This is a genomic window from Salmonella sp. 2020_1459 (assembly GCF_043847915.1).
GTDB classification, from domain to species: domain Bacteria; phylum Pseudomonadota; class Gammaproteobacteria; order Enterobacterales; family Enterobacteriaceae; genus Salmonella; species Salmonella enterica.
The window spans coordinates 681,221-738,478 of sequence record NZ_JBCMFA010000001.1 but is presented as its reverse complement, the minus strand read 5'-3'; the positions used below and the strand labels follow the sequence as shown (position 1 = coordinate 738,478).

The 57,258-nt window shown below is 51.5% G+C and carries 58 protein-coding genes and 1 pseudogene (2 of these 59 only partly in view); 36 read left to right on the top strand and 23 right to left on the bottom strand.

The genetic code is table 11. The features are described 5' to 3' along the window. From rluC to ACH0VJ_RS03790, 3 genes are all read left to right on the top strand, one after another. Nucleotides 1-269, top strand: partial view of a 23S rRNA pseudouridine(955/2504/2580) synthase RluC gene (rluC, locus tag ACH0VJ_RS03800; RefSeq protein WP_000846313.1) — the final stretch only. The gene continues 691 nt to the left of window position 1, outside the view; 269 of the gene's 960 nt are visible here — the last part of the coding sequence; its start codon lies beyond the left edge, outside the window; it ends in the stop codon at nt 267-269. Nucleotides 270-424: 155 nt separating this feature from the next. Then, nucleotides 425-1,168: a DUF3053 domain-containing protein gene (locus tag ACH0VJ_RS03795; RefSeq protein ID WP_077907595.1), complete on the top strand. Its 744-nt coding sequence runs from the start codon at nt 425-427 to the stop codon at nt 1,166-1,168. Between the two features lie 204 nt (nt 1,169-1,372). After that, a complete protein-coding gene (locus ACH0VJ_RS03790; protein WP_000528428.1) occupies nt 1,373-1,597 on the top strand; it encodes a hypothetical protein in 225 nt (74 codons plus the stop codon). A 71-nt stretch (nt 1,598-1,668) separates the two neighbouring features. Here the strand turns inward: ACH0VJ_RS03790 and ACH0VJ_RS03785 are convergent, their stop codons facing one another. Continuing rightward, entirely contained in the window at nt 1,669-2,253 is a 585-nt protein-coding gene (locus tag ACH0VJ_RS03785; RefSeq protein ID WP_001137607.1) for a nucleoside triphosphate pyrophosphatase, read from the bottom strand. 197 nt (nt 2,254-2,450) lie between these two features. Here ACH0VJ_RS03785 and yceD point away from each other — a divergent pair, with 197 nt between their 5' ends. The 14 genes from yceD (at nt 2,451) to ptsG (ending at nt 14,980) form a co-directional block, all read left to right on the top strand. Continuing rightward, nucleotides 2,451-2,972, top strand: coding sequence for a 23S rRNA accumulation protein YceD (gene yceD / locus ACH0VJ_RS03780; protein ID WP_001174492.1), 522 nt, complete (start codon nt 2,451-2,453; stop codon nt 2,970-2,972). A 51-nt stretch (nt 2,973-3,023) separates the two neighbouring features. Then, nucleotides 3,024-3,197, top strand: coding sequence for a 50S ribosomal protein L32 (gene rpmF, locus ACH0VJ_RS03775; protein WP_000290727.1), 174 nt, complete (start codon nt 3,024-3,026; stop codon nt 3,195-3,197). 133 nt (nt 3,198-3,330) lie between these two features. Next, the gene (gene plsX, locus ACH0VJ_RS03770) at nt 3,331-4,410 is read left to right on the top strand and encodes a phosphate acyltransferase PlsX (protein ID WP_001537207.1); all 1,080 of its coding nucleotides are present in this window, start codon (nt 3,331-3,333) and stop codon (nt 4,408-4,410) included. Nucleotides 4,411-4,489: 79 nt separating this feature from the next. Then, nucleotides 4,490-5,443, top strand: a complete 954-nt coding sequence (gene fabH / locus ACH0VJ_RS03765) for a beta-ketoacyl-ACP synthase III (RefSeq protein ID WP_000288148.1) — start codon at nt 4,490-4,492, stop codon at nt 5,441-5,443. Nucleotides 5,444-5,458: 15 nt separating this feature from the next. Further along, entirely contained in the window at nt 5,459-6,388 is a 930-nt protein-coding gene (gene fabD / locus ACH0VJ_RS03760; protein ID WP_000191343.1) for an ACP S-malonyltransferase, read from the top strand. Between the two features lie 12 nt (nt 6,389-6,400). Continuing rightward, nucleotides 6,401-7,135 carry a 3-oxoacyl-ACP reductase FabG gene (gene fabG / locus ACH0VJ_RS03755; RefSeq protein WP_000007236.1) on the top strand — a complete coding sequence of 245 codons (735 nt, stop codon included), beginning with the start codon at nt 6,401-6,403 and terminating at the stop codon, nt 7,133-7,135. A 155-nt stretch (nt 7,136-7,290) separates the two neighbouring features. Then, nucleotides 7,291-7,527, top strand: coding sequence for an acyl carrier protein (acpP, locus tag ACH0VJ_RS03750; protein WP_000103754.1), 237 nt, complete (start codon nt 7,291-7,293; stop codon nt 7,525-7,527). 85 nt (nt 7,528-7,612) lie between these two features. Beyond that, nucleotides 7,613-8,854 (top strand): beta-ketoacyl-ACP synthase II, encoded by a 1,242-nt coding sequence (gene fabF, locus ACH0VJ_RS03745; RefSeq protein WP_000044664.1) that lies wholly within the window; start codon nt 7,613-7,615, stop codon nt 8,852-8,854. 123 nt (nt 8,855-8,977) lie between these two features. After that, nucleotides 8,978-9,787, top strand: a complete 810-nt coding sequence (pabC, locus tag ACH0VJ_RS03740) for an aminodeoxychorismate lyase (RefSeq protein WP_000478653.1) — start codon at nt 8,978-8,980, stop codon at nt 9,785-9,787. A gap of 2 nt (nt 9,788-9,789) precedes the next feature. Beyond that, nucleotides 9,790-10,812 carry a cell division protein YceG gene (gene yceG, locus ACH0VJ_RS03735; RefSeq protein WP_000736460.1) on the top strand — a complete coding sequence of 341 codons (1,023 nt, stop codon included), beginning with the start codon at nt 9,790-9,792 and terminating at the stop codon, nt 10,810-10,812. Continuing rightward, entirely contained in the window at nt 10,802-11,443 is a 642-nt protein-coding gene (gene tmk, locus ACH0VJ_RS03730; protein WP_000535396.1) for a dTMP kinase, read from the top strand. Before yceG ends, tmk begins: the two co-directional genes overlap by 11 nt. After that, nucleotides 11,440-12,444, top strand: a complete 1,005-nt coding sequence (holB, locus tag ACH0VJ_RS03725; RefSeq protein WP_000872450.1) for a DNA polymerase III subunit delta' — start codon at nt 11,440-11,442, stop codon at nt 12,442-12,444. The genes tmk and holB overlap by 4 nt, the downstream gene beginning before the upstream one ends. A gap of 10 nt (nt 12,445-12,454) precedes the next feature. Further along, nucleotides 12,455-13,252, top strand: coding sequence for a metal-dependent hydrolase (locus ACH0VJ_RS03720; protein WP_000480277.1), 798 nt, complete (start codon nt 12,455-12,457; stop codon nt 13,250-13,252). Between the two features lie 294 nt (nt 13,253-13,546). After that, nucleotides 13,547-14,980, top strand: a complete 1,434-nt coding sequence (ptsG, locus tag ACH0VJ_RS03715) for a PTS glucose transporter subunit IIBC (protein WP_000475705.1) — start codon at nt 13,547-13,549, stop codon at nt 14,978-14,980. 84 nt (nt 14,981-15,064) lie between these two features. On the opposite strand, the gene fhuE is transcribed toward ptsG, so the two are convergent. Then, complete coding sequence (gene fhuE / locus ACH0VJ_RS03710) at nt 15,065-17,239, bottom strand: ferric-rhodotorulic acid/ferric-coprogen receptor FhuE (protein WP_000008412.1); 2,175 nt, start codon at nt 17,237-17,239, stop codon at nt 15,065-15,067. Between the two features lie 341 nt (nt 17,240-17,580). Here fhuE and hinT point away from each other — a divergent pair, with 341 nt between their 5' ends. From hinT to ACH0VJ_RS03670, 8 genes are all read left to right on the top strand, one after another. Beyond that, a complete protein-coding gene (hinT, locus tag ACH0VJ_RS03705; protein ID WP_001532068.1) occupies nt 17,581-17,940 on the top strand; it encodes a purine nucleoside phosphoramidase in 360 nt (119 codons plus the stop codon). Between the two features lie 2 nt (nt 17,941-17,942). Further along, the gene (locus ACH0VJ_RS03700) at nt 17,943-18,317 is read left to right on the top strand and encodes a YcfL family protein (RefSeq protein WP_000589563.1); all 375 of its coding nucleotides are present in this window, start codon (nt 17,943-17,945) and stop codon (nt 18,315-18,317) included. A gap of 13 nt (nt 18,318-18,330) precedes the next feature. Beyond that, nucleotides 18,331-18,969, top strand: coding sequence for a penicillin-binding protein activator LpoB (gene lpoB, locus ACH0VJ_RS03695; protein WP_000164363.1), 639 nt, complete (start codon nt 18,331-18,333; stop codon nt 18,967-18,969). After that, nucleotides 18,950-19,774: a thiamine kinase gene (gene thiK, locus ACH0VJ_RS03690; RefSeq protein ID WP_001257316.1), complete on the top strand. Its 825-nt coding sequence runs from the start codon at nt 18,950-18,952 to the stop codon at nt 19,772-19,774. The genes lpoB and thiK overlap by 20 nt, the downstream gene beginning before the upstream one ends. Nucleotides 19,775-19,784: 10 nt before the next feature. Further along, entirely contained in the window at nt 19,785-20,810 is a 1,026-nt protein-coding gene (gene nagZ / locus ACH0VJ_RS03685) for a beta-N-acetylhexosaminidase (protein WP_000529340.1), read from the top strand. Between the two features lie 24 nt (nt 20,811-20,834). Beyond that, nucleotides 20,835-21,377: an alpha/beta hydrolase YcfP gene (ycfP, locus tag ACH0VJ_RS03680; protein ID WP_000587945.1), complete on the top strand. Its 543-nt coding sequence runs from the start codon at nt 20,835-20,837 to the stop codon at nt 21,375-21,377. A gap of 254 nt (nt 21,378-21,631) precedes the next feature. Then, nucleotides 21,632-22,936, top strand: a complete 1,305-nt coding sequence (gene ndh, locus ACH0VJ_RS03675) for an NADH-quinone dehydrogenase (protein ID WP_000211053.1) — start codon at nt 21,632-21,634, stop codon at nt 22,934-22,936. A 178-nt stretch (nt 22,937-23,114) separates the two neighbouring features. Then, nucleotides 23,115-23,654 (top strand): glycine zipper 2TM domain-containing protein, encoded by a 540-nt coding sequence (locus ACH0VJ_RS03670; RefSeq protein ID WP_001043452.1) that lies wholly within the window; start codon nt 23,115-23,117, stop codon nt 23,652-23,654. 73 nt (nt 23,655-23,727) lie between these two features. Here ACH0VJ_RS03670 and comR read toward each other — a convergent pair whose 3' ends face one another. After that, nucleotides 23,728-24,363 (bottom strand): TetR family copper-responsive transcriptional repressor ComR, encoded by a 636-nt coding sequence (gene comR, locus ACH0VJ_RS03665; RefSeq protein ID WP_000205986.1) that lies wholly within the window; start codon nt 24,361-24,363, stop codon nt 23,728-23,730. A gap of 241 nt (nt 24,364-24,604) precedes the next feature. Here comR and bhsA point away from each other — a divergent pair, with 241 nt between their 5' ends. Further along, the gene (gene bhsA, locus ACH0VJ_RS03660) at nt 24,605-24,862 is read left to right on the top strand and encodes a multiple stress resistance protein BhsA (protein WP_000800158.1); all 258 of its coding nucleotides are present in this window, start codon (nt 24,605-24,607) and stop codon (nt 24,860-24,862) included. A gap of 96 nt (nt 24,863-24,958) precedes the next feature. Here bhsA and ACH0VJ_RS03655 read toward each other — a convergent pair whose 3' ends face one another. Together ACH0VJ_RS03655 and mfd are read right to left on the bottom strand one after the other, a co-directional pair. Continuing rightward, nucleotides 24,959-25,924 (bottom strand): L,D-transpeptidase family protein, encoded by a 966-nt coding sequence (locus ACH0VJ_RS03655; protein ID WP_000482968.1) that lies wholly within the window; start codon nt 25,922-25,924, stop codon nt 24,959-24,961. A 147-nt stretch (nt 25,925-26,071) separates the two neighbouring features. Next, complete coding sequence (gene mfd / locus ACH0VJ_RS03650) at nt 26,072-29,518, bottom strand: transcription-repair coupling factor (protein ID WP_001114323.1); 3,447 nt, start codon at nt 29,516-29,518, stop codon at nt 26,072-26,074. A gap of 337 nt (nt 29,519-29,855) precedes the next feature. On the opposite strand from mfd, the gene lolC reads away from it, so the two are divergent. The 5 genes from lolC to cobB are packed head-to-tail and all read left to right on the top strand — an operon-like array spanning nt 29,856 to nt 34,773. Further along, nucleotides 29,856-31,055, top strand: coding sequence for a lipoprotein-releasing ABC transporter permease subunit LolC (lolC, locus tag ACH0VJ_RS03645; RefSeq protein WP_001518787.1), 1,200 nt, complete (start codon nt 29,856-29,858; stop codon nt 31,053-31,055). After that, complete coding sequence (gene lolD, locus ACH0VJ_RS03640; RefSeq protein ID WP_001033714.1) at nt 31,048-31,749, top strand: lipoprotein-releasing ABC transporter ATP-binding protein LolD; 702 nt, start codon at nt 31,048-31,050, stop codon at nt 31,747-31,749. The genes lolC and lolD overlap by 8 nt, the downstream gene beginning before the upstream one ends. After that, entirely contained in the window at nt 31,749-32,993 is a 1,245-nt protein-coding gene (lolE, locus tag ACH0VJ_RS03635; RefSeq protein WP_000168092.1) for a lipoprotein-releasing ABC transporter permease subunit LolE, read from the top strand. The genes lolD and lolE overlap by 1 nt, the downstream gene beginning before the upstream one ends. A 28-nt stretch (nt 32,994-33,021) precedes the next feature. Next, the gene (nagK, locus tag ACH0VJ_RS03630; protein WP_000291330.1) at nt 33,022-33,933 is read left to right on the top strand and encodes an N-acetylglucosamine kinase; all 912 of its coding nucleotides are present in this window, start codon (nt 33,022-33,024) and stop codon (nt 33,931-33,933) included. Between the two features lie 18 nt (nt 33,934-33,951). After that, nucleotides 33,952-34,773, top strand: a complete 822-nt coding sequence (gene cobB, locus ACH0VJ_RS03625; RefSeq protein WP_001191856.1) for a Sir2 family NAD+-dependent deacetylase — start codon at nt 33,952-33,954, stop codon at nt 34,771-34,773. An 81-nt stretch (nt 34,774-34,854) separates the two neighbouring features. Here cobB and potD read toward each other — a convergent pair whose 3' ends face one another. The 5 genes from potD to potA all read right to left on the bottom strand — a co-directional run bounded on the left by potD (nt 34,855) and on the right by potA (nt 40,343). Further along, the gene (gene potD / locus ACH0VJ_RS03620; protein ID WP_000759329.1) at nt 34,855-35,901 is read right to left on the bottom strand and encodes a spermidine/putrescine ABC transporter substrate-binding protein PotD; all 1,047 of its coding nucleotides are present in this window, start codon (nt 35,899-35,901) and stop codon (nt 34,855-34,857) included. Between the two features lie 24 nt (nt 35,902-35,925). Further along, nucleotides 35,926-36,705: a spermidine/putrescine ABC transporter permease PotC gene (gene potC, locus ACH0VJ_RS03615; RefSeq protein ID WP_000580299.1), complete on the bottom strand. Its 780-nt coding sequence runs from the start codon at nt 36,703-36,705 to the stop codon at nt 35,926-35,928. A gap of 315 nt (nt 36,706-37,020) precedes the next feature. Beyond that, nucleotides 37,021-38,031 (bottom strand): SPI-2 type III secretion system effector SifA, encoded by a 1,011-nt coding sequence (gene sifA, locus ACH0VJ_RS03610; RefSeq protein ID WP_001537495.1) that lies wholly within the window; start codon nt 38,029-38,031, stop codon nt 37,021-37,023. A gap of 328 nt (nt 38,032-38,359) precedes the next feature. Then, the gene (potB, locus tag ACH0VJ_RS03605; RefSeq protein WP_000799391.1) at nt 38,360-39,223 is read right to left on the bottom strand and encodes a spermidine/putrescine ABC transporter permease PotB; all 864 of its coding nucleotides are present in this window, start codon (nt 39,221-39,223) and stop codon (nt 38,360-38,362) included. After that, a complete protein-coding gene (potA, locus tag ACH0VJ_RS03600; protein WP_000531607.1) occupies nt 39,207-40,343 on the bottom strand; it encodes a spermidine/putrescine ABC transporter ATP-binding protein PotA in 1,137 nt (378 codons plus the stop codon). Before potA ends, potB begins: the two co-directional genes overlap by 17 nt. Before the next feature lie 250 nt (nt 40,344-40,593). On the opposite strand from potA, the gene pepT reads away from it, so the two are divergent. Together pepT and ACH0VJ_RS03590 are read left to right on the top strand one after the other, a co-directional pair. Beyond that, nucleotides 40,594-41,823 carry a peptidase T gene (gene pepT, locus ACH0VJ_RS03595; protein ID WP_000359414.1) on the top strand — a complete coding sequence of 410 codons (1,230 nt, stop codon included), beginning with the start codon at nt 40,594-40,596 and terminating at the stop codon, nt 41,821-41,823. A gap of 3 nt (nt 41,824-41,826) precedes the next feature. Next, nucleotides 41,827-43,161 (top strand): hypothetical protein, encoded by a 1,335-nt coding sequence (locus ACH0VJ_RS03590; protein ID WP_000944536.1) that lies wholly within the window; start codon nt 41,827-41,829, stop codon nt 43,159-43,161. Between the two features lie 39 nt (nt 43,162-43,200). On the opposite strand, the gene roxA is transcribed toward ACH0VJ_RS03590, so the two are convergent. The 9 genes from roxA to rluE form a co-directional block, all read right to left on the bottom strand. Beyond that, the gene (gene roxA, locus ACH0VJ_RS03585) at nt 43,201-44,322 is read right to left on the bottom strand and encodes a [50S ribosomal protein L16]-arginine 3-hydroxylase (RefSeq protein WP_000456514.1); all 1,122 of its coding nucleotides are present in this window, start codon (nt 44,320-44,322) and stop codon (nt 43,201-43,203) included. An 80-nt stretch (nt 44,323-44,402) separates the two neighbouring features. Beyond that, nucleotides 44,403-45,866, bottom strand: a complete 1,464-nt coding sequence (gene phoQ, locus ACH0VJ_RS03580; protein WP_001031687.1) for a two-component system sensor histidine kinase PhoQ — start codon at nt 45,864-45,866, stop codon at nt 44,403-44,405. Beyond that, entirely contained in the window at nt 45,866-46,537 is a 672-nt protein-coding gene (phoP, locus tag ACH0VJ_RS03575; RefSeq protein ID WP_001537766.1) for a two-component system response regulator PhoP, read from the bottom strand. Before phoP ends, phoQ begins: the two co-directional genes overlap by 1 nt. 126 nt (nt 46,538-46,663) lie before the next feature. Then, nucleotides 46,664-48,034, bottom strand: coding sequence for an adenylosuccinate lyase (purB, locus tag ACH0VJ_RS03570; RefSeq protein ID WP_000423763.1), 1,371 nt, complete (start codon nt 48,032-48,034; stop codon nt 46,664-46,666). Between the two features lie 3 nt (nt 48,035-48,037). Then, nucleotides 48,038-48,679, bottom strand: coding sequence for a high frequency lysogenization protein HflD (gene hflD / locus ACH0VJ_RS03565; RefSeq protein WP_001519653.1), 642 nt, complete (start codon nt 48,677-48,679; stop codon nt 48,038-48,040). Between the two features lie 86 nt (nt 48,680-48,765). Further along, the gene (gene mnmA / locus ACH0VJ_RS03560; RefSeq protein ID WP_000004541.1) at nt 48,766-49,872 is read right to left on the bottom strand and encodes a tRNA 2-thiouridine(34) synthase MnmA; all 1,107 of its coding nucleotides are present in this window, start codon (nt 49,870-49,872) and stop codon (nt 48,766-48,768) included. Nucleotides 49,873-49,925: 53 nt separating this feature from the next. Then, the gene (locus ACH0VJ_RS03555; protein ID WP_000476066.1) at nt 49,926-50,387 is read right to left on the bottom strand and encodes an NUDIX hydrolase; all 462 of its coding nucleotides are present in this window, start codon (nt 50,385-50,387) and stop codon (nt 49,926-49,928) included. Between the two features lie 11 nt (nt 50,388-50,398). Continuing rightward, entirely contained in the window at nt 50,399-50,728 is a 330-nt protein-coding gene (locus tag ACH0VJ_RS03550; RefSeq protein ID WP_000825956.1) for a lysozyme inhibitor LprI family protein, read from the bottom strand. Beyond that, nucleotides 50,725-51,390, bottom strand: a complete 666-nt coding sequence (rluE, locus tag ACH0VJ_RS03545; protein WP_001249411.1) for a 23S rRNA pseudouridine(2457) synthase RluE — start codon at nt 51,388-51,390, stop codon at nt 50,725-50,727. The genes ACH0VJ_RS03550 and rluE overlap by 4 nt, the downstream gene beginning before the upstream one ends. A 171-nt stretch (nt 51,391-51,561) precedes the next feature. On the opposite strand from rluE, the gene icd reads away from it, so the two are divergent. The 3 genes and pseudogenes from icd to ACH0VJ_RS03530 all read left to right on the top strand — a co-directional run. Beyond that, entirely contained in the window at nt 51,562-52,812 is a 1,251-nt protein-coding gene (gene icd, locus ACH0VJ_RS03540; RefSeq protein WP_000444508.1) for an NADP-dependent isocitrate dehydrogenase, read from the top strand. 459 nt (nt 52,813-53,271) lie between these two features. Then, the gene (sopF, locus tag ACH0VJ_RS03535) at nt 53,272-54,396 is read left to right on the top strand and encodes a type III secretion system effector SopF (RefSeq protein WP_000917274.1); all 1,125 of its coding nucleotides are present in this window, start codon (nt 53,272-53,274) and stop codon (nt 54,394-54,396) included. A gap of 120 nt (nt 54,397-54,516) precedes the next feature. Next, nucleotides 54,517-54,582, top strand: a pseudogene (locus tag ACH0VJ_RS03530) (phage tail protein); the annotation flags it as partial. Between the two features lie 276 nt (nt 54,583-54,858). On the opposite strand, the gene ACH0VJ_RS03525 reads toward ACH0VJ_RS03530, so the two are convergent. From ACH0VJ_RS03525 to ACH0VJ_RS03510, 4 genes are all read right to left on the bottom strand, one after another. Then, entirely contained in the window at nt 54,859-55,065 is a 207-nt protein-coding gene (locus ACH0VJ_RS03525) for a hypothetical protein (RefSeq protein WP_000787625.1), read from the bottom strand. A 321-nt stretch (nt 55,066-55,386) separates the two neighbouring features. Continuing rightward, nucleotides 55,387-56,175 (bottom strand): hypothetical protein, encoded by a 789-nt coding sequence (locus ACH0VJ_RS03520; protein ID WP_001033402.1) that lies wholly within the window; start codon nt 56,173-56,175, stop codon nt 55,387-55,389. A gap of 489 nt (nt 56,176-56,664) precedes the next feature. Beyond that, nucleotides 56,665-56,904: a virulence protein MsgA gene (gene msgA / locus ACH0VJ_RS03515; protein ID WP_000497451.1), complete on the bottom strand. Its 240-nt coding sequence runs from the start codon at nt 56,902-56,904 to the stop codon at nt 56,665-56,667. Nucleotides 56,905-57,084: 180 nt separating this feature from the next. Next, nucleotides 57,085-57,258 carry the 3' end of an RICIN domain-containing protein gene (locus ACH0VJ_RS03510; protein WP_001537478.1) on the bottom strand. Its footprint extends 348 nt past the window's final position, so 174 of the gene's 522 nt are visible here — the last part of the coding sequence; its start codon lies beyond the right edge, outside the window; its stop codon occupies nt 57,085-57,087.

Genomic DNA, 57,258 nt, shown 5'->3' with positions numbered 1-57,258 from the left:
TGGTGCGCTGTAGCCCGGTCACGGGCCGTACGCATCAGATTCGCGTACATACCCAATATGCCGGTCACCCTATTGCGTTCGACGATCGCTACGGCGACCGTGAGTTTGATCAACAACTTACCGAAGCGGGAACCGGTCTTAAACGTCTCTTTCTGCACGCCGCGGCGCTGAAGTTCATGCATCCGGGAACGGGCGAAGTCATGCGCATTGAAGCGCCAATGGATAACGCCCTGAAGCGCTGTCTGCAGGTGCTGCGTAACGCAAAATAGTTCCTCTCTCGGGCAGGTTATCTGCCCGAATCTCACTTTTCTCATAATATTTTTGTTTTGCTGTATCCGACGCATTTTTACCGTTGTGTACTGTTTATTCTTGCGATCCGGATTTCGGCGTGTTTAAGGACGAACAGATGGCCAATACTAGCTGGATGCGCTCATTTACTCAGCGTTGGGGAAAATACGTTATCGTGCCGCTCGTGATCGCGATGCTGACCGGTTGCGAAGGAAAGGGCGATAGTTCACGACGGGCTTTCGTTGAGTATTTGAATACGCAAGTCATTACGTCTCCCGTGGTGGGCGTCTGTGAGTTGACGCCAGCCCAACGTCAGGCTTTTGGTCATTACGCCGATGACTACGATGTACTATTAGCTGCCTACGGGCAAATCTTTGCTGTGGTGTATGAGACCGGCCAGGAGGATAAGATCACCGGTGTTATCCAGTCTGAGCGTGATAATCTGGTTTTCCTGAACGAGCTACGTGTGGCTCGTGACGTAAACAATCGATTTATCCTTCGGTTGAAAAATGTGAGTAGTGAAAACAGAAAAAAATATTCTGCTTTAAAGCTCCCCGCTGATGTGAAGCCTGTCTTTGACGCTGCGTGGAATAGAACCGTAACACCGCTGGATGAGACGATGACTCGCTATTATTTTCTGCGCGGAAAGCGGCTCGACCAACTGGTCGCAATGGGCGAGTTTCTGCAAAAACAGGGAAATAAAGTCCGCTTTGAAACGAATGGAAAAGCGGTTTTTGCCGACCTGGCAGCAAAAGAACACTTTCAGGATCAACAATTTAATTTTTTCATTACGCAGAATGATATAAACCATCTTACTCAGCAGATGGTTGAATTTATAAATAGTCAACAAGATGCGGCTGATGCTGGCGGCGTTAATTAAAGGAATGTGTCGTGAGGTGAAGCAATGTTCGGGGGAGGGCGTAAACTCATCGCGAGATGGAATTTAACGAGTCGCAAAGGGAAGGTTTCAGGACAGTAAACGTCCTGAGAGTTGCTCGCGAGAATAAGTTCGTAAGCCGCTTTTGACGCCGTAGAGCGCGTCAGCGAGTATTGAGAACACGTGTTTTTACAAAACTGAACTGAGATGGGGAATTCATTAACGCGCACGTATACCGCTGTTGATACCCTATGGGATAAAACGCACCGTACATCGGTTCGTAATGCCAATGCTTTTTTTCTGGTCGGTGAATGGATTGACCAGGAAACGGGCCCGCACGAAGAGAGTGAAGATCGGCAGGCGCTAAATTGTTCACAACAAGCGCTTTCCAGTTGGTTAGAACTGGAAGCGGTCGAAACTGCTCCCCAATAAACGGGAGATAACTACCAACACGTGCAGAAACGGCTTTTAGGGGTATTTGAAAAGCCTACAGAGTAGGCCGTTTACTGCTGTAGCGGGTTGAAGCCCTCCCGTCGCAGCATCTGGCACAGGGCAATAAGCGGCAAGCCGATCAGCGTGTTCGGATCGCGGCCCTCTAAGCGCTCAAATAATGCAATGCCTAAACCTTCGCTTTTAAAACTTCCCGCGCAGTGCAGCGGATGCTCTTTACGGACATAGTCGTCTATTTCCGCTTCGCTTAAATGGCGAAAATGAACGTCAAAAGGCTCCACTTCGGTTTGTAATTGCCCGGAGGCGGAGTTATACAGTGCCAGTCCGGTATAAAACGTCACAATATTTCCGCTGGCTTTGGCTAATTGCTGACGCGCTTTTTCTTCCGTCAGCGGTTTGCCGGTGATTTCACCGTCCAGAACACAAATTTGGTCGGAGCCAATAATCAAATGATTCGGGAAACGCGCGGCGAGCGATTGCGCCTTCGCCTGCGCCAGCCGCAGCACCAACTGACGCGGCGCTTCGCCCGGCATGGGGGTTTCATCAACATCCGGCGCGGCGCATTCGAAAGGAATCGTCAGCTTTTCCAGCAGCGCGCGACGCCAGGGAGAGGTAGACGCAAGGATGAGACGGGGCATATTTTTTCCCTCAGATATAGCGTAATGATGAGAGCCATCTTAAACTATGCTCTTCGGTCTTCAAGCCTGTCATACTGACTCGTCTTGAGCGAAAATAAGTCTGTAACCCGCAATGTGTGCGAATTATTGGCAAAAGGCAACCGCAGGCTGCCTTTTTCTTTGACTATATGACGTTACGAAGTTAATATGCGCGCCCTATGCAAAAGGTAAAATTACCCCTGACTCTTGATCCGGTTCGTACCGCTCAAAAACGCCTTGATTACCAGGGTATCTATACCCCCGATCAGGTTGAGCGCGTTGCCGAATCTGTAGTCAGTGTGGACAGTGATGTGGAATGCTCCATGTCGTTCGCTATCGATAACCAGCGTCTCGCCGTTTTAACCGGCGATGCGGTCGTTACGGTGTCGCTCGAATGCCAGCGTTGCGGGAAACCGTTTACCCATCAGGTTCACACAACGTATTGTTTTAGCCCTGTCCGTTCCGACGAGCAGGCTGAAGCACTGCCGGAAGCGTATGAGCCGATTGAGGTAAACGAATTCGGCGAAATCGATCTGCTGGCGACGGTTGAAGATGAAATCATCCTCGCCTTGCCGGTAGTTCCGGTGCATGATTCTGAACACTGTGAAGTGTCCGAGGCGGACATGGTCTTTGGCGAACTGCCTGATGAAGCGCAAAAGCCAAACCCATTTGCCGTATTAGCCAGCTTAAAGCGTAAGTAACAGGTCTTCCCCGCGGACGCAGGGATAAACCGTAATTGAGGAGTAAGGTCCATGGCCGTACAACAGAATAAACCAACCCGTTCCAAACGTGGCATGCGTCGTTCCCATGACGCTCTGACCGCAGTCACCAGCCTGTCTGTAGACAAAACTTCTGGTGAAAAACACCTGCGTCACCACATCACTGCCGACGGTTACTACCGCGGCCGTAAGGTCATCGCTAAGTAATCGCGCGATACTCGATGCCTTTTGCATCACAGGCGTGCCTGTGGTGTAAAAGCCGAAGAGTACAAGCGTGATAAAGCTTAGTGAGGATTTCTCCGCGTAAGCGGAGAACACCGAACCAGGCAGCGACGATACCTTGACACGTCTAACCCTGGCGTTAGATGTCATGGGGGGCGATTTTGGTCCTTCCGTGACGGTGCCTGCAGCATTGCAGGCACTGAACGCTAATTCGCAGCTCACTCTTCTTTTAGTCGGGAATCCCGATATTATCACGCCATTACTTGCCAAAGCTGACTTTGAACAACGTTCGCGTCTGCAGATTATCCCTGCACAGTCAGTTATTGCCAGTGATGCCCGGCCTTCGCAGGCGATCCGCGCCAGTCGCGGGACATCCATGCGTGTGGCCCTGGAGCTTGTGAAAGAAGGCCGAGCCGAAGCTTGCGTTAGCGCCGGTAATACCGGGGCGCTGATGGGGCTGGCGAAATTATTCCTCAAGCCTCTTGAGGGGATTGAGCGTCCGGCGTTGGTGACGGTATTACCGCACCAGCAAAAGGGCAAAACGGTAGTGCTTGATTTGGGTGCCAACGTCGACTGTGACAGTACCATGCTGGTGCAGTTTGCCGTGATGGGCGCCGTTTTGGCGGAAGAGGTCGTCGGGATCAAAAATCCCCGCGTGGCGCTACTCAATATCGGGGAAGAAGAAACCAAAGGCCTCGACAGTATTCGCGAAGCCTCTTTAATGTTAAAAACAGTCCCAACCATCAATTACATCGGCTACCTTGAGGCGAATGAGTTACTGACGGGAAAAACCGATGTACTGGTGTGTGACGGCTTTACAGGCAATGTCACACTTAAAACGATGGAGGGGGTTGTCAGAATGTTCCTTTCACTGCTGAAATCACAGGGCGAGGGGAAAAAACGGTCGTGGTGGCTGCTGTTATTAAAACGTTGGTTACAAAAAAGCCTGACGAGGCGATTCAGTCACCTCAACCCCGACCAGTATAATGGCGCCTGTCTGTTAGGATTGCGCGGCACGGTGATAAAAAGTCATGGTGCGGCCAATCAGCGAGCATTTGCAGTCGCGATTGAACAGGCAGTGCAGGCGGTGCAGCGACAAGTTCCTCAGCGAATTGCCGCTCGCCTGGAATCTGTATACCCAGCCGGATTTGAACCGCTGGACGATGGCAAAGGCGTAAACCTGCGGGCGCACAGATAATATCGTTGTCTCCCCGGCGCCGCCAGCGTGCCAGACGTTTACAGGTAACGGTATATAACCGAAAAGTGACTGAGCGTACATGTATACGAAGATTATTGGTACTGGCAGCTATCTGCCCGAACAAGTGCGGACTAACGCCGATCTGGAAAAAATGGTTGAGACCTCTGACGAGTGGATTGTCACTCGTACAGGTATTCGTGAACGCCATATCGCCGCGCCGAATGAAACTGTCGCGACGATGGGCTTTACCGCTGCGAATCGCGCGATTGAGATGGCGGGGATCGATAAAGACCAAATTGGCTTGATTGTGGTGGCTACCACATCAGCAACGCATGCATTTCCAAGCGCGGCATGTCAGATTCAAAGTATGCTCGGTATTAAAGGTTGCCCGGCGTTTGATGTCGCGGCAGCGTGCGCAGGTTTCACCTACGCGTTAAGCATCGCCGACCAGTACGTTAAATCCGGCGCGGTTAAACACGCGCTGGTGGTCGGTTCCGATGTATTAGCCCGCACTTGCGATCCTGGCGATCGCGGTACGATCATTATTTTCGGCGATGGCGCAGGCGCGGCCGTACTGAGCGCTTCTGAAGAACCGGGTATTATCTCCACTCATCTTCATGCCGATGGCCGTTACGGTGAATTACTGACCCTGCCGAATGCCGATCGCGTAAATCCGGATAACCCGATTTACCTGACAATGGCGGGCAATGAAGTCTTTAAAGTGGCGGTCACTGAACTGGCGCATATTGTCGATGAGACGCTGGCGGCTAATAACCTGGATCGCTCAGAACTCGATTGGCTGGTGCCGCATCAGGCTAACCTGCGTATCATTAGCGCGACAGCGAAAAAACTCGGCATGTCGATGGACAATGTCGTCGTCACGCTGGACAGGCACGGCAATACCTCCGCGGCTTCTGTGCCGTGCGCGCTGGATGAAGCCGTGCGTGACGGGCGAATTAAAGCCGGTCAGCTGGTATTGCTTGAAGCCTTCGGGGGTGGATTCACCTGGGGCTCCGCGCTGATTCGTTTCTAGTATAAGGATTTAAACATGACGCAATTTGCATTTGTGTTCCCCGGTCAGGGTTCTCAGAGCGTTGGGATGTTGGCCGAAATGGCGGCAAATTACCCTATCGTAGAAGAAACGTTTGCTGAAGCTTCTGCGGCTCTGGGATATGATCTGTGGGCGCTCACCCAGCAAGGTCCAGCGGAAGAACTGAATAAAACCTGGCAGACGCAGCCGGCGTTATTAACCGCTTCCGTCGCGCTTTGGCGCGTTTGGCAGCAGCAGGGCGGTAAAATGCCTGCGTTAATGGCAGGTCACAGCCTGGGCGAATATTCCGCGCTGGTTTGCGCTGGCGTCATCAACTTTGCTGATGCCGTTCGTCTGGTGGAAATGCGTGGTAAATTCATGCAGGAAGCGGTTCCGGAAGGCACTGGCGGCATGTCTGCGATCATCGGGCTGGATGATGCCTCTATTGCTAAAGCCTGTGAAGAATCTGCCGAAGGGCAGGTTGTTTCGCCGGTTAACTTTAACTCGCCTGGACAGGTGGTTATCGCCGGGCATAAAGAGGCGGTAGAACGCGCGGGCGCAGCCTGTAAAGCCGCTGGCGCGAAACGCGCGCTGCCGCTGCCGGTGAGCGTACCGTCGCACTGCGCGCTGATGAAACCAGCGGCAGATAAGCTGGCGGTTGAATTAGCCAAAATTACCTTTAGCGCGCCAACGGTGCCGGTAGTAAACAACGTTGACGTGAAATGTGAAACCGATGCCGCCGCTATCCGCGATGCGCTGGTTCGCCAGTTGTACAATCCGGTACAGTGGACGAAGAGCGTGGAATTTATCGCGGCGCAGGGCGTTGAACATCTTTATGAAGTGGGTCCAGGTAAAGTCCTCACTGGTCTGACGAAACGTATTGTCGACACCCTGACAGCGTCGGCGCTGAACGAGCCGGCGGCGCTGTCTGCGGCACTTACGCAATAAAAGAGGAAAACCATGAGCTTTGAAGGAAAGATTGCGCTGGTGACTGGTGCAAGCCGTGGCATAGGCCGCGCAATTGCAGAGACTCTCGTTGCCCGCGGCGCGAAAGTTATCGGGACTGCGACCAGTGAAAATGGTGCGAAGAACATTAGCGACTATTTAGGTGCTAACGGGAAAGGTTTGATGTTGAATGTGACCGATCCTGCATCTATTGAATCTGTTCTGGAAAATATTCGCGCAGAATTTGGTGAAGTGGATATCCTGGTTAATAATGCCGGTATCACTCGTGATAATCTGTTGATGCGAATGAAAGATGATGAGTGGAACGATATTATCGAAACCAACTTATCATCCGTTTTCCGCCTGTCAAAAGCGGTAATGCGCGCTATGATGAAAAAGCGTTGTGGTCGCATTATCACTATTGGTTCTGTGGTTGGTACCATGGGAAATGCAGGTCAGGCAAACTACGCTGCGGCGAAAGCGGGCCTGATCGGTTTCAGTAAATCACTGGCGCGTGAAGTTGCGTCCCGTGGTATTACTGTCAATGTTGTGGCTCCGGGTTTTATTGAAACGGACATGACGCGTGCGCTGTCTGACGATCAGCGTGCGGGTATCCTGGCGCAGGTGCCTGCGGGTCGCCTCGGCGGCGCTCAGGAAATCGCCAGTGCGGTTGCATTTTTAGCCTCTGACGAAGCGAGTTACATCACTGGTGAGACTCTGCACGTCAACGGCGGAATGTACATGGTTTAATCACGATTGAAAAATATTTGCGTTATTAGGGCGAAAGGCCGCAAAATAACGTAAAATCGTGGTAAGACCTGCCGGGATTTAGTTGCAAATTTTTCAACATTTTATACACTACGAAAACCATCGCGAAAGCGAGTTTTGATAGGAAATTTAAGAGTATGAGCACTATCGAAGAACGCGTTAAGAAAATTATCGGCGAACAGCTGGGCGTTAAGCAGGAAGAAGTAACCAACAATGCTTCTTTCGTTGAAGACCTGGGCGCAGATTCTCTTGACACCGTTGAGCTGGTAATGGCTCTGGAAGAAGAGTTTGATACTGAGATTCCGGACGAAGAAGCTGAGAAAATCACCACCGTTCAGGCTGCCATTGATTACATCAACGGCCACCAGGCGTAAGTGAACATCTCCAGGCGGTCGTTCGACCGCCTGAGTTTTATCTTTTTGTCCCACTAGAATCATTTTCCCTCCCTGGAGGACAACCGTGTCTAAGCGTCGTGTAGTTGTGACCGGACTGGGCATGTTGTCTCCTGTCGGCAATACCGTAGAGTCTACCTGGAAAGCTCTCCTTGCCGGTCAGAGTGGCATCAGCCTGATCGACCATTTCGATACTAGCGCCTATGCAACGAAATTTGCTGGCTTAGTAAAGGATTTTAACTGTGATGACATTATCTCGCGCAAAGAACAGCGCAAGATGGATGCCTTCATTCAATATGGAATTGTCGCTGGCGTACAGGCCATGCAGGATTCTGGCCTTGAAGTGACGGAAGAGAACGCAAGCCGTATTGGCGCCGCTATCGGCTCCGGTATCGGTGGTCTCGGTCTGATCGAAGAAAACCACAGTTCGCTGGTAAAAGGCGGACCGCGTAAGATTAGCCCGTTCTTTGTCCCGTCGACGATTGTTAACATGGTAGCAGGCCATCTGACTATCATGTATGGCCTGCGTGGGCCAAGCATCTCTATTGCGACTGCCTGTACTTCAGGCGTGCATAACATCGGCCATGCCGCGCGTATCATCGCCTATGGCGATGCGGACGCGATGGTGGCAGGTGGCGCAGAAAAAGCCAGTACGCCGCTGGGTGTAGGCGGTTTTGGCGCAGCGCGCGCGCTGTCGACCCGCAACGATAACCCACAGGCGGCGAGCCGTCCGTGGGATAAAGAACGCGATGGTTTTGTACTGGGCGACGGTGCCGGTATGTTGGTGCTTGAAGAGTACGAACATGCGAAAGCGCGTGGTGCGAAAATCTATGCTGAAATCGTCGGCTTTGGTATGAGCAGCGATGCTTACCATATGACGTCGCCGCCGGAAAATGGCGCAGGCGCTGCGCTGGCGATGGTTAACGCGTTGCGTGATGCCGCGATTGAGCCTGCTCAGATTGGCTACGTCAACGCGCACGGCACGTCGACGCCTGCCGGCGACAAAGCTGAGACGCAGGCGGTTAAGTCAGTCTTTGGCGATGCCGCAAGCCGAGTGATGGTGAGCTCGACCAAATCGATGACCGGCCATCTGTTGGGCGCCGCAGGCGCAGTAGAGTCTATTTTCTCTATTCTGGCGTTACGCGATCAGGCCATTCCGCCAACCATTAATCTGGATAACCCGGATGAAGGTTGCGATCTGGACTTCGTGCCGCATGAAGCGCGCCAGGTCAGCGATCTGGAGTACGCTCTGTGTAACTCCTTTGGCTTTGGCGGAACTAACGGTTCCTTGATTTTTAAAAAGATCTAAGTTAAGCCAGAGACAGACATTAATAAAAAGGTCCGCTTGTCGGGCCTTTTTTATCAGGCATATCACCTCTTGTTCTGCGTTATTCATCCTGCCACACTAGCAGGCGACGGATAAGGAGCCACTATGTTTTTAATTAATGGCCATGCGCAGGATCAACTTGCTGTAAGCGACCGGGCGACGCAGTTCGGCGATGGCAGTTTTACGACCGCACGTATTGTTGATGGCAACATTTGCCATCTGGAAGCGCATCTTCAGCGCTTGCAGGTTGCCTGTGAAAAATTACGGATCGCTTTTAGCCATTGGGCGACCCTTCGGCAAGAGATGACAATGTTGGCCACAGGGCATGATTCAGGCGTGTTGAAAGTGATCATTAGCCGTGGTAGCGGTGGCCGGGGATACAGCGCCATGAATTGTCAGGCAGCTACCCGAATCCTCTCCGTTTCTGCTTATCCCGCTTATTATTCTCAGTGGCGTAAGCAAGGCATCACTCTTACCCTTAGTCCCATACCGCTTGGGCGCAATCCTTATCTTGCCGGATTAAAACATCTGAACCGCCTCGAACAGGTGTTGATTCGCTCTCATCTTGAGCAGACGGACGCCGATGAGGCGCTGGTTCTTGACAGCGAGGGATGGGTTACGGAATGCTGTGCGGCTAATTTGTTCTGGCGTACAGGCGACATTGTTTTTACGCCGCGTCTGGATCAGGCCGGGGTGAACGGCATTATGCGACAATTTTGTTTACGCCAACTGGCGCAATCTCCTTTCCAGGTTCTTGAAGTACAGGCGAGAGAGGAGGCAGTCAGGCAGGCGGATGAGATTATCATCTGCAACGCGCTAATGCCGATTATTCCCATACGCGCCTATCACGGGACGTCGTATTCTTCGCGAACACTGTTTCAATTTTTAGCCCCATTTTGTGAGCATCCGAATTAGTTATGAAAAAATTGTCAGGCGTTTTCCTTCTGCTGTTGGTTGTGCTGGGTATTGCCGCGGGCGTGGGGATGTGGAAAGTTCGCCATCTGGCGAACAGCACGTTACTTATTAAAAACGAGACTATCTTTACGCTCAAGGCGGGAACGGGGCGGCTGGCGCTTGGCGACCAGCTTTATGATGAAAAAATCATTAATCGCCCCCGGGTATTTCAGTGGCTGCTGCGCGTGGAGCCTGAGTTATCGCACTTTAAAGCGGGAACTTACCGTTTTACGCCGGGGATGACCGTACGGGAGATGCTTGAGTTGCTGGAGAGCGGCAAAGAAGCGCAATTCCCGTTGCGGTTTGTGGAAGGGATGCGCCTTAGCGACTACCTAAAACAGCTACGAGAGGCGCCGTATATTCGCCATACATTGCCGGATGATGACTACGCCACTGTCGCTCAGGCATTAAAGCTTGCGCATCCGGAATGGGTAGAAGGGTGGTTCTGGCCCGATACCTGGATGTATACCGCCAACACCAGCGATGTCGCTATTCTCAAGCGAGCGCACCAAAAGATGGTGAAAGCTGTCGATACTGTCTGGAAAGGCCGGGCCGAGGGGCTGCCTTATAAAGATCAGAACCAACTGGTGACAATGGCCTCGATTATTGAAAAAGAAACGGCTGTCGCCAGCGAACGCGATCAGGTGGCCTCAGTCTTTATTAATCGCCTGAGAATCGGTATGCGCCTTCAGACCGATCCCACCGTGATTTACGGAATGGGGACGAGTTATAATGGTAACTTGTCGCGTGCGGATCTGGAAAAGCCGACGGCTTATAACACGTATACCATAACCGGGCTGCCGCCAGGACCGATTGCATCGCCCAGCGAAGCGTCATTGCAGGCGGCGGCGCATCCGGTGAAAACGCCGTATCTCTATTTTGTGGCCGACGGTAAAGGCGGTCACACATTTAACACCAATCTTGCCAGCCATAATCGGTCAGTGCAGGAGTACCTGAAAGTGCTTAAGGAAAAAAATGGGCAGTAATTATATCGTCATCGAGGGCCTGGAAGGCGCCGGAAAAACCACTGCGCGCGACGTGGTGGTGGAGACCCTTGAGCAACTGGGTATTCGTAATATGATTTTTACCCGTGAGCCGGGCGGTACGCAGCTTGCCGAAAAACTAAGAAGTCTGGTGCTGGATATTCGATCGGTAGGCGACGAAGTGATTACCGATAAAGCGGAAGTGCTGATGTTTTATGCCGCTCGCGTACAGCTCGTCGAAACGGTAATCAAACCCGCGCTGGCGCAAGGCATATGGGTGATCGGCGATCGCCACGATCTCTCGACCCAGGCGTATCAGGGGGGAGGGCGCGGCATTGATCAAACCATGCTGGCGACACTACGCGATGCCGTGCTGGGCGATTTTCGCCCTGATCTGACGCTGTATCTGGATGTCACGCCGGAAGTCGGGCTAAAACGCGCCAGAGCGCGCGGCGATTTGGATCGCATTGAGCAGGAATCTTTTGATTTCTTTAACCGGACTCGCGCGCGCTATCTGGAACTGGCGGCGCAAGACTCGCGTATCCGCACCATTGACGCGACCCAGCCGCTGGATGCCGTCATGCGCGACATTCGCGCCACGGTGACGAAGTGGGTGCAGGAGCAAGCGGCATGAAATGGTATCCATGGTTACGGCCCGCCTATGAAAAACTGGTAGAAAGTTACCAGGCGGGACGTGGGCACCATGCGCTACTGATTCAGGCCTTACCTGGCATGGGCGACGAGGCGCTGTGCTATGCGCTGAGCCGTTATCTGTTATGCCAGCAGCCTGAGGGCCACAAAAGCTGTGGGCATTGCCGTGGCTGTCAGCTTATGCAGGCTGGCACGCATCCGGACTATTACACGCTGACGCCGGATAAAGGCAAAAGCAGCCTCGGCGTAGATGCGGTACGCGAGGTCAGCGAGAAATTGTACGAGCACTCCCGTCTGGGCGGCGCGAAGGTGGTGTGGATTGCGGATGCGGCGCTATTAACCGACGCCGCCGCCAATGCGTTGCTCAAAACGCTGGAAGAGCCGCCGGAGCAAACCTGGTTTTTCCTTGCCAGCCCGGAGCCTGCTCGTCTGTTGGCGACATTACGCAGCCGCTGCCGGCTGCATCATCTGGCGCCGCCGTCCGAATCGTATGCGATGTCATGGCTGTCGCGAGAAGTGACGGCGTCACAAGAAGCATTGCTCACGGCGCTACGCCTGAATGCGGGGTCGCCCGGCGCCGCGCTGGCGCTGTTGCAGTCTGAACGCTGGGCGCAGCGTGAGGCGCTGTGTCAGGCGTTAATGGACAGTTTGCATACGGGCGACTGGTATGCGTTATTAACGGCGCTCAATCATGAGCAAGCCCCGGCGCGCCTGCACTGGCTGGCGACGCTGCTGGTAGACGCGCTGAAACGTCAGCACGGCGCGTCGTACCTGACAAACGTTGATGCGGACGCGGTTGTTGCCGCGCTGGCGGGGCCGCTATCCCCGGCGCGTATTCAGGCAATCCTGAACGATGTTTGCCATTGTCGTGATCAATTACTTCATGTGACCGGATTAAATCGCGAACTGGTATTAACCGATCTCATTCTCCGCATCGAGCATTACCTGCAACCAGGCACCTTGTTGCCTGTTCCTCATCTTTGAGAGAGACATTATGTTTTTAGTCGACTCACACTGCCATCTTGATGGTCTGGATTATCAATCTTTGCATAAGGACGTGGACGATGTGCTGGCGAAAGCCGCCGCGCGCGATGTGAAGTTCTGTTTAGCGGTGGCGACGACGCTGCCGGGGTATCGCCATATGCGCAAGCTGGTGGGCAAGCGCGATAATGTGGTCTTTTCCTGCGGCGTGCATCCGTTAAATCAGGATGAAGCATATGACGTAGAAGAACTGCGCCTCCTTGCTGCAGAAGACGATGTGGTGGCGATGGGCGAGACCGGGCTTGATTACTTTTACACGCCTGAGACCAAAATCCGCCAGCAGGCGTCTTTTATTCATCATATTCAGATTGGCCGCGAATTGCATAAACCGGTGATTGTCCATACTCGCGACGCGCGTGCCGATACGCTGGCTATCCTGCGCGAAGAAAAAGTGACGGATTGCGGCGGCGTACTACACTGTTTTACAGAAGACAGAGAAACGGCCGGCAAATTGCTGGATCTGGGGTTTTATATCTCTTTTTCCGGCATCGTAACGTTCCGTAACGCTGAACAGTTGCGTGATGCGGCGCGCTATGTGCCGCTGGATCGATTATTAGTCGAGACCGATTCTCCTTATCTGGCACCGGTGCCGCATCGCGGTAAAGAGAACCAGCCTGCGATGGTACGCGACGTCGCAGAATATATGGCGGTATTGAAAGGGGTTGCCGTTGAAGAACTGGCGCAGATCACCACCGATAACTTTGCTCGCCTGTTCCATATTGACGCGTCTCGCCTGTCATCAATCCGTTAAACGAGTTTTTTTAAAGCTCGTAATTAATAAACAAAACGCGTAAAGTTCACCGCCACAAAAGGGGCGGTGAGCGAGCTTATGGAAACATTCGGAAACTCATTTTGGCAGAATGTGATACTTTTTAGGCTATCTGGCGCTGAAACGTGATAGCCGTCAAACAAAATCAGACGTATTTATTTTACTCTGTGTAATAAATAAAAGGGCACTTAGATGTCCTGTCCACGGCGGGGTTCTCCCCCCTCGCCAATGCGTGAGAACGTAGAAAAGCACAAATACTCAGGAGCACTCTCAATTATGTTTAAGAATGCATTTGCTAACCTGCAAAAGGTCGGTAAATCGCTGATGCTGCCGGTATCCGTACTCCCTATCGCAGGTATCCTGCTGGGTGTCGGTTCCGCTAACTTCAGCTGGCTGCCAGCCGTTGTATCGCACGTTATGGCAGAAGCGGGCGGATCTGTTTTTGCCAATATGCCGCTGATTTTCGCTATCGGCGTGGCGTTGGGCTTCACCAACAACGACGGCGTTTCGGCTCTGGCGGCGGTAGTAGCGTATGGCATCATGGTGAAAACCATGGCTGTGGTTGCGCCGCTGGTTCTGCATTTACCTGCTGAAGAGATCGCCGCTAAACACCTTGCTGATACGGGTGTTCTCGGGGGGATTATCTCCGGTGCGATCGCAGCGTATATGTTTAACCGCTTCTACCGTATCAAACTGCCTGAGTATCTGGGCTTCTTTGCGGGCAAACGCTTCGTGCCGATCATTTCGGGTCTGGCCGCTATTTTTACCGGTGTGGTGCTGTCTTTCGTATGGCCGCCAATCGGTACGGCTATCCAGGCGTTCTCGCAGTGGGCGGCTTATCAGAATCCGGTTGTCGCGTTTGGTATTTACGGTTTTATCGAGCGTTGCCTGGTGCCGTTTGGTCTGCATCATATCTGGAACGTTCCTTTCCAGATGCAGATCGGCGAATACACCAACGCAGCGGGTCAGGTATTCCACGGCGACATTCCGCGCTATATGGCGGGCGACCCGACGGCGGGTATGTTGTCTGGCGGCTTCCTGTTCAAAATGTACGGTCTGCCGGCTGCGGCCATTGCTATCTGGCACTCTGCTAAACCAGAAAACCGCGCAAAAGTGGGCGGTATCATGATTTCCGCCGCGCTGACCTCGTTTTTGACGGGTATTACCGAGCCTATCGAATTCTCCTTCATGTTCGTGGCGCCGATCCTGTACATTATTCACGCGATTCTGGCAGGTCTGGCATTCCCGATCTGTATCCTGCTGGGGATGCGTGACGGTACGTCATTCTCCCACGGTCTGATTGACTTTATCGTGCTGTCCGGTAACAGCAGCAAATTGTGGCTGTTCCCGATTGTTGGTGCCGGTTATGCGATTGTGTACTACACCGTGTTCCGCGTGTTGATCAAAGCGCTGGATCTGAAAACGCCGGGTCGTGAAGACACTACTGATGACGCAAAAGCGGGCGCGACCAGCGAAATGGCGCCGGCTTTGGTTGCGGCGTTTGGCGGTAAAGAGAACATCACTAACCTGGATGCCTGTATCACGCGTCTGCGCGTGAGCGTAGCCGATGTAGCGAAAGTGGATCAGGCTGGCCTGAAGAAACTGGGCGCGGCAGGCGTTGTCGTCGCGGGTTCCGGCGTTCAGGCTATTTTCGGTACGAAATCCGATAACCTGAAAACGGAAATGGATGAGTACATCCGTAACAGCTAAGCAGTAATGATGTTGGGGAGAATTAAGGCAGCCATTCGGCTGCCTTTTTTAATGGCGCTTTACATGACGCTCTCCGACAGTCTGTCAGAACTGATAGTTGGCGGTGAGGCTGACGTTACGCGGCGCGCCGTAAACAATGGAACCATCAATATTGGTGTCGTAGGTTTTATCAAACAGGTTGTTGATGTTTCCCTGTACGGAGAAATTTTTCGTCACCTGATAGCGGGTAAACAGATCGACCAGCGCATAGCTGCCCTGTTCGGCGCGGAAGGTGCCGTACGGCGTCGTGGTATCTTTGTAAACCCGATTCTGCCAGTTCACGCCGCCGCCGACCGTCAGCTCCGGTATCGCCGGCAGACGATAGCGGGTGAATAACTTCACGCTGGTGCGCGGGAGATTAGGGTTCACGGCGTTACCTTCATTGTCCTCGGCAACATACCGGGTAGCCCCGAAAGTCATCTGCCAGTTATCGGTAATTGCGCCGTTTACTTCAAATTCGACGCCTTTGCTCACCGTTCCGTCAGTAGACTTCCAGGCAAACTCCCCATTACTGCCAGGGATGGGAATAGTGGTTGCCTGAGCGACGTTATCCTGCTCAATGCGGAACACGGACAACGTGGTGGTGAGGCGACTGTTCATCCAGTCGGACTTCAGGCCCGCTTCATAGTTATTACCGGTAATCGGAGCCAGATATTGACCCGCTTTGTCGCGTTTATTCTGCGGCTGAAAGATAGAGGTATAACTGGCATAAGCGGACCAGTTGTCGTTGATATCATAAATCAGCCCGGCATACGGCGTGGTATGGTTTTTCTCCATGCTGTAGGTCAGTGTATCAACACGCCAGTTGGTATAACGAGCGCCAAGAATCAGATGCAGCGGGTCGGCCAGCGAAATGCGCGTAGCGGCATACAGCGATTTCATATGCGTGGTATCGTCCTGCGCCAGATTTTGTGGCGCCCAGTGGGTTTGGGGGAAATTACCGTTAAAGGCGCTGAAGTTGCCAATGTCGTCCGGAAAGACGTTCGCCCAGGCGCTAAAATAGCGGTTATTCTGCTTACTATAACTGCCGCCAAACATCATATTGTGCTGGCGGCCAAACAGCTCATAAGCGCCATCGGCAAAGAGATCTATGGCATCTACTTTGCGCTTGCCGCTGTTCCAGCCCGTACCGCCGACCACGGGGTAGCTTGCGCCATAAGGACTCACCAGCGTACCTGTCTCTTTATCGACTAACGCATCGATATACATCATTTTACTGTCGAATTTGACCTCAGTATGGGTCGCATTCAGGGTCGCCTGCCAGCTTTCGGCAAAACGCTGCTTAAGCGTGACGAAGAATTTATTTATCTCTTTATTGTTATAAGCCCAGTCCGGGGCGGTACTACGCGCGCGGTCATAGCTATTTTTGCTGCCATCGGTGTTCCAGCGCGGCAGACCGCCCCAGGTCGGGCTGTTGACATCAATTTTTTGATATTCATAACCGGCTGAAAGGCTGGTAGTTGCCCCCAGATCGGCATCGATAATTCCGGAAAAGAACGCTTTCTCACTGTTATAGCGGTCCAGCCAGGAATCATTATTCTGATAACCCGCCACGATGCGCCCACGGACATTACCGTCTGCGGTGAGCGGACTTTGCAGATCCATGACGTAACGCTGCTTATTCCAGCTACCGTATTCTGTGGAGACGTTACCTTTGAACTCCCGACTGGTGGCGTGTTTACGGATCATATTAATTGAGGCAGAAGGATTGCCGGTTCCGGTCATCAGCCCATTCGCGCCGCGAACCACCTCCACGCGCTCATACAGCGCGGTATCCGTTAGCGCATCGCCCAGATTCCAGCGGGACTCAAAATACGTTGGAATACCGTCAACCATATAGTTGTCAATTTCAAACCCGCGCGAGTAATAGCTGATGCGATCGGAGTCAGCCTGGCTTCCGCTGATCCCCAGCGTATTGGTCATCACCTCGCCCAGGGTTTGCAACTGCTGGTCTTCCATACGCTGCTGGCTGACAATACTGACCGACTGCGGGATATCGCGCTGAGTCATCGGCATTTTGGTGCCCGCTGCGGTCGTTTTCACGCTGTAATCCTGTTCTTCACGGTTTACGGCGTCAGCGGTCGTCTCGCCTTCGACAATAACGGTATCCTCAGCCGCGAAGGCGGCAGGCATAAATGCCATCGCCATACCCATAGCTAACAGCGACGGTGCGGCGGTGGACGGAAGGTGTTTGTCCCGGCGGTATTGAATGAAAGACATCTGAAAATCCTTGCTTGTTATTGGGGTAAGTCCAGGACGTATGACGTTGAACCTTTTCATTCTTTGCTAGTTAATGCGCATAAAAATGCAAATGAGAAATATACGCATTTGTATTAAATGTGTAAAACGGTATAACCAGGGAAACTAGAAATATTTTTTAAGCGTACAAAGGCGTCATGGCAGGGGGATATGGCGGTAAGTCCAGCATGTAGTCATTTTTCGCTTAATAAATCGTGGGTTAAAGTTGAAAGAGCGTCGGTAACTCGCTCATACTCTATACTCGCAGTATGGCTCGGCGTAGCATGTGCGCTGCAAGGGCTATTATGAAAAAGGAAAACGTCGTGGCAGAAGAAACTATATTCAGCAAAATTATTCGTCGTGAAATCCCTTCGGATATCGTTTATCAGGATGAGCTGGTCACCGCCTTTCGTGATATTTCACCGCAGGCGCCGACGCATATCTTGATTATTCCCAATATCCTGATCCCAACCGTCAATGACGTGACGGCGGAACATGAACAGGCGTTAGGTCGGATGATCACCGTGGCGGCGAAAATCGCCGAACAGGAAGGCATTGCCGAAGATGGGTATCGTTTAATCATGAATACCAACCGTCATGGGGGCCAGGAGGTTTATCATATCCATATGCACCTACTGGGCGGCCGCCCGCTAGGCCCGATGCTGGCGCATAAAGGCTTGTAAGTATGATCAAAGGATGCATCGCGGTTTCTCTGGGCTTGCTGCTGCTTACCGGCTGCCGGTCACACCCTGAAATTCCGGTAAGCGACGCGCAGTCGCTGGTGATGGAGTCCACGGTTCTGGCGGCGGGCGTCACCGCAGAGCCGCCTGAACTGACGGCGTCTGATATCCAGCCATCAGCCTCTTCCCGCGTCTATAACGAAAGGCAAGAGCCCATAACCGTTCATTATCGGTTTTACTGGTATGACGCGCGGGGGCTGGAGATGCATCCGCTGGAGGCGCCGCGTAGCGTAACCATACCCGCGCGTTCGTCGGTAACGCTATTTGGCAGCGCCAATTATCTGGGGGCGCATAAGGTCAGGCTTTATCTTTATTTGTGAGGAGTGAATTTTGATGACAAAAATGCATCGCTACGCCGCCATTGCTGCGCTGGCGATATTTCTCTCCGGGTGTATGGCGCAACGTCAACCTGCGCCAGTTGAAGAGGTAAAACCAGCGCCAGAACAACCCGCGCAGTCACCGCAACCTCCTGTTGTGCCGTCTGTGCCAACCATTCCACAGCAACCGGGGCCGATCGAACATGAAGATCAAACGGGCCAGCCAGCGCCTAAGGTGCGCCACTATGACTGGAACGGCGCGATGCAACCGCTGGTCAGCAAAATGTTGCAGGCTGATGGCGTGACGGCCGGAAGCGTATTGCTTGTTGACAGCGTGAATAACCGGACGAATGGGTCGTTAAATGCGAACGAGGCAACGGAAACGTTACGTAATGCGCTGGCGAACAACGGTAAATTTACGCTGGTCTCCGTACAGCAACTCGCGATGGCAAAACAGCAGTTAGGGTTGTCTCCGCAGGATAGTCTGGGAACGCGCAGTAAAGCTATTGGCATTGCGCGCAATGTCGGGGCGCAATATGTACTTTACTCCAGCGCATCCGGTAACGTTAACGCGCCTGCATTACAGATGCAGTTAATGCTGGTGCAAACTGGCGAGATAATCTGGTCAGGTAAAGGTGCGGTCCAACAACAATAATCCCTTAATGCGCGACGAGATCCTGTCGCGCTATTTTCCCCAGTATCGTCCCGCCGTCGCCGCATCGCAGGGGCTAAGCGGCGGGAGCTGTATTATTGCCCACGATACTCACCGTGTCGTGCTGCGCCGTCATCACGACCCCGACGCTCCACCAGCCCATTTTTTACGTCATTACCGCGCCTTATCCCAATTGCCGGCCAGTCTTGCGCCGCGAGCGCTTTTTTATACGCCAGGCTGGATGGCGGTAGAATATCTGCATGGTGTGGTAAATTCCGCTCTGCCAGATGCCGACGAACTGGCGGCCTTACTGTATCATTTGCATCAACAGCCGCGTTTTGGCTGGCGTATCGCGCTATCGCCACTATTGGCGCAGTACTGGTCGTGTTGCGATCCGGCAAGGCGTACGCCGTTTTGGTTGCGGCGGCTCAAACAGTTGCAAAAAAACGGTGAACCTCGCCCGCTGCGGCTCGCGCCTTTGCATATGGATGTCCATGGCGACAATATAGTATTAACGTCCGCCGGGTTGAGACTGATTGACTGGGAGTATGCCGGTGACGGCGATATTGCGTTGGAGCTGGCGGCAGTATGGGTTGAGGATGAACGCCAGCACCGACAACTGGCAAACGCTTATGCCGCGTGCGCGCGAATCGACGCCCGGCAGCTATGGCGACAGATACGATTATGGCACCCCTGGGTCATTATGCTAAAAGCAGGGTGGTTCGAATACCGCTGGCGACAAACCGGCGAGCAACAATTTATCAGGCTGGCCGATGAAACCTGGCGTCAGCTACGTATGAAAGGATAAGGAGAGCAGTGTGGGCCCAGTAATGTTGAATGTCGAAGGATGTGAGCTGGATGCGGAGGAGCGCGAGATACTGGCGCATCCGCTGGTTGGCGGGCTTATTCTGTTCACGCGTAATTACCATGACCCGGAACAGCTGCGCGAATTAGTGCGCCAGATTCGGGCGGCATCGCGTAACCATCTGGTGGTGGCCGTCGATCAGGAAGGCGGGCGCGTACAGCGTTTCCGTGAAGGGTTTACCCGCCTGCCCGCGGCGCAATCTTTTTTTGCGCTGCATGGGCTGGAAGAGGGGGGACGACTGGCGCAGGAGGCAGGGTGGCTGATGGCCAGCGAAATGATCGCGATGGATATTGATATCAGTTTTGCGCCAGTGCTGGACGTCGGGCATATCAGCGCGGCAATTGGCGAGCGTTCTTATCATGCCGATCCCGCAAAAGCGTTGGCAATGGCAACACGCTTTATTGACGGCATGCATGACGCCGGGATGAAAACGACCGGTAAGCATTTCCCCGGCCACGGCGCGGTCACGGCGGACTCCCACAAAGAGACGCCGTGCGATCCACGTCCTGAAACGGACATCCGTGGCAAAGATATGTCGGTGTTCCGCACGCTGATTAGCGAGAATAAACTGGATGCGATTATGCCTGCCCACGTGATCTACCGCGCTATCGATCCGCGTCCGGCAAGCGGTTCGCCGTACTGGCTGAAAACGGTGCTGCGTCAGGAGTTAGGCTTTGATGGCGTCATTTTCTCCGACGATCTGTCGATGGAGGGCGCGGCGATTATGGGCAGCTATGCTGAGCGCGCTCAGGCGTCGCTGGATGCGGGTTGCGATATGATTCTGGTCTGCAATAATCGTAAAGGCGCAGTCAGCGTGTTGGATAATCTGTCGCCGATCAAAGCAGAACGTGTTACACGTTTGTATCATAAAGGTTCATTTTCACGCCGGGAGCTCATGGACTCAGCACGCTGGAAAACAGCCAGCGCCCAGCTCAACCAGTTACATGAACGCTGGCAGGAAGAAAAAGCAGGTCATTAACTCGAGTTTTCGTGAGGGTGCCAGATGATTATTTATTTACACGGTTTTGATTCAAATAGTCCGGGCAACCATGAAAAAGTGTTGCAATTACAGTTTATCGACCCGGATGTTCGGCTGGTAAGCTACAGTACGCGGCATCCTAAGCACGATATGCAGCATCTGCTGAAAGAAGTGGACAAAATGTTGCAGTTGAATGTGGACGAGCGCCCTTTAATCTGTGGCGTGGGGCTGGGCGGTTACTGGGCGGAGCGGATTGGCTTTTTGTGCGATATCCGTCAGGTGGTTTTTAACCCGAACCTGTTCCCCTATGAAAACATGGAGGGGAAAATCGATCGCCCGGAAGAATATGCGGACATCGCTACAAAGTGCGTGACCAACTTTCGCGAAAAAAATCGCGATCGTTGTCTGGTGATCCTCTCGCGTCATGACGAAGCGCTGGACAGCCAACGCTCAGCGCAAGCGCTTCACCCGTATTATGAAATTGTGTGGGATGAGGAACAGACTCACAAATTCAAAAATATTTCGCCGCACTTGCAACGTATCAAAGCGTTTAAAACGCTGGGGTAACGCCATCCGGCAATATGGCGTTATCAGTGACCGGATAACCAGCCTTGCGGCTGGTTTTTTTATGCTCAATTCTCGCAAACTGTCTATCTTTTCAGCATGAAAACTTGATGCACATCAATTTTGGTATGACCAATGCACCGTTCATGCTATTCTCATATCAGAAGCTTATTCTCATTAACGTAACTTGTTGTTAATTAAAGGCTATACTAATAACTTTTAATTAACAATTGGTTAATAAATTTAAGGGGGTCACGTTGACTACACCATTAAAAAAGATTGTGATTGTCGGCGGCGGCGCTGGCGGGCTGGAAATGGCGACGCAGTTAGGCCATAAACTGGGGCGCAAGAAAAAAGCGAAAATCACGCTGGTAGACAGAAATCACAGCCATCTGTGGAAACCATTGCTGCACGAAGTGGCGACTGGCTCTCTGGACGAAGGCGTGGATGCGCTGAGCTATCTGGCTCATGCGCGTAATCATGGTTTCCAGTTCCAGCTGGGGTCGGTGATGGATATCGATCGCGAAGCGAAGACCATCACCATTGCCGAGTTGCGTGATGAAAAGGGCGAACTGCTGGTGCCGGAGCGCAAAATCGCGTATGACACGCTGGTGATGGCGCTGGGCAGCACCTCTAATGATTTCAACACGCCGGGCGTGAAAGAGCACTGTATCTTCCTCGATAACCCGCATCAGGCGCGCCGTTTTCACCAGGAGATGCTGAACCTGTTCCTCAAGTATTCGGCTAATCTGGGCGCGAACGGTAAGGTCAATATCGCCATCGTTGGCGGCGGTGCGACGGGGGTTGAGCTGTCGGCTGAACTGCATAATGCGGTAAAACAGCTGCATAGCTATGGCTATAAGGGGCTGACCAACGACGCGCTGAACGTGACGTTGGTTGAGGCTGGCGAGCGTATTCTGCCTGCGTTGCCGCCGCGTATCTCCAGCGCCGCGCATAATGAACTGACCAAACTGGGCGTTCGCGTGCTGACGCAAACTATGGTCACCAGCGCCGACGAAGGCGGTCTGCATACGAAAGAAGGTGAATATATTCAGGCCGATCTGATGGTGTGGGCGGCGGGTATCAAAGCGCCAGATTTTATGAAAGAAATTGGTGGTCTGGAAACGAACCGCATTAACCAACTGGTGGTGGAACCGACGCTGCAAACCACGCGCGATCCTGATATTTATGCGATTGGCGACTGCGCTTCCTGCGCACGTCCGGAGGGAGGTTTTGTGCCGCCTCGCGCTCAGGCGGCGCATCAGATGGCTACCTGCGCGATGAATAACATTCTGGCGCAGATGAATGGCAAACCGCTGAAAGCTTACCAGTATAAAGATCATGGATCGCTGGTCTCTCTGTCCAACTTCTCTACCGTGGGTAGTCTGATGGGGAACCTGACCCGCGGTTCAATGATGATTGAAGGACGTATCGCCCGCTTCGTGTATATCTCGCTATACCGTATGCACCAGATAGCGCTGCATGGATACTTTAAAACCGGCCTGATGATGCTGGTGGGCAGTATTAACCGCGTCATTCGTCCGCGCCTGAAACTGCATTAATTTCTCTGCGCCTCACCGGCTGCTCGCGCCGGTGAGCGCTTCTCCATCTCTTGCTTCGGAGTTGTCCGAATCCTTCAGCTTTACCGCCTCATCCCGCATTTTTCATCCTCATTCCGATTGGCTTTGTTCGCATACTGGTTGCAAAATTGTTACCAATAGCAACGAAGGAGGAGCTCCCGTGAATAAATCAATGTTGGCGGGTATAGGGATTGGCGTAGCGGCTGCGCTGGGTGTGGCGGCAGTGGCCAGTCTCAACGTATTTGATCGTAGTCCGCAATATGCGCAGGTGATATCGGCTAAACCGATTAAAGAGACGGTAAAAACGCCGCGTCAGGAGTGCCGTAATGTCACGGTCACGCATCGCAGACCGGTTCAGGACGAAAACCGTATTGCCGGCTCGGTGCTTGGCGCAGTAGCAGGCGGCGTGATTGGACATCAATTTGGCGGCGGTCGTGGTAAAGATGTGGCGACGGTCGTCGGGGCGCTGGGCGGCGGTTATGCTGGCAATCAAATCCAGGGGTCAATGCAGGAAAGTGATACTTACACTACCACGCAGCAACGCTGTAAGACGGTGTATGACAAATCTGAAAAGATGCTTGGCTACGACGTGACCTACAAAATTGGCGATCAGCAGGGCAAAATCCGCATGGATAAAGACCCCGGAACGCAAATTCCCCTCGACGGCAATGGCCAACTGGTTCTGAATAACAAAGCATAAAAAAGCTGTACTCTGCAAGTTAGCCCCTCATTCGCTCAGGCTGAGGGGCTTTTTTTATCCGAAGCCGCGTTGTTCAGGACTTGAGTAGTTCAGGCCAGATGCGCAGAGTCGTACGCGTAATTTGCATCAGTTGTTCGAAGGTGGCTCCTTCACGGGCGCTGATCGACATTCCCTGTAAAATACAGTTTATATATTCCGCGAGCGCCTGCGGGTTACAGTGCGCCGGAATTTCACCGCGCTCCTGACGTTGGCGCAGAAACTGGATGAGCGTCTGTTCCTGCATGGCGTGGCGTGATTTTACCGTGCGGGCGATATCGCGCGAGGAGGCGGCGAGGGTGGCGGACGTATTAATCATAAAGCAGCCAGCCGGCGTGTCTGTACTGGTAAAGCAGGCGGCAATTTCTGTGAAGTAATCTTCCAGCGCCGATTCCACGCTTTTCTCTTCACAAAAGAGCTGGGCTTCGTGCTTTGAGGCAAAGCGAGTGATGTAGCGATCCAGGACAGCGCGAAATAATCCTTCTTTGTTAGTGAATTCCGCATAGAGAGTAGGCGCTTTCGCCCCGGTAGCCTCTACGAGATCGGCAAGCGAAGTTGCTTCATAGCCGTGCTGCCAGAAGAGAGTCATGGCCTTATCAAGCGCGGCTTCCCTGTCGAACACTTTTGGTCGGCCACGGCTTTTCTTCGCGCAACTCGTGGTATCCGTTGTCATGATGCCGTTGTACCTGTTTAAAGAGCGTTCTCTCTATTATAAAAACAAACCACTTCTGGCTCCAGAGTATTCATTAGAAAAATAAATCAATTCTATTCACATGAAAAATAACATCTTTATAAATTATATAACGATCATTATAAAAAGAGGTTGACGTGTGATGTAGATCACATCTATGATTAACTTATCGATCGTTAAGTTAATGCTTGCGACACCCATTCATCTGCTAAAGGTCATCACTATGAAAAACGTAAAAACCCTCATCGCTGCTGCGGTACTGAGTTCGCTCTCATTCGCCAGCTTCGCCGCCGTTGAAGTTCAGGCAACGCCAGAAGGTCAACAGAAGTTCGGCACCATTTCCGCGAATGGCGGCACGAATCTGGGCTCGCTGGAAGATCAGCTGGCGCAAAAAGCGGAGGAAATGGGGGCGAAGTCTTTCCGTATTACCTCTGTTACCGGCCCGAATACCCTTCACGGTACGGCGGTAATCTATAAGTAAGCATTAACCCTCATTAATGCCGCTGCGATTGCCACAATAAAAAAAGAAAGCCTCGCGATGCATCGCGAGGCTTTTTTGTCGGTCAGCTATTCACGCTTACAGCGACTGCGGTTTCGCCTCTGGTTGACGGGTTACATCCACCGGCATTCCGGAACGCACTTCCATAACATGTTCCATCACCGCAGCATCGGTCTGCGGCGCGTCCTTAAAGGCCTGCATCGGGCCATTCAGCACAATCGGCAGCACCTGTGGATCGTCGCCTATATTTTTAGACAGCGGCTGATGAACTTCCACCAGTCGCACGCCGCCTGGCTCCACCGAGGCTTTAATCGGCGTATTGATAATATTCACTTTGGTTCCCGGCGTGACCTGACGGAACAATGTCTCTATATCACCGTCGCGCAGACGGATACAGCCGGAACTGACGCGCATACCAATGCCAAAATCGGCATTCGTGCCATGTAACAGATAGACGCCGCCGTAGGCCGCTAAACGAATCGCGTGATGCCCCATTGGGTTATCGGGACCGGCAGGCACCACGGCGGGGAGATCGATGCCTTGCGCTTTATAACGGGCGCGAATATTGGCGGTCGGCGTCCAGGTTGGATTGGCGCGTTTATCCGAAATGGTCGTCACCATCGTTGGCGTCAGGGTATCGCCGCCCAGTTGGCCAATCCCGATAGGGTAGACCGTGACCGTATTTTTCCCCGGTTGATAATAGTAAAGCCGTAATTCCGCGAGGTTAATGACGATACCTTCACGTGGCGCGTCTGGTAGCAGCGTTTGCAGCGGAATCGTCAGCACGCTGCCTGCGCGTGGCACGTAAGGATCAATGCCGGGGTTGGCCTGTAACAGGGCTAAAAAGCCCACGTTATATTTTTTGGCGATCGCCTCCAGCGAGCCGCCGTCGTCTTCAACGACATGGAATTTATTTTCTCCCACCAGTCGACTGCCGGGGGGCGGAAGAGGCCACGTATTCGCCTGCGCGGGAAGGGCAAGCATGATGGTCGCGGTAAGCGCAAGCAACGCCCACCAGCGAGAGAGTCGCGTATTGTTGAACATTATAATAAACCCATGATTATTATGTGGTTATTTTTATAAAAGAGGAAATAAGAATTATGGCGGTTGGCTGTGTCTGGAACTGCAGGGAAGTGCAAAGAATTTGTAAAGATTAGGCCGGACGCAGAGTAATGACGCCCGACCTGACGCTTATGCAATAGCGTTTTCTTCCAGTTGCTGCATAAACTGGCGTACCCAGTCTATACGCGTTTTACGTTCGCTTAAATCCTGAATAAACTTGAGGCGCGTCGGGCCATCCAGACGGAAATGCTGCGGCTGTTTTTGCAGCAACCCGATAAGCCAGGCGGGGTCAACGTGGTTTTTCTCGGCGAACTCAATCGTTCCGCCTTTCTCGTTACCCTCCAGTTTTCGGATGCCGAGCTTTTGCGCCTGTTGGCGCAGGCGGGCGATATCCAGCAGATTACGCGCCGGATCGGGCAGCAGGCCGAAGCGGTCGATCAATTCCACTTTGATCTCCTCCAGCTCGTTTTCGTTCTTCGCGCTGGCAATGCGTTTATAGAATGACAGCCGGGTATTAACATCCGGAATAAAATCATCCGGCAGTAACGACGGCATTCGCAGCTCGACTTCCGTTTGCTGACTGGTGAGATCTTCCAGCGAGGGTTCGCGGCCTGCTTTCAGCGCATCGACGGCGTTTTCCAGCAATTCCATGTAGAGTGAGAAGCCGATGGTTTCCATTGAGCCGCTTTGCTCTTCGCCAAGCAGTTCGCCCGCGCCGCGGATCTCCAGATCGTGAGTCGCCAGCGCAAACCCGGCGCCTAAATCCTCCAGCGACGCAATCGCCTCCAGCCGTTTTTGCGCATCGGTGGTCATGGCCTTAGGATGTGGCGTCAACAGCCAGGCGTAGGCCTGGTGGTGCGAGCGCCCAACGCGGCCACGCAGCTGGTGCAACTGCGCGAGGCCGAAATGATCCGCGCGTTCAATGATGATCGTGTTAGCGGTGGGAATGTCGATCCCCGTTTCGATAATGGTAGTACACACCAGCACGTTAAAACGTTGATGGTGGAAATCATTCATGACCCGTTCCAGCTCACGTTCGCGCATCTGCCCGTGGCCTATAGCGATTCGCGCTTCCGGCACCAGTTCCGCCAGCCGCTCTGCGGCTTTCTGAATATTTTCGACGTCATTGTACAAATAGTAAACCTGACCGCCGCGCAGGATTTCACGCAGAATCGCTTCCCTTACTACCAGGCTATCATACTCGCGGACAAAGGTTTTTACCGCCAGACGACGGGCAGGGGGGGTGGCGATAATGGAGAGATCGCGCATACCGCTCATCGCCATATTCAGCGTCCGCGGGATCGGCGTCGCCGTGAGCGTCAGAATATCGACATCGGCGCGCATCGCCTTAATTCGCTCTTTGTGGCGCACGCCGAAACGGTGCTCTTCATCGACAATCAGCAGGCCGAGGTCGCGCAGCTTCACATCGCTTTGTAGCAGTTTATGCGTACCGATCAGAATATCGATCTTACCCTCGGCGGCTTCCGCCAGGATTTGCGTCTGCTCTTTGGCACTGCGAAAGCGAGACAGCATCTCAATGCGTACCGGCCAGTTGGCGAAACGGTCGCGGAAGTTGTCATAGTGTTGCTGCGCCAGCAGCGTAGTCGGCACCAGTACCGCCACCTGTTTATGGTTTTCCACCGCCAGGAACGCGGCGCGCATCGCCACTTCGGTTTTGCCGAAGCCGACGTCGCCGCACACCAGCCTGTCCATCGCCAGCGGTTGGCACATATCGCTCAATACGGCGTTAATCGCCTGTGCCTGATCGGGCGTCGTTTCAAACGGGAAGCTGTCGCAGAATAACTGATACTGCTCACGATCATGCTTAAAGGCAAAACCCTCTTTTGCCGCCCGTTGCGCATAAATATCCAACAGTTCCGCTGCGACATCGCGCACTTTTTCCGCCGCTTTCTGCCGGGCGCGCGACCAGGCGTCGCCGCCCAGTTTATGCAGCGGCGCACTTTCTTCCGCGCCGCCGGCATAGCGGCTAATCAGATGCAATGAGGAAACCGGCACATACAGTTTGGCGTCATTGGCGTAGGTGAGCATCAGATATTCACCCTTGATGCCGCCAGCCTCCAGAGTGGTCATGCCGGCATAGCGTCCGACGCCGTGCTCCAGATGCACTACCGGTTGACCGACGTGGAGCTCCGCCAGGTTACGAATCAACGTATCCGGGTTGATCGTGCGGCGGGAATCCAGGCGGCGACGCGCCACCCGCTCACCCAAGAGATCGCTTTCACAAATCAGCGCCAGATTGCGTTGGGTGTCGATAAAGCCATGTTCTGCGGCGCCAATCATCAGATAGCGTCCCGCATCCTGCGCCTCGTCCAGGCGTAATATCCGCTTCGGCGCGATTTTTATGCGGGCCAGGAGCTCTCCCAGCGCTTCGCGGCGTCCTTCGCTTTCCACCGAAAAAATCACCGGACCGCTGAAAGATTCGAGGAACTTACGCAGCGCGTCCAGCGGCGCTTTCTGCTGTGCCTGGATAGCCAAATCCGGTAATTTCTGGAAACCAAGATTGGTATTGGCGGCTTTTTCCGGCAGATGGTCGGTTTTAAGCTGGAGGCGAGGCCAGCGTTTAAGCTCGGAAAAGAGCTCATCCACCCGTAGCCAGAGGGCTTCCGGCGGCAAAAGCGGGCGCATAGGATCGACGCCACGATTTTCAAAACGCGCCAGCGTGTCGGCCTGAAAGCGTTCGGCGCTGGTTTCCAGCGAGCCGGTATTCACCACCAGAGTATTGGCGGGGAAATAGCTAAATAATGGCGGTAACGGTTCGCTGAAAAAGAGCGGCTGCCAGTATTCGATCCCGGCGGGCAGAGTGCCTTTGCTGACCTGCTGATAGATGTGCTCGGCGTCGCGTTTTACCTCAAAGGTATCGCGCCACTGGCTACGGAAAAGCTCAATAGCGGCTTTGTCGGTAGGAAATTCGTGCGCGGGCAACAAATTGATGGCCTCGACCTCCTCCAGCGTACGCTGGGTATCCGCGTCAAACAGACGCAGGCTGTCGATTTCATCATCAAAAAAGTCGAGGCGATAAGGCTGTTCGCTGCCCATCGGAAAGAGATCCAACAGCGCGCCGCGCGTCGCGTATTCGCCATGCTCCATCACCTGATCGACATGCCGATAACCGGCGCTGTCAAGCTGCGCGCGCAGAGCGTCGCGGGACAGCCGCTGGCCTTTTTTCATCACCAGCGCATGACCATGCAGATAGCTATGCGGACAAACGCGCTGCATCAGGGTGTTTACCGGTACAATCAAGACGCCGCGCTGCATCGACGGCAACTGGTAGAGCGTGGACAGGCGCGAAGAGATAATTTCCTGATGCGGGGAGAAGCTGTCATACGGTAGCGTTTCCCAGTCCGCCAGGTTCATCACCATCTGATCGGTAAACTGGCGGATTTCATCATGCAATCGCAGAGCATTTTGCATGTCAGGCGCTATGAGTACCACCGGACCGGCATGGCGTTCGGCTATCTCCGCCACCAGCGTAGCGCAGGCGGCACCGGTAAGTTCGCCCAACTGGCGCTGATCGCCCGCTTTTGTCGGCAGCGTGTAACGTTGTTTTTCAGGCATAACGGTTGTCAGTATCTCTTTTTGTTTTACGCCGCACTCTACGCGTCACCCTTCAGGCTGCTTCATGGTTGGCTGCGCGCCGGGACAGCATGAAGGACTCAGGTATTCAGGGGCATATGACTGATAAGCAATGTTCTTTATTATCCGCGATCGTTGTTTATTAGCAAATTGAATCCGCCGGATAACGCGCCGAACAGGTAAAGTATGAACATGTAAGTGACTTGATTTGTCGGCCTTTTTCAGAATAACGCTGACGAACTCTTACGGTTCAGACATTTACGCATTCCGCTTTCGCTTATATACTCGGGACTTTGCTAACAGCAACCAGACGGATTACATGTATCAACCTGTCGCTCTATTCATCGGCCTGCGTTACATGCGCGGGCGTGCAGCAGATCGCTTCGGTCGCTTCGTTTCCTGGCTTTCCACTATCGGCATTACCCTGGGGGTGATGGCGCTGGTCACGGTATTGTCGGTGATGAACGGTTTTGAGCGCGAACTGCAAAATAACATTCTTGGTTTGATGCCTCAGGCCATCCTCTCTGCTGAACATGGCTCTCTTAACCCGAATCAGATGCCGGAAAAAGCGGTGAATCTGCAAGGCGTTAACCGTATTGCGCCGCTGACGACGGGCGATGTCGTACTGCAAAGCGCGCGTAGCGTTGCGGTTGGCGTGATGTTGGGTATCGATCCGGCGCAAAAAGATCCGTTAACGCCGTATCTGGTCAATGTGAAGCAAAGCGAATTACAGCCGGGTAAGTATAATGTCATCCTCGGCGAGCAGCTCGCCGGACAGTTAGGGGTCAACCGTGGCGATCAGATTCGGCTAATGGTGCCATCTGCCAGCCAGTTTACGCCAATGGGACGCCTGCCCAGCCAGCGTCTGTTTACGGTGATTGGCACATTTGCCGCCAATAGCGAGGTCGATGGCTATGAAATGCTGGTCAATATTCAGGACGCGTCGCGTTTAATGCGCTATCCGGCAGGCAATATTACCGGCTGGCGTCTGTGGCTGGATGAACCGCTGCAAGTCGATACCCTCAGTCAACAGACGCTGCCGCAAGGCACGAAGTGGCAGGACTGGCGCGAACGCAAAGGCGAGTTGTTCCAGGCTGTGCGCATGGAAAAGAACATGATGGGATTGTTGCTGAGTCTCATCGTGGCAGTCGCGGCTTTTAACATTATTACTTCGTTGGGCCTGATGGTCATGGAGAAGCAGGGCGAAGTGGCGATTTTACAAACTCAAGGGCTGACGCCGCGACAAATTATGATGGTCTTTATGGTGCAGGGCGCCAGCGCCGGGATTATTGGCGCGCTGTTGGGCGCTGCGCTGGGCGCATTGCTTGCCAGTCAACTGAATAACCTGATGCCGATCATCGGCGCGTTTCTGGATGGCGCTGCGTTGCCCGTGGCGATAGAGCCGTTACAGGTGATCGTTATCGCGCTGGTGGCAATGGCCATCGCGCTGCTTTCTACGCTTTATCCTTCCTGGCGCGCTGCCGCCACTCAACCCGCTGAGGCTTTACGTTATGAATAAGATCCTGTTGCAATGCGACAACCTGTGCAAACGCTATCAGGAAGGCACCGTACAAACCGACGTGTTGCACGATGTCAGCTTCAGTATCGGCGAAGGCGAAATGATGGCGATCGTCGGCAGTTCCGGTTCGGGTAAAAGTACGTTGCTGCATCTGTTAGGCGGGCTGGATACGCCCACCTCCGGCGATGTGATTTTTAGCGGCCAGCCGATGAGCAAACTCTCTTCTGCGGCGAAAGCGGAATTACGTAACCAGAAACTGGGGTTTATCTATCAGTTTCATCATCTCCTGCCGGATTTTACGGCGCTGGAAAACGTGGCGATGCCATTATTGATTGGCAAAAAGAAACCGGCGGAGATTGACGCTCGGGCGCGAGAAATGCTGCACGCCGTAGGGCTGGAGCATCGCGCAACCCATCGACCTTCGGAACTTTCCGGCGGTGAGCGCCAGCGTGTCGCGATAGCGCGCGCGTTGGTGAATAACCCGCGTCTGGTACTGGCGGATGAGCCGACCGGTAATCTGGATGCGCGTAATGCCGACAGTATTTTTGAGCTTCTGGGCGAGTTAAATCGTCTGCAGGGAACCGCGTTTCTGGTGGTGACTCACGATTTGCAACTGGCGAAACGTATGAGCCGCCAGCTTGAGATGCGCGATGGCCGCCTGACGGCGGAACTGAGCCTGATGGGGGCTGAGTAATGGCGTCGCCTTTATCATTGTTAATTGGCTTGCGCTTCAGCCGTGGGCGGCGGCGCGGCGGTATGGTTTCGCTCATTTCCGTCATTTCTACCATCGGTATCGCGCTGGGCGTGGCGGTATTGATTGTCGGTTTAAGCGCGATGAACGGTTTCGAACGCGAGTTGAATAACCGTATTCTGGCGGTGGTTCCGCACGGGGAGATTGAAGCGGTCAATCAGCCGTGGACCAACTGGCGTGAAGCGCTGGCAAAAGTGCAGAAGGTGCCGGGCATTGCCGCCGCCGCGCCGTATATCAATTTTACCGGCCTGGTAGAGAGCGGGGCGAATTTGCGCGCCATTCAGGTTAAAGGCGTCGACCCTAAGCAAGAGCAGCAGCTTAGCGCGTTACCGTCATTTGTGCAAAATCACGCCTGGGATCATTTCAAAGCGGGCGAACAGCAGATCATTATCGGCAAAGGCGTCGCCGATGCGCTGAACGTGAAACAGGGCGACTGGGTGTCCATCATGATCCCCAATGCGAATGCCGACCATAAGCTGCTCCAGCCCAAACGCGTGCGTTTGCATGTCATCGGGATTCTGCAACTGAGCGGCCAGCTCGATCACAGCTTCGCCATGATCCCGCTTGAGGATGCGCAGCAGTATCTGGATATGGGGTCCAGCGTTTCCGGTATCGCGCTTAAAGTCCACGACGTGTTTAATGCGAACAAACTGGTGCGTGACGCGGGTGAAGTGACTAACAGCTATGTCTACATTAAGAGCTGGATCGGCACCTACGGCTATATGTATCGCGATATCCAGATGATTCGCGCCATTATGTATCTGGCGATGATTCTGGTGATCGGCGTGGCCTGTTTTAATATCGTTTCCACCTTAGTGATGGCGGTAAAAGACAAAAGCGGCGACATTGCGGTATTAAGAACGCTGGGGGCGAAAGATGGTTTGATTCGTGCCATTTTCGTCTGGTACGGGCTACTGGCGGGCTTGCTGGGCAGCTTGATTGGCGTGGCGATCGGCGTTGTCGTTTCGCTTCAGCTTACCGCCATTATTAATGGGATTGAAAAGGAGATCGGGCATCAGTTTTTGTCCGGCGATATCTATTTTATCGACTTCCTGCCATCCGAATTACATTGGCTGGACGTTGTTTACGTACTGGTCACGGCGTTGTTGTTAAGCTTACTGGCGAGCTGGTATCCGGCGCGGCGGGCGAGCAACATTGACCCTGCGCGAGTATTGAGCGGGCAGTAATCGCGGAATATAAAAACAAGGAGCGGTGATGTATTACGGGTTTGACATTGGCGGAACAAAGATTGCGTTAGGCGTATTTGACTCAACGCGGCGGCTGCAGTGGGAAAAACGGGTTCCCACGCCCCATACCAGCTATAGCGCCTTTTTAGACGCCGTATGCGAACTGGTCGCGGAAGCCGACCAGCGATTTGGCGTAAAAGGGTCGGTAGGGATTGGCATACCCGGTATGCCGGAAACCGAAGACGGCACGCTGTACGCCGCGAATGTCCCGGCAGCCAGCGGTAAGCCGTTGCGCGCCGATCTCAGCGCCCGACTGGATCGCGATGTGCGTCTGGACAATGACGCTAACTGTTTTGCCTTGTCCGAAGCCTGGGATGATGAATTCACGCAATATCCTTTGGTTATGGGGCTTATCCTCGGCACCGGCGTCGGCGGTGGCCTGGTGCTAAACGGGAAGCCGATTACCGGTCAGAGCTATATCACCGGCGAGTTTGGCCATATGCGTTTGCCGGTTGACGCGCTAACGTTGATGGGGTTTGATTTTCCTCTCCGCCGTTGTGGATGCGGTCAGATGGGCTGCATTGAGAATTATCTGTCCGGGCGCGGGTTTGCGTGGCTATATCAGCATTATTATGATCAATCGCTGCAGGCGCCGGAGATTATCGCGTTGTGGGAGCAGGGCGATGAGCAGGCGCACGCGCATGTTGAGCGCTATCTGGATTTACTGGCGGTTTGTCTGGGGAATATACTGACGATTGTCGATCCCGATTTATTGGTGATCGGCGGCGGACTATCGAACTTTACGGCAATAACAACGCAACTGGCGGAAAGACTGCCGCGCCATCTCCTCCCTGTTGCCCGCGCGCCGCGCATTGAGCGTGCGCGGCATGGGGATGCAGGTGGGATGCGCGGTGCTGCTTTTTTACATCTTACCGACTAATCAAAAAAAGAGGTTGTTATGCAGTCGCGTCGGTTTCATCGATTAAGCCGCTTTCGTAAAAATAAACGTCTGTTGCGTGAACGTCTGCGCCAGCGGATCTTTTTCAGAGACAGAGTGGTGCCGGAAATGATGGAAAACCCAAGAGTATTAGTCCTTACAGGTGCAGGAATTTCTGCAGAGTCTGGTATTCGTACGTTTCGCGCGGCGGATGGCCTTTGGGAAGAGCATCGGGTTGAAGACGTGGCAACGCCGGAAGGATTCGCCCGTAATCCGGGGCTGGTGCAGACATTTTATAATGCCCGCCGTCAGCAGCTTCAACAGCCGGAAATACAACCCAATGCGGCGCATCTGGCGTTAGCGAAGCTTGAAGAAGCGCTTGGCGATCGCTTTTTGCTGGTGACGCAAAACATCGACAATTTGCATGAACGCGCGGGCAATCGCAACATCATTCATATGCATGGCGAGCTGTTGAAGGTGCGCTGTTCGCAAAGCGGCCAAATTCTGGAATGGAACGGCGATGTGATGCCGGAAGATAAATGTCACTGCTGCCAGTTCCCGGCGCCGCTACGTCCGCACGTGGTGTGGTTTGGCGAGATGCCGCTTGGCATGGATGAAATTTATATGGCGCTGTCGATGGCGGATATTTTTATCGCCATTGGCACATCCGGTCATGTCTATCCGGCTGCGGGGTTTGTGCATGAAGCAAAACTGCACGGCGCACATACGGTGGAACTGAATCTTGAGCCAAGCCAGGTCGGCAGCGAGTTTGAAGAGAAGCACTACGGCCCGGCAAGCCAGGTTGTGCCGGAATTTGTTGATAAATTCCTGAAAGGGCTGTAGTGCTGTTTGCCCGGTAACGCCTTATCCGGCCTACATTTCACGTTACGTTCATCTGTAGGCCCGACAGGCGCTTTGGCTGAATTAGCGTCCTGCTTTTAGCTTCTGATAATACTCTTCATAAATGGCGCTGGCGTCGCCGACATCGTTTTGCCACTCGCCTTTGCTGATGGTTTGCGCATCCGGATAGAGCGACTTATCATTGGCGACCTCCGGGCTTAACAGCTTACGCGCCGCCAGGTTGGGGGTAGGGTAGCCGATGGTTTCTGCCACCTCTTTCGCGACGTCAGGACGCAGCAGGAAGTTGATTAGCTTCAGCGCGCCCTCTTTATTTTTCGCGTTCGCCGGAATAGCCAGGCTGTCCATCCAGAAAATACCGCCTTCCTTCGGCCAGACGACCTCCAGCGGCGTGCCAGCCTGACGAGCAACGAAGGCCGAACCGTTCCACACCATCCCCAGATTGACTTCCCCTTCCATATACGGATTCGCCGGATTATCGGAGTTGAAGGCCGCTACGTTCGGCATCAGTTTTTTCAACTCTTCATATGCCGCTTCGATCTCTTTCGGATCGGTAGTGTTACCGGAATAACCTAGCTTGCGCAGCGCCATCTGGAAGACTTCTCGCGCATCGTCGGTTAAAAGCAGGCTGTTTTTATATTCCGGTTTCCACAAGTCAGCCCAGCTGGTAATGGTTTTTGGATCGATAGCATCGCTGTTCACGCCAATCGCCGTTGCGCCCCAGATATACGGAACAGAATAATCGTTGTTGGGGTCAAACGGTTTGTTGAGCATTTCCGGATCGAGGTTGTGGAAATTGGTTAATTTCGACTTATCGATCTTCTGGATCATGCCTTCTTTGCGCATTTTGTCGACATAGTATGTAGAAGGAACAACCAGGTCATACGCGCCATCTTTATAGGTTTTGAGTTTGGCATACATGGTTTCGTTCGACTCGTAGGTCGAATAAATCACCTTAATGCCAGTCTCTTTAGTGAACTGTTCCAGCAGGCCCGGCGGCACATACTCAGTCCAGTTATAGAAATAGAGCGTGTCGTTGTCGGAGGCATGAGCGGCACTCATACCCAGCGCCAGGGCGCCCGCCGCGAGCAGGTGGCGTGACCATTTTTTCATTTAACGTCCCCTGAATTACGGGCCTTATCGGCCCTTGGTTTTATCACGAGCAATAAGCTGGCTGGCAATGACCATTACCAGAGACAGCACCAATAAAACGGTCGCCAGCGCGTTCACTTCTGGTGAAACGCCGACTTTTACCATGGAATAAATCTTTAAGGGTAAAATTTCATAGCCCGGCCCGGTGACAAACGACGAGACCACTACATCGTCCATCGACAACGTAAAGCTCAGCAACCAGCCCGCCGCCACCGCCGGCATCGCCAGCGGCAGAATGATTTTGCGTAAAATCGTTACCTCACTGGCCCCCAGGTCTTTTGCGGCTTCCAGCATTCTGACATCAAAGCCTTTCAGGCGCGAATAGACCGTGACGACCACAAACGGCAGGCTAAAGGTGATGTGCGAGAACAGCAACGACCAAAAGCCCAGTTGAATGCCGAGTAACATAAACAGCACCAGCAGGGAGATCGCCATCACGATATCCGGCGACATCATTACTACAAACAGCATCCCGCTGACGAATGGCTTCCCGCGAAAGCGGTAGCGATAAAGCGCCACCGCGGTTAACGAGCCAATCAACGTGGCGAAGGTCGCTGAAAAAATCGCCATCGTCAGTGAATGTTGAGCGGCCTGCAACAGACTGTCGTTATTGACCAGTAGTTCGTACCATTTAGTGGTAAAGCCCTGCCAGTTAATGCCGAACCGCGAACTGTTGAAGGAGTTCACGATCAGAATAATGATGGGAATATACAGATACGCATAGATGGCAGTCATGAAACCGCCACGGAGCAGCCGACCGATCATTCAAGTTCCACCTTCTTATTCAGAGGATGGGGTGCTTTTAGAGTATTGAAAATGATCAATTTTTTCTCTTCTCCAAAATCTCTCCAAAACGTCTCGCGGTTATCAGCAGCCAGGAAGAAGCAAGCTGCCGCTTGAAGCCGCGAATTTTACAACAAATTGCCAGACGAGCGGGAAAAAAAGGCCATTTAAATGACTATTCTCATCCGATCCGGTCATATGCGGCATTATTGCGCCTGGCAAGAGGTTACTCTGTAGGCAAACAGGAAGTACGTGAGTAAACCCTGAACGTGACGTCTGAGAAAGCGTCGTCTGATTTTATAAAAAACAACATAAACAGCCGCTTTGTTGTTCTGAGCGAACGTGTAGCGTGGTTAACTGTTCTTCCGCCATTTTTTGTATAGCCTGGGGGTCTATTCTAAAAATGGCGTGAAAAACCTGATCAGAGATGGTTTCGACTATCTCAGCTAACATACTTTGGCTGGTGCTGGGATCCGTTACGAGGAACGCCTGAAACGTCTTATCCGCCAGTAAAACCTCTTTTACCATTTTTTCAATAGGTATGTGGGTATGCGGTGGTGGTATTTCAAGCTGTTTTAATCCACACATCGCCATTGTTTCTAAAAATGCGTTTTGCTGAGTACTTTCGGATATATTCGCATGCTGTAAAATGCGCGTTGTCTTTTCAATCCCAGACTGAATTTTCGCTGCCAGGTAGGTTGCCTTTTCTTGCGCTTTCCACCCATCTAAATGTCCTTTTCTCAATTCAGTATATAAATACCCCTCTATGTTGTCTAATGGAACCGATAATATCGGCGCGCCAGCAGGATTGAGACATAATGTCGAAGGGAGGGGGTAGTCTACGATTTCGCTATATCTTCTCTTAATCATGGCCGTCATTTGTGGATGCGATTTTAAAGTATCCGGGCGATTTTTCATTAAAAAATAAAGATTCCCCATGACTTCACAGCTAAAGGTATCGGTATTTTGAGTGATACGTAACAATTCGTTCTCTTCGTTTTGATCCATGATACGAAGAATCATGATGGCATCATTTTCATGAGGATTATAAACCTGAAATCTATCTCTTTGCGATGCGCAGGCTAACTCTTTCAACTCAAAAAAAATCTCTGTAAGCCGCTCTCGTGTGGGGGCGCGTTCGGCAAACAACATCTCATGTAGACAACGGTCCGCTTTTTCTTTGCCAGTAGAAAAAAAGAAGTCTTTAATTTTTTCCCATAAAACTTTCCACCATGCTTCTTTCGTATTCCTTGGGGAGTTGGTAAGGATTTCACTTTTTAAAAAACCATTCCCTATAGTAATCGGCATATTAATCTCACTTATACTGGAGTAAAAATGACTACATAATTGATTAAATCGACCCTTTTTATCTCAACTGCGGCCGCATCGGATGTAATATAATTTTTAAAAGAGACTGGCAATCAGTATAAAACCTGAGAGCTTCGCGTATAAACGCATTACTGTCTGTGATAGCGTCGCTACAGGTAAAAATAAAAGAAGGACTACCGCGGATGATGTTGTAGATTTGCAATACTGGCGGCAACTTCTTTCATGCGTTTTTTATGCCGAAGGCATGAAGTTTACCCTTGAATAAACTTCATGCCTGGATGCGTGTGGATTTGTTAGCGTTGCGCAATTAATCGCTTATATCACTCACCTTCTTATTCAATAAGCGGGAAGCCCGCCAGTAAATCAACAGCATGAGTCCCATCACAATGGTCAGCGTAATGCTGGTAGCCGCGCCAAACGGCCAATCGCGAATATTCAGGAACTGTACCTTAATGACGTTACCAATCAGCAGGTTTTTCGCGCCACCCATTAAATCGGAGACGTAGAACAGGCCCATTGCCGGTAGCATCACGAGCAGGCAACCGGCGACAATGCCCGGCATGGTTAATGGAATAATGATGCGGATGAACGTTTGCATTTTACTGGCGCCGAGATCGCGTGCGGCCTCCAGTAGTGGTTTGTCGAGCTTCTCAATGCTGGAGTAGAGCGGCATGACCATAAATGGCAGCAAAATGTAAACCAGGCCGATAATAACGGCGCTCGGGGTGAACATGATGCGAATCGGCGTATCAATCACGCCCAGCCACAGCAGGAATTCATTGAGATAACCTTTAGTGCTCAGGAATATTTTTAGCCCATAGATGCGGATCAGTGAGTTGGTCCAGAAAGGAACGATCAGCAAAAACAGCAATAACGGACGTATCTTTTCCGGTAACTTCGCCAGAAACCAGGCAAAAGGATAGCCCAGCACCAGGCAGGAGAGGGTGGCGATCAGCGCCATATTCAGAGAGTGCAGGAGCACTTCAAAATAGAGCGGATCGAGCAGGCGCGCGTAGTTATCCAGCGTAAAGACCATCTTGACGAAACTGGCGTCGTCACGGGTCAGAAAGCTGGTGCCAATGATCATCAGGTTGGGCAGAAAAACAAATAACACAAGCCAACCGACGATAGTGACAATCACTACATTCTGGAATTTACTTGTGTTCTTCATCAGCCAGTACGACCTCCCAGCTTTCTACCCAACTAATGGCCATTTTTTGGTCAAGTGAATGGTCGAAGTCAGGATCGTCTTCGTTGAAGAATTCGCTGACCATCACCATTTTGCCATTTTCCAGTTCAACCACCGACTCCAGCGTCATACCTTTATAATTGCGCTCGCGCACGTAGCCGATAAGCCCTTCGATGTGGTTATCATCGTTGATCTCTTCGACGCGTAGATCTTCCGGTCGCAGCAGGACGTTCAGTTTTTGGCCCGGTTCGACAGCGAAATTGACGTATATATTGCACTCCCGACCTTCTACGCTGGCGCGGACGCGCTGTTCATCAAGCCGTTCAATGACGGTTGCGTCAAAGCGGTTAATTTCGCCGATAAAACCGGCGACAAACAGGTTTTTTGGCTCTTCATAGATTTCACGCGGCGTGCCGTCTTGCTCAATCACGCCATTACGCATTACCACGATACGATCGGACATGGTGAGCGCTTCTTCCTGATCGTGAGTGACAAAAACAAACGTGATACCGAGTTTACGCTGTAATGCTTTAAGCTCGTTCTGCATTTGTTTGCGCAATTTATAGTCCAGCGCGGAGAGCGATTCGTCCAGTAATAACAGGCGAGGTTTATTCACCACCGCGCGAGCGATAGCCACACGCTGCTGCTGTCCGCCGGAAAGCTGGTGCGGTTTACGTTGTGCAAACTCTTCAAGCTGCACCATACGCAGCGCATCGGTCACGCGAGGCGCTATCTCGGCGGCTGGCGTTTTTTGCATCCGTAACCCAAACGCGACATTTTCAAACACCGTCATATGCGGAAATAAAGCGTAGCTTTGAAATACGGTATTTACATAACGATTTTCGGCGGGAACGTGGGTGATATCCTGGTTATCCAACATGATATGCCCGGCATCAACGGTTTCCAGGCCGGCAATCAGGCGAAGAACGGTTGTTTTACCGCAGCCGGAAGGGCCAAGCAGCGTGAGGAATTCGCCATTGTTAATGGTCAAATCCAGCTGTGAAATGACCTCTTTGCCATCGAAACTTTTGCTAATTCCCGACAAAAGCACCAGCGGTGAAAGCGAACGCGGTTGATTATTCAATTTCTTACTCTGTCCCATGTAAACGCAACGGATGGCTGACCGCTGCGGGGTTTGTGGTTAACCACCTTAATCACTCTTAATGAGGGCGGTCATTCTACGGCAAACCACTGTGATCGCCAATCCTTGTTGCGAATTACTGACTTAGCTTTATAGTCAGAAAGCGTGTCAAAGTGAAATATTCTTGTTTGCAGGGATAAAAGTGACCTGACGCAATATTTGTCTTTTCTTGCTTATTAATAATGTTGTCACGAAAAGTGAGGGTGACTGCATGGATAAACTACTTGAGCGTTTTTTACACTACGTATCGCTGGATACCCAATCAAAGTCGGGTGTTCGGCAGGTTCCCAGCACTGAGGGGCAGTGGAAGTTACTACGTTTGCTCAAACAGCAGCTCGAAGAGATGGGGCTGGTTAACATTACATTAAGTGAAAAAGGGACGTTGATGGCGACGCTCCCGGCCAATGTTGAGGGGGATATTCCCGCCATTGGTTTTATCTCCCATGTGGATACCTCTCCGGATTTCAGCGGTAAAAACGTTAACCCGCAGATTGTCGAGAATTATCGCGGCGGCGATATAGCATTAGGGATTGGCGATGAGGTGTTGTCACCCGTGATGTTCCCGGTACTGCATCAATTACTGGGACAGACGCTGATTACTACCGATGGTAAGACATTGCTGGGCGCGGACGATAAAGCCGGCGTTGCGGAGATCATGACCGCGCTGGCGGTGCTGAAAGGTAATCCTATTCCCCACGGTGAAATTAAAGTGGCGTTTACGCCTGACGAAGAGGTAGGGAAAGGCGCGAAGCACTTCGATGTTGAGGCCTTTGGCGCGCAGTGGGCCTATACGGTCGACGGCGGCGGCGTGGGCGAACTGGAGTTTGAAAACTTCAATGCCGCCTCGGTGAATATCAAAATCGTCGGCAATAACGTGCATCCCGGTACGGCAAAAGGCGTGATGGTCAATGCGCTGTCGTTGGCGGCGAGGATTCACGCGGAAGTGCCGGCGGATGAAGCGCCTGAAACCACCGAAGGTTACGAAGGGTTTTATCATCTGGCCAGCATGAAAGGCACCGTTGACCGGGCCGAAATGCACTACATCATTCGCGATTTCGACCGTAAGCAGTTTGAAGCGCGTAAACGCAAAATGATGGAGATTGCCAAAAAAGTCGGTAAGGGGCTGCATCCGGACTGCTATATCGAACTGGTGATTGAAGACAGTTATTACAATATGCGCGAAAAAGTAGTTGAACATCCGCATATTCTCGATATCGCCCAGCAGGCCATGCGCGACTGTCATATTACGCCGGAGATGAAACCGATTCGCGGCGGTACAGACGGGGCGCAACTGTCGTTTATGGGTCTGCCATGTCCTAATCTCTTTACCGGCGGATATAACTATCATGGTAAACATGAGTTTGTGACGCTGGAGGGGATGGAAAAAGCGGTACAGGTGATTGTGCGTATCGCGGAGCTGACGGCTAAGCGCGGGCAGTAGCGAATGTTACGCATTGTGGTGAAGCGTTTTATTATTTATGGCGGGATATTTTCCGCCATAAATTTTTCTGCCTGGAGCGCCGAATATACGCCTTCCTGGTCCCAGCGCCAGCAACAATCTGCAGCATGTTTTATGACTGGCGATGAAACCTGCATGACGTTTATTGATGATGCGGTGAGGCTGGCCTCGCAGCAATATGGCAAACGCTCAATACAGCTTGTTCGTAGCCTGCTATTACAAAGCGATATTTATCAATGGCTGGGTAAACCGGAGTTAACGCCGCAAATGCTGCTGCGAGCGCGGGCAATAATGAAAACATTTCCGGCGGACACTTATCCGGGCGATCGGGCCGATATGTTTGAACACCTGGCGGCCTTTAATGTTTACAGTGACGATCGTTATATAGAGTATTCACCGACAGAGCAGTGGCGATACGAGATCAAGGTTGATTACCGTCAGCAGATAGCCTGGCAAGAGCAGGCATTAACGTGGCGTCTTAAAGACAAAAAGGCATCGACGGAAGCATTGGTTTATACCTTAAACAGGATGCGCGACGCTTATTCTGATGCGCTGGAAGAGCGGGATGTCGAATGTGATAGTGCGCGTAAAGCCTATTATTTGGCGAAGATAGACGCAACGGAGCGGCAGTGGCTGAGCGTTATTTTACGAGATAAAACCTGGGATAATCGTGAGCGCGTCGCCTCTTTTTTGCAGCAGAAAGCGGATATTGCTTATAATGCAGGGCATATTAGCGAGGCGATTAATGCGCTAAGTCAGGCGCTAAAAATTGAGCAAACGCTTTATGGCGCCGAATTCGGCGAAATGACGGTTGACAGCAATAATCTTGCTGGCTTTTATGCACAGGGCCATCATTATAAGGAAGCGAAAGATCTCTACCTTAAACTTATCGCGTATTACCAGAGCCGTTTAACGCCAATGGCGACGGTAATATCACGATTACGCTTTTATTTGCCCGAAAACATCGACCTGGACAGTACCTCCCTCTATCTCCCATTGCTGGCAGAATATAAACGTCGGCAGTCCGACGTATCAATGGTGTTGTATGGTATTTCGCTGCTTTATCAGAGTAATCAAGAACTTGAACAAGCAAAAGACTTTGCGGAACGCGCCTTTACGCTTGATGCCGTAGCTTATCCAGCAAAGATGCAGTATGAACGATTACAGCAACTGGCTAATATTGCCGAAGGTCTTGGAGATAACGCGCAGGCGCGGCGCTATCGGCAAATGTCATTTCGCCATCGAATGGCCCACTCGCTTTATCCGGGCGATCCGCAATATAACGATGTCGCCAACCCTGGCGGCGATCGTTGTGGATAGTTTGCGTCAGCCCGGCGGTCGCCGGGCATTGCGATATTCTTATCCTTCGAAGAACCAGTACCCGCTATTCACCAGCGCCGCCAGCATCGCGAGGAAGGACGGGTCTTCCAGCGCATCGCCGAAGTTTTCAGCGGTCAGTGCAATATGACTGGCGAGCGCCTCAAGAGCGGGGCGATGCGGAGAGTCTATTTTTTCGCCATTCGCATAGACCTCATCGCCGATACGCAATACGCGAAGCCCGCCGAGACGTACTAATACCTCGCCTTGCTTTAAGGCATCGTAAATTTCATCAGGCTGATACGGCGGCTCCGGCGGCGCAATATCCAGTTCGTGGCGTGACTGAGAGAGAAACTCGCCAAGCCACTGTTGGAAATGCGCGGGTTGATTGATCAAATCGAGCATCATATTACGCAGTTTATCCATCTCCTGCGGCAGGATATCCGCCGGATGCTTGCGGGACGGCATATCCGGATCGCTGTAGTATGTATTGCCCAACTCCCGTTGCAGGACGTAATCGGCAAAACCGCTGATCAGCTCACGGCTATTGGGCGCGCGAAAACCGACCGAATAGTTCATGGCGTTTTCCAGCGCATAGCCTTCATGCGGGAATCCTGGCGGAATATACAGAATGTCGCCCGGCTCCAGCTCTTCATCAATAATGGCCTCGAACGGATCGACTTGTAACAGGTCGGGATGTGGGCAGTGCTGACGCATTTGCAGCTTTTCGCCCACGCGCCAGCGACGGCGACCGGTTCCCTGGATAATAAACACATCATACTGATCCAGATGCGGGCCAACGCCGCCGCCGGGGACGGAAAAGGAGATCATCAGATCGTCGATACGCCAGTCCGGCAGAGCGCGGAACGGGCGCATCAAGGCGGCGGTGGGTTCGTGCCAGTGGTTTACCGCCTGTACCAGCAGCGACCAGTTGCTCTCACCCAGATGATCGTAGCTTTCGAAAGGGCCATGGCTGACCTGCCATTTGCCATCCTGATGGCTAACGAGACGGCTGTCGATTTCGCTTTCCATCGCCAGCCCCGCCAGCTCATCCGGCGAGAGCGGATCGATAAAGTTGCTAAACCCACGTTTTAAGACCACCGGGCGTTTTTGCCAGTGGCGTTCAAGAAAGTCGGGCCAGTTAAGAGTTAATTGGTATTCCATGTTAAGTATCCGCAGGCTGGTATCTGACACCGATTATAACGGATGCTTAACGAGATGCGTGGAAGAACGCACAGAAATGTTTATTCCTCTTTCTGTGTGGGGTGCTGTCGGCCAAAAACGACCTCCATACGGGCACCGCCGAGCAGACTGTCGCTGGCAATGATCTGCCCGGCGTATTGTTCCGTAATCTCGCGCGCGACAGCCAGCCCCACGCCTTGTCCTGGTCGTAGGGTATCGGCGCGCTGACCGCGATCAAACACCAGGGATCGTTTACTGTGGGGAATGCCTGGGCCATCATCTTCGACGAAAATATGCAAATGATCGTCGGTCTGGCGAGCCGAAATCTCGACAAACTCCAGACAATATTTACAAGCGTTGTCCAGTACGTTGCCCATTACTTCGACAAAGTCGTTTTGCTCGCCGACAAAACTGATCTCTGGTGAAATATCCATACTGATATTCACCCCTTTACGCTGATAAACTTTATTGAGCGCGGAGATCAGGTTATCTAACAACGGCGCGACGGGATGCAGTTCGCGGCTTAACAATACGCCGCTACCGCGCATACTGGCGCGATGCAGATAATAGCCGATCTGCTGGGAAATCCGGCTGATCTGTTCCAGCATCACCGGTTCAGCTTTGCTGACGCTCATCTTTTCGTTGCGTAAAGAGCGTAACGTACTCTGCAAAACCGCGAGCGGCGTTTTTAAACTGTGCGTCAGGTCGGTCAGGGTCGTGCGGTATTTGTTATAACGTTCACGCTCGCTTTTGAGCAGTTGATTAAGGTTGCGCACAAGGCTGGTCAGCTCACGCGTCGTCTCCGGATTGAGCATTTCGCGGTGATGATCTTCAAGCTCGCGGACTTCCCGCGCCAGCGCCTCGATAGGGCGTAAGCTCCACCAGGCGGCGATCCACAGTAAAGGAATGACTAACAGTAAATTGGCGGCCAGCACGTATACGAACCAGCTCCACACCATATAGGAGCGTTTTAGTTCTATCGGAATGGTATCGACCACCACGATGGTTAACTGCGGCATCCGCGCCGTGGCAGGATAAATATTTACCGCTACCGAGTGGGTCATCTCGGCATCATCGTCATCTTCACGTACTTCTTTGAGTTTTTCCTGCGCGGAATGATCCTCGCTCAACAGCGTGCTGGTAGCGTCTACGTTGGTTTCAATTTCATGGAAGCCGTTCGTTTTTAACCATTCCGGTTGAATGCTTTTAATCAGCCAGGGGATGTTGCGCTGCGTCCATAATAATTTGCCCGTTTCATCGTAAATCAGCGTCATGGTCGGGCTTTGCATGTCCAGATTTTCAGGCAGCTCAACGCTGATTTTATTATTTTCCCATTTGGCGAGGGTGTAAAACAGGTTGCTTTCGCCGCGCAGCAGACGAAAGGTGGTTTTATCAAAACTTACGCTATAGCCGACCAGCGCCACTATGCCATATGCCAAAGAAAGCACCAGCACGACGCCGGCTGTCGCCAGCAAAAAACGAACCCGCAGCGACAGCGGCAGAAAATGGCGAGCAAATTTATTCATTAGCGCAATTCAAAAAGATATCCTTGTCCGCGTACGGTGGTAATGACATCGTGCGGATACTGGGCCTGTATTTTTTTCCGCAGACGCCCCATGAGAACATCAATGGTATGACTTTCCCGCAGTTCCGCATCCGGATACAGCTGAAGCATCAGCGAATCTTTGCTGACCACTTTACCGTTGTTACGGATAAGCGTTTCCATAATGGTGTATTCGAACGCCGTGAGTTTGATGACCTCTTCATTGACGGATAATTCCCGGCGTGAGAGATCCACCTGGAACGGCGGGATGTTGATCACCTGGGAGGCCAGACCGCTATTACGGCGCATTAACGCCTGCATACGCGCCATTACCTCTTCGATGTGGAATGGCTTCGTCACGTAGTCATCGGCCCCGGAGCTGAGAACCTCGACTTTATCCTGCCAGCCTTCGCGCGCGGTTAACACCAGAACCGGCAGTGAAACATCACTGCTGCGCCAGCGGCGTATTAAGGAAAGGCCGTCTTCATCCGGCAGACCTAAATCGACAATAGCGATATCCGGAAGGTGTTCATTAAGGTAGTAATCAGCTTCCCTGGCATCTTCTGCGGCATCGACCTGGTGACCTGAATCCTGGAGCTGAACCTTCAGGTGGTGGCGTAATAATGCATTATCCTCTACAACCAGTACGCGCATCATCTCTTCTCCCTTGTGTTAACAATAAGAACAGTCTAGCGTTGATTATGGTGCTTTGGGGATAAACAGTTAATAAACCAGACAAATAGTCACCCTCTTTCTGAAGAAAAGAGGGTGAGGCAGGCATTATTTAAGTTCGTCGACCAGAGTCACAGCGCGACCGATATAATTTGCCGGCGTCATGGCTTTAAGGCGCGTTTTTTCTGCTTCCGGCAGGGCCAGACTATCAATAAACTGTTTCATTCCTTCGGCATCAACACGCTTGCCACGGGTCAACTCTTTCAGTTTTTCATATGGTTTTTCAATACCATAGCGGCGCATGACGGTCTGGATCGGTTCGGCTAATACTTCCCAGTTGTGATCCAGTTCGTCAAGCAGATGATCGCGGTTTACTTCCAGCTTGCTGACGCCCTTCAGGGTGGACTGATAAGCGATAAGCGCATAGCCGATGCCGACACCCAGGTTACGCAGGACGGTTGAGTCGGTCAGATCGCGCTGCCAGCGGGAAACCGGCAGTTTGTTTGCCAGATGGTGCAACACTGCGTTAGACAGACCGAGGTTGCCTTCTGAGTTTTCAAAGTCAATGGGGTTAACTTTATGCGGCATGGTAGAAGAACCGATCTCCCCGGCGATGGTTTTCTGTTTGAAATGGTTCAACGCAATATAGCCCCAGACATCGCGATCGAAATCGATCAGGATGGTGTTAAAGCGCGCGATACAGTCAAACAGTTCCGCAATATAATCATGCGGTTCAATCTGGGTGGTGTAAGGATTCCACTGGATGCCCAGCGAGGTGACGAACTCTTCGCTGAACTGATGCCAGTCAACTTCCGGATAGGCGGCGATATGCGCGTTATAGTTGCCTACGGCGCCGTTGATTTTACCGAGGATCTCCACCTGGTTGAGCTGGCGGAACTGACGCTCCATTCTATACGCCACGTTCGCCATCTCTTTACCCAGAGTGGAAGGCGTTGCCGGCTGGCCGTGGGTGCGGGAGAGCAGAGGAATGTCGCGATACTGCGTGGCGAGATCTTTAACCGCGTTAATCACCTGACGCCAGTAAGGCAGGATCACTTCATCGCGCGCGGTTTTGAGCATTAACGCGTGCGACAGGTTGTTAATGTCCTCAGAAGTGCAGGCAAAGTGGATAAATTCGGAAACGTCATGTAGCGCCGGGATCGCGGCGACTTTTTCTTTCAGAAAATACTCAACCGCTTTCACATCGTGATTCGTGGTGCGCTCAATGGTTTTAATGCGCGCGGCATCTTCTTCATTGAAGTTTGCAACAAGCGTATCCAGGTAACCGTTTGCGTCGGCAGCAAAAGCAGGAACTTCCTTGATCGCTGCGTGCGCGGCTAATTTCTGCAGCCAACGTACTTCGACTTGTACACGAAATTTCAGCAAACCGTATTCGCTAAAAATTCCGCGCAGCGCGCTGACTTTATCGCCGTAGCGTCCATCGACAGGGGAAACGGCGGTCAGTGAGGATAATTCCATAGATCATAACTCCGGGGTTAAATGAGCAAGAATTTGTTTTGCCTGAGTCGTCAGGCGATGACGAGAAAACATAAGCTGTAGGCGACCACCGCCTACCTGATGCCAGAGCACGGCTGCACGGATGCCTGCCAGTAGCGAGGCGCGGACTTTGGCCTGCACCTGCGGACTTTGCAGAACGGCCGGGGAGCCCGTCACCTGAATGCGCGGGCCCAATGGGCTAATCACATCCACGTAGATGCCCGCCATGGCGCTCATTAACGTGTCTGACTGTAAATCAAAATGGTCAAGCTGGCGCTGCAGGCCGTTAATGCGATCGCCTAACGTATTCAACGCGCCTTTGGCGGATGACAGCTTGCGCTCCAGCACCATCAGGCTAAGCGTATAACGCGTCAGTTCGGCGTTAAGTCCTTGTCGGCTGCTGGCATTCAGCACGCCGAGCAGTGTTTCCAGACCAAGACGCAGGTTAGCTTCGCTGCCGCCGAACACGCCCAGAGTAGAACTGGGATTCATATCAATGACACTGTTGAGTGAAACGTGCAACGCGTCGGCATCACAGTGCCCCTGGTGCGCCAGTTGTTGTACCAGGCGTGCCGACTGGCAAATGCCAGACAGCGCGAGGGTGATGTCATAATAATTCTTTGCCACAATCACTGCTTCCTTGTATCAAATAAAATACACTTCATCTTTTAAGCCGCTTTGAGGCGACTTGAATGGTGTTGTGTATTGAATAATCAGACCGTCAGCGGCAGTCGCTGCTCGATAATGCCGCCGCCCAGGCAGACTTCGCCGCTGTAAAAGACAGCGGACTGGCCCGGCGTAACGGCGGCAACCGGCTCGTCAAAAATGACCTCGATACGATCGTCATTCAGCGCGTTAATCGTGCACGGAATATCGGTCTGGCGGTAGCGGGTTTTTACCGTACAGCGCAGGGTGCCGGTGAACGGTTCGCGATCGACCCAATGTAGCTGCTGGGCGATGAGGCCTACCGACATCAGGCGTGGGTGCTCATGCCCCTGGGCGACAATTAACACATTGTTTTCAACGTCTTTATCCACTACATACCAGGGGTCTTCGCTACCGTCTTTGGTGCCGCCGATTCCCAGCCCTTTACGCTGACCGAGCGTATGATACATCAGACCCTGATGCTCGCCGATTTCATCGCCGTCAACGGTAATGATTTTCCCCGGCTGCGCAGGCAGATAGCGCCCTAAAAAGTCGCGGAATTTGCGCTCGCCGATAAAGCAGATACCGGTAGAATCTTTTTTCTTTGCGGTTACCAGCCCCAGATCTTCGGCGATTTTACGCACCTGCGGTTTTTCCAGCTCGCCAACCGGGAACAGACTTTGCGCAATCTGCTCATGGCCAAGCGTATAGAGGAAGTAGCTCTGATCTTTGTTACCGTCGAGCCCGCGCAACAACCGGCTTTTGCCGTTTACATCCGCGCGACGGACGTAGTGACCGGTGGCGATATAGTCGGCGCCTAAATCTTCTGCGGCAAATTCAAGGAAGGCTTTAAATTTGATCTCTTTATTGCACAGAATATCCGGATTCGGCGTACGGCCCGCTTTGTACTCTTCAAGGAACAGTTCAAAGACGTTATCCCAATATTCTGCGGCAAAATTAACGGTATGCAGTTCAATGCCAAGCTTGTCGCACACGGCCTGCGCGTCAGCCAGATCGGCTGCAGCGGTACAGTATTCCTCACCATCGTCCTCTTCCCAGTTCTTCATGAACAGGCCTTCTACCTGATAACCCTGTTGTTGCAACAGCCAGGCGGAAACGGAGGAATCGACACCGCCGGACATGCCGACGATCACTTTTTTTGGGCTTTCTGACATTGGAATACTCGCGACATTGAACTTCAAGGCGGCGTATTCTATCACGCAGCCCTTTACTTGACACCCTCTGTAAACGGCCAGTTAAATTCGCCCACTATAGATAAGGGGTAACGTTGTCCCGTTTGATAACTGCGAATGCTTTCAGCCACCAGCGGAGAACGTAAATTCGGCGCGTTCAGAATCTCGTCGGCGCTCACCCAACGGCAGCAATCGATGTCATTGTCATGGGGGTCGGTCGCGCAAATATGATCAAGCTTGATAGCGAATAAAAAGCGCAGGAACGGGGTTTTATCCGGCGCAATCCACTGATGCATACGGATAAAATACTGTGGTTGTGCCGTGATGCCAGTCTCTTCCCACAGTTCTCGCGCGGCGGCCTGCGCCAGCGTTTCATCTGCCTCCAGGTGTCCGGCAGGTTGATTCCATAACGATTTACCGTTGATGGTCTCTTCCACCACCAGAAATTTATCTTCGGCATGTACGATGCAGGCAACGGTCACGTGCGGCTTGAACATAGGCATCCTTATTAAAGCGGTTTATCAATGTGGTCATAGATCGCGTCAAGCTGTTTCAGACGCTCGTTATAAGCTTTTGTCAGGCAGGTGACATCGGCCTTGCACTGCTGACGCTGTTTAAGCCAGCTCTGCTGGGCGTCCTGCAGCGCGCCGCGACTGCCCATCGCGAACAACCCTTTTAGAAACTGATATTTGGTGTGCATTTCCACGTCTTTATCATTCAGCGTCAGGTGCGCGCAGATAGCCTTTTCATCCGCAGCCTGCGCTTTCTGGCAGTCGAAGCTGGCCGCATTAACGGATAACGGTGTTAATAAAGCAAAAGCAATGAGAAGCCGTTTCATCTGTCTTTCTCCTGTGCGATCTCGCACCACTGTCCATTATCGAGGCCGTTGAGCGTGTAGTCGCCCATGCTGTAACGAATTAATCGTAGAGTGGGATGACCGACATGCGCTGTCATGCGTCTTACCTGGCGGTTGCGGCCTTCATATAAGGTGACTTTTAGCCAACTGGTGGGAATATTCTTCCGTTCGCGAATCGGCGGGGTGCGCGGCCACAGCCAGTCAGGCTCCGCGACAATCTCAATACCGGCGGGCAGGGTAGGGCCATCGTTGAGCGTGACGCCAGTACGAAGCGCCTGCAGCGCTGCATTATCCGGGATGCCTTCTACCTGAACATAGTAAATCTTGCCGGTACGTTTGCCCGGTTGCGTGAGGCGCGCCTGCAGCGCGCCGTCATTAGTCAGCACCAAAAGCCCTTCGCTGTCGCGGTCTAGGCGGCCTGCGGCATAAACGCCTTGCACAGGAATAAAATCTTTTAACGTGCGGCGACCTGCTTCATCCGTGAACTGCGGCAACACATCGTAAGGTTTATTGAACAAAACCACGCGTTTTGGCTGGTTTTCTTTCCGTGATTTAGATGCTTGTCGTGAGCTGAATCGCTTAACGTAGTGATTTCTAAAAGAAGTTTTTTGCATGGTGTTTTCAGAACTTATTAATTGCCGCATTATAGCGCAATAATGAGTGTCTTTCATGGCGGCAAACAATAGGGTAGTATTGACATGCTCATTACAAAACATTAACAAAAAATTGCTCTAACGCAGTCGTGCAGCAGGACGCCATTGCACATGCAGCGCGATGACAGACGAGCAAACCAGAAGCGCTCGAAGGAGAGGTGAATGGAAAGCAAAGTAGTTGTTCCGGTGGAAGGTAAGAAGATCACCCTGCAAAACGGCAAACTCAACGTTCCTGAGAATCCGATTATCCCGTTTATTGAAGGCGATGGTATCGGTGTTGATGTCACTCCAGCCATGCTTAAAGTGGTCGATGCCGCCGTCGAGAAAGCCTATAAAGGCGAGCGTAAAATTTCCTGGATGGAAATTTACACCGGAGAAAAATCCACACAGGTTTACGGCCAGGATGTCTGGCTTCCCGCTGAAACCCTTGATTTAATTCGTGACTACCGCGTAGCGATTAAAGGTCCATTGACCACGCCGGTTGGCGGCGGTATCCGCTCTCTGAACGTTGCCCTGCGTCAGGAGCTTGACCTGTACGTTTGTCTGCGTCCCGTTCGTTACTATCAGGGCACGCCAAGTCCGGTGAAACATCCGGAGCTGACCGATATGGTCATCTTCCGTGAAAACTCTGAAGACATCTACGCCGGAATTGAATGGAAAGCTGACTCTGCAGACGCTGAGAAAGTGATCAAGTTCCTGCGCGAAGAGATGGGCGTGAAGAAAATTCGCTTCCCGGAGCACTGCGGTATCGGTATCAAACCGTGTTCTGAAGAAGGCACTAAACGTCTGGTTCGCGCGGCGATTGAATACGCTATTACCAACGATCGCGATTCCGTCACGCTGGTACATAAAGGCAATATCATGAAGTTCACCGAAGGCGCGTTTAAAGACTGGGGCTACCAGTTGGCGCGCGACGAGTTCGGCGGTGAGCTTATTGACGGCGGTCCGTGGCTGAAAATTAAGAACCCGAACACGGGTAAAGAGATCGTGGTTAAAGACGTTATCGCCGATGCGTTCCTGCAACAAATCCTGTTGCGTCCGGCGGAATACGACGTTATCGCCTGTATGAACCTGAACGGTGACTATATTTCCGATGCCCTGGCGGCTCAGGTTGGCGGTATCGGTATTGCACCGGGTGCGAATATCGGCGACGAATGCGCGTTGTTTGAAGCGACTCACGGGACTGCGCCGAAATATGCGGGCCAGGATAAAGTCAACCCAGGCTCCATTATTCTGTCTGCGGAGATGATGCTGCGCCACATGCAGTGGTTCGAAGCCGCAGACCTGATTGTTAAAGGTATGGAAGGCGCGATTGCCGCGAAGACCGTGACCTATGACTTTGAACGCCTGATGGAAGGCGCTAAGCTGCTGAAATGTAGTGAGTTTGGTGACGCGATTATCGCGAATATGTAATAACGATAATTGTTAAAAACAAAAACGGGGACTTAACGTCCCCGTTTTTATTATTAGCATTCGAACGGTTATCAAAATTTTATCAAAAAAATTTATCAAAACTCCCTCAATTCTGACCGCAATAGTAATCCATCCTTTACCCCGATCGTCATGATAACCTGAGTCCTCCTGAAAGCTGATAGTTACCGATTTTGATTGTAGTGGTTTTCTTAATAATGTGTGATTTGGCTATTTTTTGAAAGTGCCTTACCAGATTTATTGTTATTATCAGGATAATTTTTTAATAAAAAGTGATGGTTTATTGACTACAATAGTGGGTAGGTTAAGTATTTTATAAAATCATTAGCATGCTTTATTTGCTCTTCTACAAGGCTGCTAAGAAGTGTTGAAATTTCAGCCTGATAAAGAATACGTCAGCGAAAGTGAATGCTATATTAGTCATAAAAATTCAGGAGACATATGCTCAAACCTATCTGCCATAGTGGAAGTATAAAGGTTCCGGAATATCTGGAAACAGATAAGGAAAAAAATGCCCGACGTACTCCACTGTCTTCAGACATTCAGCAAGTTAGAAATGTTGTTGAAGATGTTCCGCCATTTCCAGAAAGCAGAACGGCGAGAGGTTCTGTAAGCGCAGCGTACAGGCTTTCTTTTGACGAAGTGTTTTGCGGTCTCAGCAATGAAGAGCGTAAAAAGGTGTATGGTCGCCTTTTTGGAAAACAAGTACTTGCGCATATTCATTCCAGGTGTCAGCGCGACGCTGACATAATAAGAGAAAAAGCGCTCAGGCGGATAAGCCGTGAGTGTGGTACCGAAATAGATTGCACTCTCTTGCTAAATAAGATGGTGGATATTTTACAAAATGCCCGGCTGACAATAAATTTTAATGCGGCAAAAATTGACTTTGTCTCTCTCTTAAAAAATAAAGAATATCTGAACTCTTATGCATTAGGTTGCAGACCAGGAGATTTACCTGCTTATAATGTCGGACGTGATTCAGTTGAAACTAAAGCATTTGAACTGGAGAGGCTTGCAGATTCACCTTATGCCCCATATGGTCAGACAGGCGGTTTTTCCGTAGCATATACTCCCAACAGTAGAACTTTTAGCCCTACAAGCAGACCAATTTATGCTGCACTGGACTTTCTGAACGGTGAAAATGGAGGTGCCAGCGCCTATGGAAAATCATTTTTTGAATTAAATGATAATGTAAAAACAAATTGTACATTATCACCTTTTGATATCTACGGCCACAGATTTGGCCTGGATACGAGTAAATTATCTACATTTTGGCATATGGAGAACCTGATTGCATCCTGTCAAAATGATTTTTTTGGTTATAATTGCTTTAAGAGTTTGGTTAAAATGGCTAAGGACGAAAAATTTTTAGCTCATTCTAATTATGGTAAAGGCTATGAAGGGAATTATATAGAGGCTCATATTCATGGTGATGTATGTTTATTCAGAGATATAAAACACGTTTATTTGTCTTTGCAAGAAAACTCTTACTCGAAAAGTCAACTATATGATTATGCAAAACAAATAAACCAGGCGCTTAATAGAGACTGCATAATATTATATTGACAAGCTTATTATCAGTCTCTTTAAAAGAGCTTTAAATGATCATGAGCGCATACTTCTTGAGGTAGGCAGTAACTGCTTTTATATTTATTATCTCAGGACCGTTCTGGCAGATACCTGGGTGGCGCTCCAGTATGGCCTGGCAAAATAGAGGAATATGGACCAGCAGAAGCGCCTGCTGGCTGCTTTTCACTTAAAATGCTGGACTTCACCGGCGCTACAGATACAGATGAAGCTACTTTCACAGTCATCAGGTGTCCTGCATTACCACAGGAGTGATTTACTGGCTATCGATATTCCTGCTCATATCAATGACAGTATTTCGCTCTTTCCCGTACATTGCTCTCCCGACCAGCTCACGGTCCAGTACATGACAGTCCTTTTCCACTTCGCTACGCCTAATTTTTTTTAGTTGCTCTGTTTTATTGCGCTGAATTTGTACCTCAAAACAATAATTTTAAATACTTATTTGAATATTTTTTTTATGATTTTTTCACGAAATGAGTAAAAAACAAAATGAAGAATGATATAAATAATTAATGCAATAAAAAATGATATCACACCAATTGATGGTCCTGTTTTGTATACGAATAACATGCATAAAAATATAGCAAATAGATCAAGGGAAATATCCGCGATGAAATCAGTGATTATTTTGAAAAAATTCTTCATATTACCTCTTTAAAATATCTATTTTATTCGTCATTTTTAGGCTGGGCAGTGCTCGAAATTCTCACGTACAACGTATACGCTCCGGTTTCTGCGCGCTGCCCGGCTTCACACTGGCTCCAACAAGTACGCCCGCTGGAATAGATTCCTGGCGTCACATAACTTCACCTGGTTATCCACAAAAGACTCAATAAATAAACATCTTGAGTACGAAAAATTACAGTGTCAGAGAATGAAATAGCGATTCGCTGTCTTCGAGCAGTGCCTTAGTACCTGGCACGCGCTCTTTCGCGCTATAATTTTTATCAATGTTTGTATCGCCTGCTATTTTTTAAATGTCTGCTGTATTTCGTTCATCTTTTCAGCTGCTTTTTTACGCTGACTTTCAATGTCTTTTCTCGATTGTTCAATAAGTTGCTGTGCTTTTTCGGCTCCTTTTTTGGGGTCGAAAGGTTCTTTGATCTCATATCCGGCAATAGAACCATCCTTATTTAAGGTCATTACCGCACGTGCTGTATTTTTAGCAGTGATGGTAATGTCATAGACGAATTCGCCATTATGAGCTATCTCTGCTCGTACAACGATATCGCTATCTTCCGTAACGGAAATGATGCCACTGGCGTTAGCACGTTTAATTGTTTCCTGAATACGCTCTGGTATAATGCTGAAATTGATCGAGTCGAATTTGAATAAAGCCTCTTTTAGTGCTTCTTGTTTTTGCTCCTCTGTTATAGTGCCAAAGATGGTTAAGTTGACAGGCGAAGGTCCCCCCCAGTAGCCGTTGTTAAATTTAAACATCTCTACTTTAGCAGGGGTGTTAACGCTTTGTCGAATGAATGAATACCCGCCCTTGAAGAAACGGACTTCAATAATCGCAAGATTGGCTCCACCTTTTGCGTTGATATTGGCAATAGCTTTTTGCATTTCGGCTTTGTCGTAAAAGAACATTGATTGCTGGTGCTCTTTTTGCTGGATTTTTTGCATGTATTTCTCTTGATTTTTTTCAGCTTCCGCCATGGCATCTTTATCGTTATCACAGGCGCTAATTAGAGTTGCCGCGATGAAGGTAATCGGAAGTAAGAGATTTTTATATGTAACATGTATTTTATTCATGTGAAGTATTTCCCTTTTTTATATAAAATAGATAGTCTTGACTGGTCGAGACTATCCTGGAAACATAGTAATAATGCGTGTGCATATCTGCAGTAAGTTTTAGTTATGCTGGTTTTATTTCGGATTTTTACCTGTTACTTTTTGTTCGTAAATAGGTATTTTACGTATTGATGATAAGTTTAGAACCTATCCCAGTAGGCGTAATCGTTAAAGCCAGTTTGGCGAATAAAAGAGTCTAATGGGATAGGCTCTTAATAAACAACAAAACCAAACGTACTTTCAGATTTCAGGCTGGAATGCGCACAGCTGATTGTTGATAAGGGCTACTCATACCGACAGGCCAGTGAAGCGATGAATGTCGGTTCCACATACCGGTCTGAGGTATCAACAACAACATGTTCTGAGTGGTAGCGTTTGCGTTATATCGTCACAGACAGCGCCTCAGGGCGCTGTTTTCGATCGGACATGTCGCTTTCGCAGGAGGGGACGTTATTCGGCGACCAGCCACATATCAGCCTCTTCAAACATCTCTTCCAGCATACGGTGCAGCCGTTCTTTCTCGGTTTTTGTACAGTCACTGTTTAATGCGTTCGCCTGCATTGGCTTAACTTTCACTTGCGCATCGGGAAAAAGTTGATGTACGCGTTTTGTGAGTTCATTGAGGATGATTTCGCGTGCGCCTGGCAAACCTTCAACATTTCGCTTGTCATAAACGAGTTCGACGAACATCGCCATTTCCTTTTTACTGGTTGGATGACCAGTATTTAAGCTGGGTATATAACTGGTGTCAAGGTTTAGCCGCCGTTTTGTCATCCTGACGTTGCGGACGTGACCGCACGTGGAAGTAAAGGTCGCTAACCTGTTGTTGTGTCATGAGGTTAGCGGCCCTCTCTTCACAGCGATGTTCTGCTACCTGATGGTAAATTCCAGGGCGCGACTAAAATCGCAATCGGCCAACACAACAGGGTCGCCTTTTCTGACAATAATGCTATTTGTGCCCAGGCATTTTCGGCTCTGTTTCCCCTTAATTTTGTTATCATCAGTGAGCCAGCGCTGGTTATCATTACCCGTGCATGAATAAAG

Bases quoted from the DNA above. Each gene is read 5' to 3' on its own strand.
- ACH0VJ_RS03795 (WP_077907595.1), top strand. From the start codon at position 425: ATGCGCTCATTTACTCAGCGTTGGGGAAAATACGTTATCGTGCCGCTC.
- ACH0VJ_RS03790 (WP_000528428.1), top strand. From the start codon at position 1,373: ATGGGGAATTCATTAACGCGCACGTATACCGCTGTTGATACCCTATGG.
- ACH0VJ_RS03785 (WP_001137607.1), bottom strand. From the start codon at position 2,253: ATGCCCCGTCTCATCCTTGCGTCTACCTCTCCCTGGCGTCGCGCGCTG.
- yceD (WP_001174492.1), top strand. From the start codon at position 2,451: ATGCAAAAGGTAAAATTACCCCTGACTCTTGATCCGGTTCGTACCGCT.
- rpmF (WP_000290727.1), top strand. From the start codon at position 3,024: ATGGCCGTACAACAGAATAAACCAACCCGTTCCAAACGTGGCATGCGT.
- fabH (WP_000288148.1), top strand. From the start codon at position 4,490: ATGTATACGAAGATTATTGGTACTGGCAGCTATCTGCCCGAACAAGTG.
- fabD (WP_000191343.1), top strand. From the start codon at position 5,459: ATGACGCAATTTGCATTTGTGTTCCCCGGTCAGGGTTCTCAGAGCGTT.
- fabG (WP_000007236.1), top strand. From the start codon at position 6,401: ATGAGCTTTGAAGGAAAGATTGCGCTGGTGACTGGTGCAAGCCGTGGC.
- acpP (WP_000103754.1), top strand. From the start codon at position 7,291: ATGAGCACTATCGAAGAACGCGTTAAGAAAATTATCGGCGAACAGCTG.
- pabC (WP_000478653.1), top strand. From the start codon at position 8,978: ATGTTTTTAATTAATGGCCATGCGCAGGATCAACTTGCTGTAAGCGAC.
- yceG (WP_000736460.1), top strand. From the start codon at position 9,790: ATGAAAAAATTGTCAGGCGTTTTCCTTCTGCTGTTGGTTGTGCTGGGT.
- tmk (WP_000535396.1), top strand. From the start codon at position 10,802: ATGGGCAGTAATTATATCGTCATCGAGGGCCTGGAAGGCGCCGGAAAA.
- holB (WP_000872450.1), top strand. From the start codon at position 11,440: ATGAAATGGTATCCATGGTTACGGCCCGCCTATGAAAAACTGGTAGAA.
- ACH0VJ_RS03720 (WP_000480277.1), top strand. From the start codon at position 12,455: ATGTTTTTAGTCGACTCACACTGCCATCTTGATGGTCTGGATTATCAA.
- ptsG (WP_000475705.1), top strand. From the start codon at position 13,547: ATGTTTAAGAATGCATTTGCTAACCTGCAAAAGGTCGGTAAATCGCTG.
- fhuE (WP_000008412.1), bottom strand. From the start codon at position 17,239: ATGTCTTTCATTCAATACCGCCGGGACAAACACCTTCCGTCCACCGCC.
- ACH0VJ_RS03700 (WP_000589563.1), top strand. From the start codon at position 17,943: ATGATCAAAGGATGCATCGCGGTTTCTCTGGGCTTGCTGCTGCTTACC.
- lpoB (WP_000164363.1), top strand. From the start codon at position 18,331: ATGACAAAAATGCATCGCTACGCCGCCATTGCTGCGCTGGCGATATTT.
- ycfP (WP_000587945.1), top strand. From the start codon at position 20,835: ATGATTATTTATTTACACGGTTTTGATTCAAATAGTCCGGGCAACCAT.
- comR (WP_000205986.1), bottom strand. From the start codon at position 24,363: ATGACAACGGATACCACGAGTTGCGCGAAGAAAAGCCGTGGCCGACCA.
- bhsA (WP_000800158.1), top strand. From the start codon at position 24,605: ATGAAAAACGTAAAAACCCTCATCGCTGCTGCGGTACTGAGTTCGCTC.
- ACH0VJ_RS03655 (WP_000482968.1), bottom strand. From the start codon at position 25,924: ATGTTCAACAATACGCGACTCTCTCGCTGGTGGGCGTTGCTTGCGCTT.
- mfd (WP_001114323.1), bottom strand. From the start codon at position 29,518: ATGCCTGAAAAACAACGTTACACGCTGCCGACAAAAGCGGGCGATCAG.
- lolC (WP_001518787.1), top strand. From the start codon at position 29,856: ATGTATCAACCTGTCGCTCTATTCATCGGCCTGCGTTACATGCGCGGG.
- lolD (WP_001033714.1), top strand. From the start codon at position 31,048: ATGAATAAGATCCTGTTGCAATGCGACAACCTGTGCAAACGCTATCAG.
- lolE (WP_000168092.1), top strand. From the start codon at position 31,749: ATGGCGTCGCCTTTATCATTGTTAATTGGCTTGCGCTTCAGCCGTGGG.
- nagK (WP_000291330.1), top strand. From the start codon at position 33,022: ATGTATTACGGGTTTGACATTGGCGGAACAAAGATTGCGTTAGGCGTA.
- cobB (WP_001191856.1), top strand. From the start codon at position 33,952: ATGCAGTCGCGTCGGTTTCATCGATTAAGCCGCTTTCGTAAAAATAAA.
- potD (WP_000759329.1), bottom strand. From the start codon at position 35,901: ATGAAAAAATGGTCACGCCACCTGCTCGCGGCGGGCGCCCTGGCGCTG.
- potC (WP_000580299.1), bottom strand. From the start codon at position 36,705: ATGATCGGTCGGCTGCTCCGTGGCGGTTTCATGACTGCCATCTATGCG.
- sifA (WP_001537495.1), bottom strand. From the start codon at position 38,031: ATGCCGATTACTATAGGGAATGGTTTTTTAAAAAGTGAAATCCTTACC.
- potB (WP_000799391.1), bottom strand. From the start codon at position 39,223: ATGAAGAACACAAGTAAATTCCAGAATGTAGTGATTGTCACTATCGTC.
- potA (WP_000531607.1), bottom strand. From the start codon at position 40,343: ATGGGACAGAGTAAGAAATTGAATAATCAACCGCGTTCGCTTTCACCG.
- pepT (WP_000359414.1), top strand. From the start codon at position 40,594: ATGGATAAACTACTTGAGCGTTTTTTACACTACGTATCGCTGGATACC.
- ACH0VJ_RS03590 (WP_000944536.1), top strand. From the start codon at position 41,827: ATGTTACGCATTGTGGTGAAGCGTTTTATTATTTATGGCGGGATATTT.
- roxA (WP_000456514.1), bottom strand. From the start codon at position 44,322: ATGGAATACCAATTAACTCTTAACTGGCCCGACTTTCTTGAACGCCAC.
- phoQ (WP_001031687.1), bottom strand. From the start codon at position 45,866: ATGAATAAATTTGCTCGCCATTTTCTGCCGCTGTCGCTGCGGGTTCGT.
- phoP (WP_001537766.1), bottom strand. From the start codon at position 46,537: ATGCGCGTACTGGTTGTAGAGGATAATGCATTATTACGCCACCACCTG.
- purB (WP_000423763.1), bottom strand. From the start codon at position 48,034: ATGGAATTATCCTCACTGACCGCCGTTTCCCCTGTCGATGGACGCTAC.
- mnmA (WP_000004541.1), bottom strand. From the start codon at position 49,872: ATGTCAGAAAGCCCAAAAAAAGTGATCGTCGGCATGTCCGGCGGTGTC.
- ACH0VJ_RS03555 (WP_000476066.1), bottom strand. From the start codon at position 50,387: ATGTTCAAGCCGCACGTGACCGTTGCCTGCATCGTACATGCCGAAGAT.
- ACH0VJ_RS03550 (WP_000825956.1), bottom strand. From the start codon at position 50,728: ATGAAACGGCTTCTCATTGCTTTTGCTTTATTAACACCGTTATCCGTT.
- rluE (WP_001249411.1), bottom strand. From the start codon at position 51,390: ATGCGGCAATTAATAAGTTCTGAAAACACCATGCAAAAAACTTCTTTT.
- icd (WP_000444508.1), top strand. From the start codon at position 51,562: ATGGAAAGCAAAGTAGTTGTTCCGGTGGAAGGTAAGAAGATCACCCTG.
- sopF (WP_000917274.1), top strand. From the start codon at position 53,272: ATGCTCAAACCTATCTGCCATAGTGGAAGTATAAAGGTTCCGGAATAT.
- ACH0VJ_RS03525 (WP_000787625.1), bottom strand. From the start codon at position 55,065: ATGAAGAATTTTTTCAAAATAATCACTGATTTCATCGCGGATATTTCC.
- ACH0VJ_RS03520 (WP_001033402.1), bottom strand. From the start codon at position 56,175: ATGAATAAAATACATGTTACATATAAAAATCTCTTACTTCCGATTACC.
- msgA (WP_000497451.1), bottom strand. From the start codon at position 56,904: ATGTTCGTCGAACTCGTTTATGACAAGCGAAATGTTGAAGGTTTGCCA.